We start from the raw sequence: 57,671 nt of genomic DNA on the forward strand, positions 1-57,671 counted from the left end.
GTTGCTGATGACATATTTTGATAAAGCATATCAGAAAATCTTGCACTTGATGCTTTAAATCCTGTAGTACTTACATTAGCAATGTTATTACCTATAACATCTAATTTAACTTGATTAGATTTCATTCCACTTATTCCAGAATACATTGATCTTAACATATTTTATTGCCTCCAAATCATAATTCGTTAACTTGTCTCTATCATTCAACAAGTCTAGGCTTCCATGTTAACAATGCTCAATTTACAATATTCAATTTACAATCATAAAATTATTTATTCCTTAACTGTCAATTGTCAATTGTCAATTGTCAATTGTCTAAGGTCCAGCCTATAGTATTACCACACTATCTATATTGGTAAATATATTATCTTTTGCTCTTTCTTTCTCAATAGCTGTTATTAATGTCCTATTTTCTATACTTGCAATTAATGCAGTATCTTTGTACAAAATAACAGAATTCTTTGAGTTTTTATCTTTTGCGATTTGGAATCCTTTTTCAATTTCTTGCATATCTTTATCTGTAAAGTTAATTTCATTTAGTCTTTCAGCTGCATGCTTTGATACAATAAAACCTTGATTCTTATTGATAACATTATTTAATACATCTTTAAAACTATTTTTTTCTTCTGTTTTTGTTGTAAATTTTGGATTGGTATTCTTAACAGGTTCAAAGGTACCTATTGGATACACTTGACCATTGATTATTCTATAACTCAATTATTTTCCTAATATTGATTGTAATTTTTCAAGGTCATTTGCATAGTCTTGTCCGTATCCTGCCTTGTCCTTATTATCTACCATTCCTAAAACTTGACTTACCTTTTCTTCTTCTGTTGGATTTTGTGAATCCACCTTATTTGTATTTTCTACTTTTGAATCTTCTTCTGGTTTCTCTTCAGGCTTTTCCTCTGGCTTTTCTTCTGGTTTAACATTCATGTCATCTTCAGTTAAATCTCCTGCTTTTACTATTGAAGCGTATGGATATTCCTTTGTAATTAAGTTTCCTTCTTCATCTTCAGTCTCTACTCTAACTTTAACAACACCATTATCTATAAATGTACTTTTTATGGTTCCTTTTATTATGATGTTCTTATTATTTTCATCATAAGTAGAAATAACTACTTTTTGATCCTTTAAAGCTGAAGCTGATAAAAAGTCTGAATTCACTAATATGCTATTAACATCTGACGCTGTATAATTAGGAACTTCTAAGACTGTTTGTATCTTACTAACATCAAATACTTTGTACTCATTTTTACCATTTTCATTAACTTCTACAGAAATATAAGTACCATATTTATCTTTAGACACTCCTCTAACTACGCCTGTATATAATTCACCTTTTTTATTTGCTGCATCTAGTGTTACACCCTTACCAATTAATTGTTGATATGAAAAATTACTCATCGTATCATTTAAGTTGTACATTTGTTCCATAGCTGCAAATTGTGCCATTTGAGTAACATATGCCGTTGAGTCTTGATCGGATGTTGGATCTAAATTAGATAACTGAGCTGATAAAAGCTTTAAAAATGAGTTTTTATCAAATTCTTGACCTGATTTAGATATTTTAGTTCCTCTATCAGTTGTCATTTTTCCTTGAGTAGAATTAGTCTTACTATTTGCTGCATTAGATGCATTGGTCTTACCGAGAGCTGCATTTACATCACTCATAGAAAAAGTCATAACTTCACCTCCTAAGCAAAAAAGTCTAAATTACTATTTAAATCTTCTATAATATCATCTTCTGATTCCACTGAATCAATTTCAGATGTTTGTCCATTATTACTGTTTTGTTTTTGATTTTCTTTAGCTAATCCTCTTCCAAAGCCTTGTTCTTTAAAGAATGTAGTATCTTCTTGATACAATTCTACATTTACATCAGCAACTTTTATATTTTGTTCACCTATGGCTTTTTTCATTTCAACTAAATTTTGTGAAAGAAGTTCAAATGTTTCTTTAGAATTTGCTTTTATGTTAGCTTTCATGATTCCATTTTCTTGAATCAAACTAATAGTAACTTGACCTAAATCTTTTGGGTTTATTTTTACTGTTAATTCTTTCATAGAGTTTGTAATCATAAGCTTAACATTTTTAATTAAATCGTCTCCCATAGTTGCTTTATTTATTGTTACTGGCTCAGTTGGAGCAGCTACATTATTTGAATTAATTTCATTTCTTGAAGAAAGTAAATTGATTTTATTTAATACGCTATCATCTTTATTATTGTTTAAAAGCTTATTTAAAAAATCATCTTCATCTGAAGTGCTTGTAGGTACTTTTTCTTCTTCAATATTTTGATTATTCATTTGAGAATTGGCATTTTGCTCAAAATTCTTAAATGCAGTATTAAAGTTAGAAGTTTTATTTTCCTTATTTTCTAATGAACTTGATATTTGGCTCATTAAATCTTTAACTTTATTTGATACATCTGTATCTTCATCAAGTTTATTTCCTAACTTACTCAATAACTTATTTAATAAATCTTTATTATCAGAATTTAATAAATTAGTTAAAGGACTTTCTGAAGCATTTAATAGATTTTCAAGAAGCTTAGGTAAATCACTATTTTCTTTACCTAAGTTGTTAATTATTGAATTCAATATATCAGAATTTAAATCTTTTACTTCAATATTTTCATCTTTAACAGAAGATAACATATTAAAAATTGAATTTAACATTTCAATAATTTCATCTTTTGATGCAGTATCAAGTTTTTCTTCTATTTCATTAATTTTTTCTTCTACATTAACATCTTTGTCATTAACATTTTTATCTACAGCTTCAATCTTACCTTTTATATTTTCACTATCATTCTTTGTATTTTCTACTTTTGTATTTGATTTTTCATTTAGTACATCTTTAAAGCTTGTATCATCTTTACTTTTTGCAGTGTAATTTTTATCATTACTATGTGATACACTATTAACTTTAGATGGTGTTACATTAGATTCTGTATTTAATGATGTTAAATTTAAATTAGAACTTATATTCATTTTCATTTATTCTCACCTCCCTTCATTGATTCTTCTCATATATGAATAAAGGGCTATTTCATCAAGGTTAACTTGTTCAACCCTTTCTTCCTCTTTAATGTGCTCTAAAAATTTTTTTTCTTTTAATATTTCAACAGTTTTCCTATCAACCTGTTTAGATACCAAATCACTTCTAGCTTCATTCACTTTTTTGTCCTTCAAAACTAAATCTTTTTCAGTTTCTTTAATTCCAGTTTCAAGTCCTTGAAGATAATACCTTTTTAATTTTTGGTATACTACATCTTCCCCTGGAACAATTCCATTATATTTATCATAATTAAACTTTAATTGATTTAATTTTTTTTCAGTGTTTTGTTTTTGTCTTTGTGTTTCAGTAAAAATTCTTTTGCTCTCTTCTTCTTTATCTTGTCTTATTTCAAGAAGCTTATCTAAACTAAATTTAAATTTTTCTGCCACTTACCATACCTCCACTACTGATGTGTGATATTTACTATTCAAACATTGACACTAAATAACTTATACTCTCATCAAAATTTGATTTTTCATTAACAGTTTGACGCAGAAATTCTTCTATTTTATCATGATAAGAAATTGCTAAATCTATTTTTTTATTACTACCTTTTACATATGCTCCTATATTAATTAAATCCTCTGATTCTTTATATGTTGCTAAAAGGTCTCTAGCAATAGAAGCTGCTTTTATATGCTGTGGTGGAGCTATTGAATTCATAAGTCTACTTACACTATTTAATATATCAATTGCAGGATAATGATTTTTATGAGCAAGAGATCTTGATAGTACAATATGCCCATCCAAGATACCTCTTACAGCATCTGCTATTGGTTCATTAAAATCATCTCCATCAACCAAAACTGTGTAAAAAGCAGTTATTGAACCATCTTCTGACGTCCCAGACCTCTCCATTAATTTTGGTAACTTAGCAAATACTGATGGTGTATATCCCTTTGTTGCAGGAGGCTCTCCTATTGCAAGACCTACTTCTCTCTGAGCCATTGCAAATCTTGTAACAGAATCCATCATTAAAATTACTTTTTTACCTTTGTCTCTAAAATATTCTGCTATTGCAGTAGCTGTAAGAGCACCCTTTAATCTTATTAATGCTGGTTTATCAGAAGTAGCACAAACTACAACTGATTTTTTCATACCTTCTGGTCCTAAATCTTTCTCTATAAATTCCAGAACCTCTCTACCTCTTTCTCCAATTAAAGCAATAACATTGACATCTGCCTTTGCTTCTCTTGCTATCATCCCAAGAGTAGTACTCTTACCAACTCCACTTCCTGCAAAAATACCTATTCTTTGACCATCTCCACAAGTTAAGAATCCATCTATAGCTCTAATACCTGTTGGCATTATTTCTTTAATTCTTTTTCTTTTCAAAGGATCTGGTGGATTATTTTCTAGTGGGTAATCTTCTCCTTCTAGAAGCTCTTCCCCCCTTAGTGGCTTTCCTAATCCATCAATAATTTCACCTAATAGTTTATCAGAACATCTTACACTTAAAGGCTTACGCATTGGAACTACTCTACATCCTGGAGAAATTCCTATTAATTCATCTAATGGCATTAAAACAACAAATCCATCTTTAAAACCAACCACTTCGCAATTAACAGGAGTATTTTTTTCATTATATATAATACATAACTCTCCAACAAATCCTTTTATGCCTTTTACTTCAACTGTAAGACCAATTACTTTATTAACTACACCTTCAGTATATATTGAATTAGTATTGTCAACCTTCTTGATTAAGTTATTAAAGTCAATATCCATCATGTTTAATACTCCTAATCTTGTCCCAATATTTCTTTTTTTATTGCTTCCATGCCTATATCAAATCCAACAATTACTTTGCCATTAGGTTTTTCTATAGTAGCATTACCTGGTTCCATAAAATCATCTGTTAATATAAAGATTTCATCTTTTATTGAATAAGATATTTTCCACCTATTAACTTGTGACTTAAGTTCTTCAACATGAATAGAATTACATTTTATTATTAAATTCTCTTCACCTTTGGATAACTCAATAGCCTCTTCAACTAATAAGTTCATTGAATCTTCATAACTTAATTCTTTTCTTAAGATGTTTTTAGCAATCTCTAAAGATAATTTTATAATATCAGACTTCTTCTCTTCTAAATATTCAGCATAATTCTCATTAGCAGATTTTAGAACTTCTTCTGCTTTATTAATAATTTCTTTAGATTTAGCTTTGGCTAAATCTATATTTTCATCATAAGCTTTTTTATATCCGTCATCATAACCATTTTTTAGCCCTTCTTCATATCCCTTTTCATAAGCTTCTTTTTCCAAATTTTGAGCTTGCATGGTTCCTCTTAAAATGATTCCCTGTTTTTCATTGTTGGCATCTTGTATTATTCTTTTTCCTATTTCTTCATACTTTTCAATTAAAGCATCTACTTCTTCTTTTGAATAAAATTTTTCTTGAACTTCTTCTTCAATATTTTCTTCAAACTCTGTTTTCTTTTTCTTAGATATATATTCAGTAGAAATTTTCTTTTTTTCTGCATCCAAAGCACAGTTCTTTTTTATAATACTATACGATGATTGCATCTTCTCCACCTCTTGAAATTATTATTTCATTTGATTCGTCTAATCTTCTAATTATAGAAACAATCTTTTGTTGTGCCTTTTCAACATCCATAAGTCTTACAGGTCCTAAGAATTCCATATCTTCCTTTAAAGAAGCAGCAGCTCTCTTAGATTGATTTCTATAAATTGCATTTGCAACATCTTCTGAACAGCCTTTAAGTGCAAGTGATAAATCACCAACTTCAACTTCTCTAAGAATTCTTTGAATAGATACATCATCAAGAGTAATAATATCTTCAAATACGAACATAGAACTCTTAATCTTATCTGCAAGTTCTGCATCTTCTCTTTCAAGACCCTCTGTAATATTCTTTTCAGTTGTTCTATCAACTTGATTTAAAATGTCAACTAATGTTTGAACTCCACCTAAGCTTGTCATCTCTGTCTTTACTACAGAAGACAACTTACTTTCAAGTACTGCCTCTATCTCTTTTATAACCATTGGAGATGTATTACTCATAGTTGCAATTCTAAATGCAACCTCTGATTGAGTTTCTTCTGAAAGTTCTGCCATAACTTGAGCTGCTTTATCAGCTTGTAAATAGCATAAAATTAAAGCTATAGTTTGAGGATGTTCATAAGTTATTGCATTTAAAAGCTGATGAGCATCAGCTTTTCTAGCAATAGCAAATGGTCTGTATTGTGATGTAGCTTCTGAAACTTTTTCTAAGATTTCATTTGCTCTTTGTGCACCTAAAGCTTTTGATAATAAAACTTTAGCATAATCCATTCCGCCCTCAATTATATAATCTCTTGCTTTATTTATTTCTAAAAATTCATCTAAAATTTCTTCTCTTTGTTCTGATGTAACAGAAGTTATATTAGCAATTTCATATGATATCTTTTGAATCTCTTGCTCAGGTAATTTTTTCAATATTCCTGATGAAGCTTCCGGTCCAAGCGTTATAAAAAGTATTGCTGCTTTTTGAACTCCTGTTAATTTTTTAGGTTCTTTACTCACAGACTATCACCTCTCATCCTCTGCAAGCCAAGCTTTGATAATTTCAACCACTTGCTCTGGCTTATCTGTGGCATATTTTTTAATTTCATTTTCCATATGAGTTTTTTCATTTTTAGTCTCAAATTCTATTGGTTCAAATAATTCTGATTCTTTTTCATCCCCAACTACTACATCTAACAATTGAGTTTCATCATCATACTCATCTTTAGCATTTTTTCTTCTCTTTTTAACTAAAATAACTATTATTATAATTAAAGCTAATAATGCTATAGCACCCATAATTATATATTTTTGCATTTCCTTTTGTTTAGCTTCTGCATTAAATGCATCTGTTTGGTTTTGAGCGTCTTCTTTTAGACTTGGATCAAAATTCATACCTAATACAGAAATTTGATCTCCTCTAACAGAATTAAATCCAATTGCATTAGATACTGCATTTTCAATAGCCTGTTGCGTTGCTGCGTCTAAATTTCCATCAACCACAACTGAAGCTGTCATTCTCTTAACTTCACCTGGCGCGCTAATAACCTTAGTTTCAGTTTTTCCAATTTCATAGTTATTTTTTTGTTCTTCTCTTGTTGAATTAGAATTTGTATTATTTTTATTATCTGTAGTGTTACTTATATTATTATCAACGGGACTCTCGCTAATGTTCCCATCAGTACCATTATTATTAACTTCTTTAATTGTTTGTTGACTTACAACTACTTTATTAGGATCAAGAACTGTTTGTGTTTGTTGCTTAGAATCAAAATCTAAGTCTACATTAATAGTAGCCTTAACCTTGTCTTTACCTATAACAGGTTCTAATAAGCTTACTATTTCCTTTTGTAATTTACTTTCATAATTTTTTTCTAAAGAATATTGCTTATCTAACGATTCTGAGCTCATCATCTCATTTTCATCATCATTTAAATTAGCTGTAAGTAAATTCATCTTATCATCTATGACTTCAATATTTTCTTTAGGAATATTTTCTGTACTACCTGAAACAAGTGCAACTATTGATTTCACTTGATCTTTAGTAATTTCGCTTCCTGTCTTTAACTCTAAGTATACAGCAGCCTTTCCTGGCGTACTTTCCTTAACAAAAACTGAGTCTGTAGATGGTGTTATATGAACTCTTGCACTTTGTACTTGAGAAAAACTTTTTATTGTTTTTTCAAGTTCTCCCTCTTGCATTCTTAACTTTTTAACTTTAAACTCCTCGTCCGTCATTCCAAAAGAACTTCCACTATCCATTAATTCATATCCACTACTTCCTGATTTCAATTCAGGAGCTAGTTCTAGCCTTAATTGATCTACCTTATCATTAGGTACTAAAATAGTATCCCCTTGTATTTTGGTTGTAACTTTTTGTTCATTTAGCTTAGCGAGTATAGTCTGTGCATCTTTGGGATCAAGATTTGAAAACAAAATTTGGTACTTATTTGATGATGTGTAAATTACTGTACTTGCAATAGCAATAATTACAGCAACACAGGATACAAAAATAGCAATTTTTATTTTCTTGCTTTGAGTTTTAAACTTTTCCCACAGCCCTTTGACTTTTTCTAAAAGTTTATTCATTTATCGTAGCACTCCTCACTTCAGTTACAATTGCATTTTTATTAATTCTTTATATGATTCCACTAAATTATCTCTAGTTTTAACTAAGAATTGTAATGCTAAGCTTGCCTCTTCTCCTTTTATCATAACTTCATCTATATTTACATCATCACCTTTAACAAAAGCATTGGTGTAATTATCAGCTTGTACTTGTTTTGTATTTACATCACTTATACAATTTTTCAATGTTTCACCAAAGCTCACATTGTTTTCTTTATTAGATGTAACTTCTTGTCCATTTTTATTATTTAAAACATCAAATTTATTGTTAAATAACACTTGTTTTTGGTCAAACCCATTAATAATCTTCATTCTTATTTACTCCTTATTTACCAATTTCTAAAGCTTTTGAAAACATTCCTTTAAGTGCATTTAATGTTTCTACATTGGCTTCATATGATCTTGTAGATACCATCATATCCGCCATTTCATTTAGCACATTAACATTAGGCATAGTTACATATCCTGTTGCATCCGCATCAGGATGAGTAGGGTTATAAACCTTTCTAAGTGGTGATTTATCCTCTACGATTTTCACTGGTTTAATTCCTGCCATTTTTCTATTTTCATCAAGTGCTTCTTGAAAAACTGCTATTTTTCTAACATAAGGACCACTACCATCTGCACTTCTTGTGGTACTTGAATTAGTCATGTTAGATGTTATTGTATCCATTCTTAATCTTTCTGCTGAAATACCTGTGGCACTTATTTGCATAGATGTAAATGCATTCATAAATTATCCCTCCTTTACTTTATAACAGTTTTTAAACTATTAAATTTCCCATTTAATTTAGTAATCAAAGCATTGTATTTTAATGTATTAGCAGCTTGATTAACTTTTTCAAGTTCTAAATCTACATTGTTATCATCAGTTCTCATACTAGTATTTTCTTCTCTTACGACTTCTATATCGCCATTTAAATCATTATTTCCTCTTAAATGTCTAGAATTTGTAATTTTCAATGATAAATCCTTTGTATCTGAGCCATTTTTTAAGTTTTCTTCAAAAATTACATTGAATTTCTTATATCCTTTTGTGTTTATATTTGCCATATTATTAGCTATAGCTTTTGACCTTGCATTAGATGCTTTAAGTCCATCTTTGATCAAATTATATGTATCATATGATTTAATTGAATTTATAGGCATGTGTTTCCCCCCATAATAATTTCTTTAATAATTTAAATAGTTATATTTTACCCAATAATAATACATTTTTTATCTATTTAATATAATTATAAAATAATAACTATATTTATGCTACATCTTTTTTTACTTTTAATCCAAATTATTACAAATATTGCAATATTTTATTCTAAATATTTTGCATTTCCATAAATCCATATTCTATTATACTATATATAAAATTGTTTTTAACTACTTTTTTTGAAAACAATTAAATATTTTATAAAAATTTCATATTTCAGTATATTTTATTGAGAAAACTATAACTTTTCCACCTTTTCTGTCATATTCATTTTTATTTAATATAAGACATGTATTTCATATTTTTTATCTAGTGTTTAATTTTAATTAATTAATCTAATCCAAAATAAAAAACCACCCCTAAAAGAAGCGTTCACTTAGGGATTGAAGAAAAACTTAACTGAACAGCTTCAAGCGGGACAAAAAAGACCAGTCATGTTCAAGTGTAATTGCTTGTAGTGACTGGTCTCTTTTTTTATACAATTATTTACGTATAGCTCCAACAATTGAACTGGTATTCCACTTAACAATTTCATCAGCTGCATTTTTAACGACTTGTGAAGTTCGTTCAGAGCCCCAAGGCTCAATTGCAATAATCCGTTTTGGAGTATAAAAACCATTTTTCGCAAGGTCTATTTCTATATTAATCCACTTACTATATGTAGAATAGACACCAGCAAGAATTAAAACACAACTGGCAGGAGCCATTTGAGCTTTAATGGCTTCTTTTAGCTGCCACTGTGTCGGGGCATTGTGTATAGGGTTATCCTTAGGCACAGAATAATTTCTATACGAGAAATAGCTAGCGTTATCTAATAGATCAACCAATCTGTCATATGCATCCGAATAAGTCCATGAATGGCTTATAAATAAATTATACATTTTATTAACCTCCTTAGTATAAAAATTTTTTACATGTATTTTCGTAATACTACTGCACAACTATTGTTCATGTATGTGTTCATTTAAAAATACAAATTGCCACTTGCCAAAATATGCATATTATGTAGAGGATAATAAAAAGCCATGGAAGAATTCGTTCCAGATGTGTAAATCGCCTATACTTTTTATTATCTCCAAGCAATGACCATTCATAGGCATATGGAGATATGGGCAACTTTTTTTCGATTTCATTTATTATTTGATATTTAACACTATTAAGTTTCTTATAGCTTATTATCGAATTTAACCACAGTATACTTACAATTGCTCCGACTATAGATAGAAGTATGCTTTTATAATCAAACGTAAATGAAATCAACGCAATAATAGCAGCATTGACTGTGATGTATACATTGTTAGTACTGATTCGTCGCTCACTATTACTATTGGCCATTTCAACACAGGTTTTCCATTGTTCAAGTAAATGTTCTTTATATTGTTCTCCATATTCTTCACTTTTCAAGTTTTCTATTTCCACTGTCTTCCCTCCCCCTAAAAATTAGCATAGCAACTATAATGCTAATTATAATTAATGATCGTAATGCAAGTTGCTACACCAACCCTAAATACTTCTCAAAGAATAACATCAGTTTTTCGATAATTCCTTGCTTTTTCGCAGCTCTGCCTCCGCCAAAGCGGGATACAGGTGGCATGATTTTATCAATATCTGTACCGGTCGTTTTAAGCATTCCGTCTCGGAATGCATTGTCGATAAAACGGCGGGTTTCTTCGGGCTTTAATCTTTCTTCTTCTATAATTGCTGAAATATCCGCTTCTTTACGCTCGTGGAGGAATTTTCGCCAATCCTCATCCACTTTGGTCGATACATTGACTTGCTCTATAAAACGCTCGATAAGTTCTTTCTTACTTCGAAGTTCAATACTCGAATTGATAGCCTTATCAATGGTCGTAAGAATGGTTTTATCCTTGCAGTTGGATTGTTGATATTTAGCTACAAGCATAAGGATGTAGTCAATATTTACCTCTATCTGCTTGACCAGTTCAATCTCAAAAACTATGTCATCATTGATAGTTTCTTTGTCACCATCAGTACCTTTTCTATATTCCTGATACAGGTCAATATAAATGCTCTGATAGTCCTGAAAATCCCTTTCAGATAAAATCTCGTTTCCTTCAAAGTCATCGAAGGAAGTAAGAATATTTCTGAGTCGAAGTATTGCTCCATATAACCGGATAAAGTCTTTTTCTGCTTCTTCTCCGATAATAGGTTGGCCAAGGGGATACTGTGTTGTAAGAGTTGTAATCAGTTCTGCATAGCCTGGCTTATATTCACCTTTATCATCATAGCCGTTATAGTATTCTTCGTATGTTTTTAACAGTACAATACCGCCAGCATCCTTATTGCCGAATAGTGCAATAGCTTTGTCTGTTTCTTCTTTCAAATCTCGGAAACAAACGATATTACCATAGGTCTTAACGCTGTTTAAGATGCGGTTAGTTCTTGAAAAAGCCTGAATCAGTCCATGCTGTCTCAGGTTTTTATCTACCCATAGCGTATTCAGGGTTGTTGCATCAAAGCCTGTCAGGAACATATTGACAACAATCAATATATCAATCTCCCGATTCTTTACACGAAGAGAGAGGTCTTTATAATAATTCTGGAACTTGTCCGAGGAAGTATCGTAATTTGTACTAAATGTGGAATTGTAATCTCGGATAGCCGCCTCAAGAAAGTCTCTGGAGCTCTGGTCAAGGTTTTCCATATTAAAATCCTCTTCAGGCAACAGTCCATCTGGCTCCTCCTCATTTGCACTAAAACTGAAAATAGTTGCAATGGTAAGGTTACGGTTCTTTTGTGCTATCTGCTTCTTAAACTCATTATAGTATCTGATTGCCATTGGGATGGATGCAGCAGCAAATATGGAGTTGAAACCGGCAACTCGCCTTGTTTCACGCTTTTCAATCATCTTTTTAGGGTTGTGCTTATCTGCTTCTTCCCATTTCGCGGAGAATGTGTAATAACTATTACGCTTCGTCTTCTGATCAAAGTGTTCAAGAACATAAGAAACAATTTCACTGATTCGCTGTGGATCTGCTAAGGCTTTTTCTCTGTCAATGCTATAAACTTTTTTATCATTAACGTAATCAGGCATTTTGATGGTATTAATAAAATCTATTCTAAAAGGCAGAACATTCCCATCATTGATGGCATCTACAATGGTATAGGTATGTAGCTTTTCTCCAAAAGCCTGCTCGGTTGTACGAAGCAGTGGGTTACCTCCTGAACTGGCATTAGCAGCAAAAATCGGAGTTCCCGTAAAGCCGAAGATATGGTAGTTCTTAAAACTCTTCGTGATAGCTTGATGCATTTCACCAAATTGGGAACGGTGACACTCATCAAAAATCAATACCACATGTTTCTTGTAAATATCATGCTGTTTGTTTTTACGTATAAATATATCCAACTTCTGAATCGTGGTTACAATGATTTTGTATTCATGAGGATTTCCTTTTTCATCCCTGTCCTCCAATTGTCTTTGAAGAACTCTTGTGGACGTATTACCGTTAGCTGCTCCCTTTTCAAAACGGTCATATTCCTTCATAGTCTGATAGTCTAGGTCTTTACGGTCAACAACAAACAGTACCTTGTCTATGTAAGGCAAGGCAGAAGCTAATTGGGCTGTCTTAAAACTGGTCAATGTCTTACCAGAGCCTGTTGTATGCCAAATATATCCTCCAGCTGCAGTTGTGCCCATCTTCTTGTAGTTGGTTGATACTACAATACGTGATAATATACGTTCTGCAGCAGCTATTTGATAAGGACGCATTACAAGGAGCAGATCTTCAGATGTAAAAATACAATATTTTGTTAGTATATTTAAGAGGGTATGCTTGGCAAAAAATGTTTTAGTAAAGTCCACAAGGTCAGGAATAATTTTGTTGTTTGCATCTGCCCAAAAGCTGGTAAACTCAAAGCTGTTGCTTGTTTTTTTGCTTCTTCGACGTTCACTACTGCTTTGCTCCTTGATATGAGCATTTCTTGTGGTGTTACTATAATACTTTGTATGGGTGCCATTGGAGATTACGAATATTTGTACATACTCAAATAAACCAGAAGCCGCCCAAAAGCTGTCACGCTGGTATCTTTTTATCTGATTGAAAGCTTCACGGATAGCAACACCACGACGCTTTAACTCTACATGAACTAGTGGAAGTCCATTTACAAGGATTGTTACATCATATCGGGTTTCATGCTTGCCGCCTGCTTCTTCATATTGATTAATAACTTGCAAACGATTGTTATGGATATTCTTTTTATCCAAAAGGTATATGTTCTTTGTTGTTCCATCTTCACGTTTTAGAATCTGGATATGGTCATCTTGAATCTTTCTGGTTTTTTCAACAATACCCTCATTTGTATTGGCAATACATTCTGTGAAAAATCTATCCCATTCACTGTCAGTAAAAGTGAAGTCATTAAGCAGTTCAAGTTGCTTTCGGAGATTTTCTATCAATGAAGCTTCATTGTGTACTGAAATATATTCATATCCTTGTGAAGTTAGTTGCCTGATAAACTCCCGCTCAAGTTCTGCCTCGCTCTGATACTTTTCAGGACGGACATTATATTCAGCTGCATATTCAGCAACAACCGTTGCTTCATCAGTACTGGCAACGATGTTGTAAATGCTCATGCCGTCACCTCCTTGAAAGATAACAGTTTATCTCTGTAATATTCATATTGCTTTTGCCGTGCTTCGATTTCGGCCGGAATGCCGCTGGTTAAGTCGTTGCAGAGAGCGTCAAAGCGATCGAGGATAGCTACGATGCGCTCTTGTTCCTCAATGGGAGGGACAGGAATCCGATAATCCTTAACATTTGTGTCGGATATTGCTGGATAACTTGCACCTTGTTGATACTTTTCAACATGATAATAAAAAGAAGAAGATGCAATGTGATATAAAACCCATTTTTGTAGAACAATATCTGTATTTGCCCTTAAAACACAAAATCCAGTGCTACATATTTGTCCATCATACTCACTATCAATTAAACAATATCTTTTTAATAAAGGTCTTGTAGTAGCGAACAAAATATCGCCTGCCTTTACGATTTGTTGTGCCCTACTTGGTGCATTGTTTTTATTGATTTCCTGTGTTTCAGTAATATAATGTAGTTCTCTATCAACTGACGTTAAATCAATATATTTGTAAGTTGTTGATTCATCTTCCAAAGACCATTTTATATTTGATGTTGGTAGGGTGCATTCTTTAAGCGAAATCCATTTAACAGTATCTTCGTTAAGATCAGTCAATAGTAGATCCCTATAATACTCATACTGCTTTCTCCTTGCTGTAAGCTCTGCTGTAAGCTCTGCTGTAAGCTCTGCTGTAAGCTCTGTGAAATTGTCCAGAATACGGACAATTTCCTGCTGAACAGCTAGAGGGGGAAGGGGAACAGAAATCCTTGCCATGACGTTGCTCATCAATTTTGGGTTACCCATACCATCATTAACATATTTTTTTGCATATACTTGCAAAACATAAAATAGAAACTTAGTACTTACCAGTTCATTATTTTTAACCCTTAATAATCCACAAACATTTGTTATACTAAATTTTTCGTTAATATGATAAAAAACAGAACCAGCGTTTGCTCCATCTGTTGTCCATGTTACGGATTCGCAGTCATAGTCAAAAGTATTTATGTAGCCAAAAACACCGTTATTTGCTGTTTGTGATGAATAAACGGGATAAACACCAGTATTTTCTCTTAGATAATTTTTGGACATTACTCTCCCACGTGTAATGTCACAAATTTCTTCCACTGTTACAAACTCCACTCCATCTGGACAAAGTTCAGCAATCAATTCATCTAACTTACTCATTTGCCCACCTCAATTTCCGCAATAATCTTATCTATTTCTTCCCGCAAAATCTGCTCTCTCGCCACAATTTTTTCTATCTCAGCATTGAGGGCAACAATATCAATCTTTTCTCTGGTATCCTCCTGTTCAACATAGGTAGAAACAGACAGGTTATAATCTTGTTCAGCTATTTCACTGTTTGGCACAAGCCTAGCAAAATGCTCTATATCTTTTCTATCTTTGAATGCGTTAAGAATGGTCTCAATATTTTCTTGTGTAAGCTTGTTGTTATTCGTAACCTTTACAAATTCCTTTGATGCATCGATAAATAAGGTGCTATTTTCTGATTTAGACTTCTTCAGCACCATAATGCAGGTAGCAATGCTGGTACCATAAAACAAGTTATCCGGTAACTGAATGATACAGTCGATATAGTTATTATCAATCAGGTACTGCCTGATTTTCTTTTCAGCGCCTCCGCGGTACATTACACCGGGGAAACATACGATAGCCGCTGTTCCGTTTGTTGCAAGCCAAGAGAGACTATGCATAATAAAAGCAAGGTCTGCCTTAGACTTAGGAGCCAATGCTCCCGCTGGAGAAAAACGGGGATCGTTAATCAAAATAGGATCATTGTCGCCCTTCCATTTAATAGAGTAAGGTGGATTTGATACAATGGCTTCAAAAGGCTCATCATCCCAATGTTGCGGATCTGTTAGTGTGTCCCCAAGGGCAATATCAAATTTGTCATAATCAATATCGTGCAGGAACATATTAATTCTGCACAGATTGTAGGTTGTAATGTTGATTTCTTGACCGAAGAAACCTTGACGTACATTTTCTTTTCCTAAGATTTTTGCAAACTTTAGCAGTAGAGAGCCAGAACCGCAGGCGGGGTCATATACCTTGTTGACTTCAGTTTTTCCTACTAATGTTAAGTGGGTAAGGAGTTCAGAAACCTCCTGCGGCGTATAGTATTCACCACCACTTTTTCCTGCATTGGATGCATACATACCCATTAAAAACTCATAAGCATCACCGAATGCATCTATGGTATTGTCTTTGTAATCTCCCAGCTTCATTTCTCCAACAGAATTCATTAGCTTAACCAGCTTTTCATTACGCTTTACTACAGTGTTACCTAGCTTATTGCTGTTAACATCAATATCGTCAAACAGACCTTTGAAATTATCTTCACTCTCTGTTCCTTGGGCAGATGCCTCTATATTACTGAAAACCTGTTCCAGTGTTTCATTTAAGTTTTCATCGTCCTTTGCACGAGCTCGGACATTTTCAAAAAGTTCGCTGGGTAAAATAAAGAAGCCCTTTGTCTTAATTAAATCCTCTCGTGCCTGTTCTGCTTCTTCGTCGGATAACTTAGCATAATCAAATTCCGTATTGCCAGCTTCCCATTCTCCGGCGTTAATATAGGCAGTAATATTTTCAGATATGTAGCGGTAAAACAGCATTCCTAGAACATATTGCTTAAAGTCCCATCCATCTACACTGCCTCTTAGATCATTTGCCATATTCCATATCGTGCGGTGTAATTCCGCCCGTTCCTGTTCTTTTCTGTTGTTTTCCATAACTCTACTTCCTTTCTTCAACCATATTAGGCACTAATTCCATGATATCTTTAAAATCAACGCCAAGTGCCGTACAAACCTTTACAAGAACATCCATACTGACATATTCGTTTTTAGAAAGCTTTGAAATTGACGATGGACTTATTCCCGCAGCAGCTTGCAAATCTTTCTTCTTCATATCGCGGTCTATCAACAATTTCCAAAGCTTTTTATAGCTAACGGTCATCTTGGTCACCTCTTTATATATGTTTTTTCCATTATAGCACATTTCCTTCAAAAACAACATGATTATTCTGTGTTTGTGAAGTAATTTTACAATGTTAACAAAAATAATAATGGTTGTGTATGCCCTTCTCTTTTGCTTTATTCAAATAAATACTTTTAGACAAAAAAGTCGGAAACTCTAATTGAAACATCCAAAGCTAAGGCATTTCAGCCTTCTTAAACTAAATATCGCTTTAGCTCAAATTTGAGCAAAAGCATAAGCATTACAGCTGTCTTTACTAGAAAATAGACAGGCTGTTTTTTTATTTTAGGGGTTCGAATCAATAAAATTCTTCGCTTATGAATGAGGAAGAAAGATATTTTTCTAAAACCCTCAACTAATGTGTTTTACCAAGGCTATAAGGTGAGAGGAAAAATAATCCCCCAATGAAAGCATAGTTTTTCTCTCACTGCTCCTTGACAACTGAATACCCCGAAATGCAAGAGATACTTCAAGCAGAATATGCCATGACGATAATTCCGAGCGTATTCCTTGAAAGATAACGAGGTTGTGTCAAACAAGGCAAACCCTCTGGAACCGTAGCGTTTCGGGTCATTAATAAAAGGCAAGGAGGTGAAATAACTGAAAACACAATATGAGAACTTGCCTCAGATGCTTAAAGATAATCCTCAGTTTTGCTGTTGGAAATATGAAGAGCGAAGTGGCAGAAAAACCAAAGTTCCCTATAACCCAGTAACAAGAAAAAGGGCAAAAGCAGATCAGCGGAGTACATTTTTAGATTTTAGTTCGGCAGCAGCTGCTATAAGTGATTATGACGGTATCGGATTTTTGGTAGGTAATGACATCTGTGTTATCGACTTAGATGATTGCTTTGACAGTGGTGATAAGCTTAAGCCTATTGCCCAAATTGTTGTAGATGTTTTTAGTGGTTGCTATATGGAACACAGTCCATCTGGGAAAGGGTTGCATATTTTCTTTAAGGCCACTGGCTATGACTTTGACAAAACAAAATACTATATCAACAACAGAAAGCTGGGAGTTGAGGTCTATGTGGCTAGAGCAACAAACCGCTTTGTTACCGTAACAGGCAATGTATTTGTAGATGGTGATATACCGGAGAAATCGAATGAGCTTCAGATGATACTAGACAAGTATATGCTACGTCCTACCCCTGTGAAGCAACTACTGGATACAGAAAGCCAATCCTATCTGTCCGACAAGTCTGTTATTGAGAAAGCATTAAAATCGGCAAACGGAGAAAGGTTCAAAGCGTTATGGCAAGGGGATACATCAGGCTATGCTTCTGCCAGTGAAGCTGATTTAGCACTTTGCGGTATGCTGGCATTTTGGTGTGGCAGGGATATTGAGCAGATGGACAGACTTTTCCGGCAGAGCGGCCTAATGCGAGATAAATGGAATAGACCGCAGTCTGGCAGTACTTATGGAATGATAACCATAGAAAAAGCTATCGCAAATGCTACTGAAATATATAAACCAGGTGGTATACATTCATCAGCTACAGAAGATTTTGGTGAATGTTCCCTTGCTGATTTTAAGCCTGAGAGTAACGATCGCTACCCTTGGACGGATATTGGGGCAAGCAGGCTGTTTGCTGATTATTATAAATCTTATGCTCGCTTTGTTCCCGAAAGGAAGATGTGGTTTTGCTACGAGAATGGTATTTGGATTCCTGATGTCGGTAATCTAAAAGTAATGGAAATGTGTAAATCATTGGCTAACCAACTACTAACCTATGCTTTGACTATTCAGGATGAACATCAAAGAAAGGCATACATTGACTATTGCCGAAAGTGGCAGTCAAGAAGATACAGGGAAACGGTGCTTAAGGATGCACAGAGTGTATATCCCATATCAATGGCTGAATTCGACCAAGACCCGCAGGTTCTCAACTGTGCCAATGGAACATTGTTTCTAACATCCATGGATTTTCATCCCCACAACAGCGAGGACAAACTCACAAAGATATCTGGTGTTAAATATGACCCGGAAGCAAAAAGTGAGCGATGGGATAGATTTATTCATGAGATTATGAGCGGAGATGAGGAAAAGGCAAAATTCCTCCAAAAAGCCTTTGGTTACAGTATCAGCGGAGACACTCGGTATGAATGCCTGTTTGTTCTCTATGGTGCTACAACTCGAAACGGAAAAGGTACGCTATGCGAGAGCATTCTTAAGGTATTAGGCAGTTATGGCTGTACCGCAAGGCCAGAGACTATCAGTCTGAAAAAGAACAATAACAGTTCAAGTCCAAGTGAAGATATTGCCCGGCTTGCAGGAGTACGCTATGTAAATATCTCCGAGCCTAGCAGAGGACTTGTCCTAAATGCTGCACAGGTAAAAAGCATGACGGGTGGTGACACCATCAACGCAAGGTTTCTACATGAGAATTCTTTTGACTTTTCGCCAAAGTTTAAGCTGTATATCAACACCAATTATCTGCCCGTTATTACGGATATGACGCTGTTTTCCAGTGGCAGAGTGGTTATTATCCCTTTTGAACGACACTTTGATGAAAGCGAGCAGGATAAAAACCTAAAACGTGAATTCGCCAAACCGAAGAATCAGAGTGCTATCCTCAACTGGCTAATTGAAGGCTATCAGTTGTTAAAAAAGGAAGGCTTGACTTTACCTGATTCCGTTAAGACAGCAACGGAGGCTTATAAACGTGACAGCGATAAAATAGCATTATTTTTCGAGGACACCTTGGAGGAAAGTCCTAACAGTGAGGTGCGGACATCCGAAGTGTATGCCCGGTATCAGCGTTGGTGCAGTGCCAATGGATGTTATTCGGAGAATGCAAGAAACTTCAAACAAGCCTTAACAGCTATCGCTCGTGTAGAACGGAAACGACCACGTTCTGGTGGTGGAATGACCACAATGCTTATCGGATATAAGCTGACAGAAGAAGAATTTTTTCTTATTTAAACACAGTGTAGCAGCTTGTAGCAAGAAAAACAGGTTATATAAAAAATCGCTCTCGTATAGAGAGTTTAGTTTTTATCTGCTACATCTTGCTACAAAGCTTAAAAACACTAAAACACTGGATACAACTCCATGTGTTAATACCCGCCCCTAGGGGAGGTCAAATCTCCACACCTTTTCATCTGGACAACGGGCGTGGGGCAACGCGTAAAAAAACGCGGTTTCAAACGGGGTATATACCCCACATTTAATTAAATTTAGGAGGTAAACAATTATGGCAACATCAACAACTTATAATAGAGCGTTTTGGAATGTTATGAAAGGAAAAGAAGAAAATAATCAAAATCTAAGCGAGGGCTTTGATAATGTAGGAGCCTATGTCGCACCAGATGAGTTCAGAGAAGGCTTTAACACTGCTCTATCCAAGGAGAATATATTCCGCAGATTTGCTACTGTTATCAATCTATCTTCTGCAGAAGGTAAAATTCAAGCGGTATCCTCAACGGGTACAGCAGATTGGGTTGAAGACGGAGATCCAATCCCTGAAAGTGCCGATACATTTACACAGTTTCTGGTGAAATCATACAAGCTGGCAGCTCTTGTCAAGCTAAACCGCTCATTCGTCACCGATATGAACTTTAATCTTGAAAAATATCTGATGGGTGATTTTGCGAAGCGTTTTGGCAAGGCCGAGGAAAATGCATTGCTTAATGGAAATGGCACAACACAGCCAACAGGTATACTTACGGCAGACGCAGATGTAACTACAGCAGATAGTGCTACTATCTCTTTTGACGAGATTATCTCGCTGTACTTTTCATTAAAAGATGAATACCGCAGTAACGCTGTGTTTATCATGCACGATAATACTGCCATGCTTCTTAGAACCCTTAAAGATACAAGCGGCAGTTATCTGTGGAATTCTTCGGATAACACCATCTTCGGAAAGCCTGTAGTTACCTCTCCATATATGCCTACAGTATCAGCAGGAGCAAAAAGCATTGTATTTGGAGATTTATCATACTACTGGCTGATTGAACGTCAACCAATAACGATAAAAAAATTAAGTGAGTTATATGCATTGCAGGGGCAAATCGGATTTTCTGCTTACGAGAGATTGGATGGGAAGTTGATTCAACCGGATGCTCTGAAAATATTACAAATAAAAGCTTAAATAATGGATTAGGCACTGAGTCATCAATTCGGCTCAGTGCCAGTTCCATCAAAACATCGGACAGGAGGTCACGATATGGAAAATCAAAGTAACAGCCGCACAACCAAATCCGATATCGGAGGTACGGTCTATGTGGTGGAATCACGAGTAAGTGATTCAGCAAAGGAAAGTGCATATTCCAAGCTGAAACGACTGATTACAGTCAACGCAAAAAACCTTTCAAAGTTATCTGATAGTTCATATAAACCCACGGAAATCAACTCGACTTCTTCAAGGTAGTACGGTAATATACATAGTGCTAAACCGCTTGAAGACTGTCGGAAATGGAGGATAAAAATGAATAGACAGTCAACATTTAGCACTATACGTAAATCAACATTAGCATTTGAAGAAGCAAAAATTACTGCTCTTTACTGCAGGCTTTCACGTGATGATGAGCTTGCAGGGGACAGCAACAGTATAGTAAACCAGAAGGCAATTCTAAAGAAATATGCTGAGGACAACGGTTTTCGTAACATCGAATTTTATGTGGATGATGGGGTCAGCGGTACAACTTTTGATAGACCAGACTTTAACCGCATGATTGCAGATGTAGAGTCCGGTAGAATCGGAACGATTATCATCAAGGATATGTCCCGCTTCGGCAGGGATTACCTTAAGGTAGGTTATTATACCGAGATTATGTTTCCTGAAGCAGATGTACGATTCATTGCTATTAACAACGGTATTGATAGTGCAAACCAAGCAGACAGTGACTTTACACCGTTTCTTAACATTATTAATGAATGGTACGCTAAGGATACTAGCAAGAAAATCCGTGCTGTGTTCAAATCCAAAGGACAATCCGGTAAGCCACTCTGCACCAATCCACCTTACGGTTATATTAAAGACCCTGAAGATAAGTTGCACTGGATTATAGATGAGAAAGCCGCCGAGGTGGTCAGAGATATTTTCCGACTGTGCATGGCTGGCTTTGGACCCACACAGATAGCAAAGCAACTTGAAAAGCGATGCATTGATACACCTACGGTTCATCTTCGCAAAATGGGTATTAACACTCCAGCAAGACCACCTGAAAACCCATATGCTTGGTCGGCTCGTACCGTAGCAGATATTCTGGCTAAAATGGAATATCTAGGTCACACGGTAAATTTCAAGACTTCTAAAAAGTCATATAAGAGCAAAGTCAAGATATTGAATAATCCAGAAGATTGGCTGGTTTTCAAAAATACCCATGAAGCAATTATTGATGAGGGCACTTGGGAAACAGTGCAGAAAATCAGAGATGGCAAGCGAAGACCATCACGATTAGGTGAAATGGGAATGCTCTCTGGCATGATGTTTTGTGCCGACTGTGGAGCAAAGCTGTATCAGGTTAGAGGCAAGGGATGGACACACGATAAGGAATACTTCGTTTGTGCTACTTACCGCAAGAAAAAGGGTATGTGCAGTTCACATCAGATACGCAATGTTGTAGTGGAACAGCTTTTGCTAGAAGACTTAAGACGTGTAACCTCCTTAGCTAAAGACCATGAACAGGAATTCATCCGTATAGTTATGAATAATTCAGAAAAGGAACTTGCCAAAGAACTTCGCCAAAGTCAAAAGGAGTATGAACAAGCACAGACTCGTATTGCTGACATAGATAAAATCATTCGAAAGCTATATGAAGACAATGTGATGGGCAAAATTCCCGAAGAGCGTTTTTACAAGATGTCAGCTGAATATGAAGCCGAGCAGAAGGCACTGGAGGAAAGGATAACCAAATTAAAGCATACCATTGATACAGCAAATGAACAGTCCCTCAATACCGACCGCTTTTTAGCACTAGTTAAAAAGTACACAGAAATTACAGAATTGGATGCAGAGATTATCCGAGAGTTCATTGACAAAATTATAGTATTTAAGGCTGAAAAAGTAGATGGCCGCAGAACCCAGCGGATTCAAATTTTCTATAACTGCATTGGCGCTATCGACTTACCAAACTAAACGAAAAAACGGCATAGCCGAATATCAACGACTATGCCGAATTTTTCAGGAATTATAAATCCCTATCTGACCGCTCCTAAGAGTAGTTACATAATGAAATTAATTATATATAAAAAAACATATTAATTAAATTAATTGCTTTTACATAGAATTAATTAAAACAAAAAGTATATTATACCCTTCGGCAACTGGCTGGCATAGATTGCTCCTTAGCCCCTATAGCTTTGCGTCACTAACTTTAATTAGTTTTGCCTATTCAATTGTATTACATATTACAACTATATTATAACCTATTTTCCATGATTTTTCAAAATAAAACAAAATTTTTTTAAAAATTTTTTAATAAAATTTCCAACAATATATTTTGCTTTTTAATTATATAAATAAAAACGCCTTACTTAATATAAAAATCAATATAAAATCAAATTTATTATTAAGTAAAGCATATAAATATAATATTTATTTATCTAATATTTTTTAAAACATTCAATGCATCTTGTGGGAAATTATTACTTTGAGCAATTAAAGAAATAGATGATTGTATTAATATTTGACTTTCTGAAAACTTAAGCATCTCAAATGCAATATCCGCATCTGCAATATTACTTTGAGATTTTTCTAATGACATACTATTTTCAGATATAGCATCTCCCGTCCCCTCAAGTCTTAATTGTATTGCTCCGTACTTGCTCCTAGCACTAGATACAGATTGTATAGCTGTATCTATTATATCTAAAGAATTACCTATATTATCTTTATTTGTTACATCTAAAAGTTTTTTACCAGTATCATCTTTGAATCCTAACCCTTCAGCTGTAAGATTAAACTTAGGTAGAACTGTAAGTTCATCTTGTAAACTTCCTATCATAGAAGTTACTGCTCCATCTTTAATAGTAGCCTTATCTTCATTTATAAGTTTAACACCATTAAACTCTGTATTTTTAGCCATATAATCTAAATGATTTGTCAACTGATCAATTTCCTTTTGAATTACTTCTCTGTCTTTAGAAGTTAATGTTCCGCCTCCTGCTTGAACTGTTAACTCTTTAACTCTGCATAAACTGTCATTCATTTCTTGCATAGCACCATCAAAAGTTTGAATCATAGAGTTAGTATCTTCAATATTCCTTTTTGCTGCTGCATTACTTAAAACTTGTATCTTAAGCATTTGGCTTTGAGTTATCTTATTAGGATTATCCTTAGCTGAATTAAGCTTAAGACCAGAACTTATATTGTTAACAGCAGAAGAATTATTTGTAAGTTGCTTTTTATAGTTATTATATATATTTGCAGAAAACATATTATGACTTAATCTCATTTAATCACCACCATTTTTTATTTTAACAATATTTAGTTATCGGTTTTTATCATAAAAACTTTATGTTTTAAATTTACATTTGCATCTATCTGGAAATATTTACACCCCAGGGGTGATTTATAAAAAACAGATAAGATTTTTATTTTTATCTCATCTGCCATTTATATTTAAACCTCAAACTTTTTTTATCCCAAAGACCTTGTTCAAAACATTTGTAATTCGTTCAGCACCTCTACCATCAACAATACATGTACTCTTTTTACTCATTTTCCTTCTTTTATTAATATTCTTATTTAATTCTAAAATTGCATTACACAAAACTTCTTTGTTAAGTTCATCATACCACCCTAAATATTCTATAGCACCTTTACTTTGTAGATTTATAGCAACTTCCTTTTGATTATCTGCAAGTACTATTCCTATTATTGGAACTCCACACGCTGCAAATTCATATAATGTACTTCCACATGCAGAAATAGCTATATCACATTTTTTCATCAACTTAACCATATTAGCATTAAAATATAAATTTACATTTTTCGTTTTTTCACTTAATATTATTAATTCTTTAATATTGTCTTCTTCAAAAGATGGACCTATTACAACATGAAATCTAAATTCTAACTCTTGTATATAATTACATATAATATTCGTAAGTCCTTCAGAATCTGATCCCCCTACAGTTATCATAATATCCGCTATTTGTGGATTAATAACCTTTTTTTGAATGTTTCTAAATTCTTCTCTTAACATAGTATATTCAGTTCCTAAAAATAATTTTGTATTTTTATTTACCTTATAGAAACATTTTTCTGCTCCAATATTTTGATTAATTATAAAATTTACATTAAAGTAATACAAATTCATATCATCTATATATCCAGTAACTTTAAAAAATTTCTTAGTAATATTAAAGTACTCCTCATTCACATCATAACTATCTGTGATTAAGCAATCTGCATTAACTTTGCATAATTCTTCAACAAAAATACCTTCTTTTATAGTTACTACATTAAATCCTTCAGATTTAATCTTGTCTATACCAGGTTTGTACTTATTAGATGTTAGATAATCTATTCTACATACATAAAAAATATCATTGATTTTTGCTAATTCTTTAGCTAAAACTAATGTTCTCATTATATGTCCCATCCCTATTTGAGAACCACCATCCGCTCTTATTGCTATTTTCACTTAATCACCTGACTCCACATATCCCCATTTTAAAGGTGTCCCTTTTTCAAAATCTCCATTACATCTTTTTCCTATTACATCCTTGATGTACTTAGGATGTAATCCAAATCCTGGTCTTATAGATTTAACATTTTCTTCTGTAAACTTTTCTCCTGCTTTAATATCCTTTACTATAAATAATGATCTACTGAATTCTCTATTCTTCAAAGCTTTATCAGATAATGTATAATTTACTTTTCCTAATGCCTTTTCTATATCTCTTATCGATGATACCATTTGTGCAAATTCATCTATATTTAGTGAGAATGTAGAGTCCGGTCCTCCCATTTTTCTATCTATTATAAAATGCTTTTCAATCACTTTTGCACCTAGAGCGACTGCTCCAATAGGAACAGTTATACCTAAAGTATGATCTGACAATCCGCATAAAACATCAAATGTCTCTGCCATATTAGGTATAGTTTTTAAATTCATTTCTTCTAATTTAGATGGATACGCACTAGTACATTTAAGTAAAATTACTTGGTCATTTCCAACTTTTCTACATACACCTACTGCATCTTGTATTTCTTGAATAGTTGCTATTCCAGTTGATATTATAACCGGCTTTCCTTTTTTAGCTATATATTCAATTAATGGTATATCCGTAATTTCAAATGATGCAATTTTATATGCTGGAACATTTAATTCTTCTAAAAAATCAACAGCTGATTTATCAAAAGGTGAAGAAAAACATATAATTTCTTCTTCGTCTGCAACCTCCATTAATTCTTTATGCCACTCCCATGGAGTATATGCTTCTTTATAAAGCTTATGTAGAGTAGTTCCATCCCATATAGTTCCTTGTTTAATTTGAAAATATTCATTGTCACAATCAAGAGTTATTGTATCAGCAGTATATGTTTGCAATTTAACTGCGTCTGCACCAGCTTTTTTAGCTTCTCTTATCATTTTTTTTGCAATCTCTATATCATGGTTATGATTTGCAGAAATTTCTGCTATGATAAATGACCTATGGTCATTTGATATTATCTTATTTTTTATCTTTATGCTTTTCATACTTATTCACCTTTTTATAATTCTTATTTTTCCAATAATTATGCTAAATATATAAACTATATTATTAATTTAAAATATCAAAATCAACTAACTCCAACACTTTATCAATACACTTAACAAAGTACTTATTATCGATAACTTCAATAACTCCTATTAAACTTAATGAAATTTTTTCACTCGCAATTTTAATTTTATTAATAATTATTTTTCTACCATCTTTCAAATAAGAATATGCGCCTGGATAAGGATATGATTGAGCTCTAACAAAATTAATTATTTGATTTGAGTCTTTAAGAAAATCTATATAGCCCATTTCAGGTATTCTTTTTCCATAATAACTTGCATTATCCTCATCTTGCTCTGTTCCCTTATAGTTATTATCTATTTTTTTTATTGTTTGTATTAACAATTCAGGATATTCTTTTTCAAACTTTTTTAATAAATCATATCCAGTTTCATAATTTTCAATCGTTATTTTTTTTTGTTCTATTATATTTCCTGTATCTACGCTTTCTTCTATAAAATGAGATGTAATGCCCGAATACTCTTCTCCATTTATTATACTCCAAACATGCGGAGTTCTTCCTCTATACCTTGGTAATAATGAACCATGTATATTTATTGCATATTTAGGAATAGTAAAGATTTTTTTAGGAATAATATATCTATAATTTATGCTTATTAAATAATCTAAATTCATATTGCGAAATTGTTTTAAAAATTCATCAGTATTCTTTCTAGTATCTTTATATGAGTAATCTATATTATTTTTAATTGCAAATGTATCTAAACTTTCCTCTCTAAGTTCCTTATGTGTAAGCAGATAACTTATCTCATAATCATTATCTAATAATTTTTCAATACATTCTACTCCTAATTTACCAAATCCACAAAATAAAATTTTTTTCACAATATTCTCCTTAATATAATTTTTTTTGTTCTATATTTTCATTAATACTTACTATTTGAGGATTTTTATTTAAAAAATTTACTACGTCTTCTAATAAAAAATATCCATTTTCCTCAAACAAAGCTTCATATATAGCTTTTATAACTTGAAGATCCTCTTCTGTATCTAGCGTTACTCTATATTTTGAATAATCCTTAGAATTCTTATATGATAAAATTCTAAACTTATTATTTAAATCATATAAATATGGTGTTACATGTTCTCTTTCATAATCTTTTTTGGCATTATTATATACTTTTTCTAATGCGTCAAATGAAAAAATTTCTACATCATACCCCCTTGGATAAGTTCTATCTATTGTATTACTTATATAATCAATATCATTACTCTTATCTAAATACATATCAATCATATCCTTTAATATTTTATAATCTAAACAAGGACAATCACTTGTTACTCTTATAACTATATCAGCATTGTTTTCTTTAGCAGCAAAATAATATCTAGAAAGAACATCGTTTTCTGATCCTCTAAAATATTTAACTCCAAGCCTATTAGCTTCATATAAAATTCTATCATCTTGAGATTCTACAGTTGTCGCAATAACTATCTCATCAATATTAGGTACTAATTTTAACCTATTCACATCATGCTCAAGTACTGTTTTCCCGCATATTTCTTTAAGAACCTTGCCTGGTAATCTTGTAGAACCAACTCTAGCTTGCACTATACATACTACTTTCACTTAAACTCCCTACCTTAACTTATTTAATTATTTAACTATAAAACCTAACAATTCCACTTCTTTTCTTAATTGCTCTATACTAAGCCATTTATTATTATTTGATGAGTTATATTCAAATCCATCTTCTATTTTTTTGCCACCTGCAGTCATAAATAGTTTTGAATTCCACCAATCAAAATTAGGGTAAATTATGTAATGTTTGTCATATTCATAAGTCATTCTAGAATCGTCACTAGTTATCATAACTTCATGAAGTTTTTCCCCTTCTCTTATTCCAACTTCTTTAATATCAATTTCCTTACACATAGCTTGCGCTAAATCTGTTATTTTAAATGACGGTATCTTAGAAATATATGTTTCTCCACCTTTCGATTCATTTAATGCCTTAAATACTAAATCTACACCTTGATCTAAAGTAATCCAAAATCTTGTCATTCTAAAATCAGTTATAGGTAAAACTCTCTCCCCTTTATCTAACAATTGATTAAAAAATGGAATCACTGACCCTCTGCTTCCTGCAACATTACCATATCTAACTACAGAAAATATAGTTCCATCTCCACCCGAATATGCATTTCCTGAAATAAACAACTTATCTGAAACAAGCTTTGTTCCACCATAAAGATTTATTGGGTTAACTGCCTTATCTGTTGATAAAGCTACACATTTCTTAACTCCTTTGTCAATACAAGCATCAACTATATTTTGCGCTCCATGAATATTAGTCTTGATAGCTTCAAATGGATTATATTCACAAGCTGGAACTTGCTTCATAGCTGCTGCATGAATAACATAGTCAACATCCTTAAATGCTCTATATAATCTATCTTTGTCTCTAACATCTCCTATAAAAAACCTTAGTTTATTCACCTTATCTGGAAATTTTGTAGTAAAATCCTTTTTCATCAAATCCTGCTTAAATTCATCTCTTGAATATATAATTATTTTTTGAGGATTATATTCAGTTAATATTCTTTCTGCAAATTTTTTACCAAATGATCCTGTTCCACCTGTTATCAATATATTTTTATTATTTATCAATTTTAACCCTCCAATTACTAGTCGTTTATAAAATTTCTTTTTTCATATTCTTTAATCCTTTTATAATAACTATCAAAAAAACTTTCTTTTATATAAAATTTTTCAGCTATAAATACAGGTATGGTAAATCCTCCAAATCCTCTTTTAAAATCGCTAATACTTTTATCCTTTTGGGTTGGAAAATATCCTATAGTATCATTATAATCCTGTATTCCTAAATCTATATATTTTATATTTAGTGATTTTAAATATTTTATTGCTTCCCATATCATAATATGAGATATTTCAAAATCAAACTCTTTATAATTCTTTGACTTGCAACCCATGGAATAATATGCAACATCTTTATAGTAATGAAACAGTATATAACCAACTACTTCACCATTGTAAGAAGTCTCTATAAGTATTGCATGATTATTTACTATCCATCTATAAATATTTTCGAATGTGTTTTTAGGTCTTGTAACTTTCCCTGCAATGTTAAAATAATATTTCATAAACTTATGCACATCTTCATCATTTATATTCGTATAATCTATTATTTTTGAAGTTAAATATCTATCTGCTTTGTTAATACATGATTTAAATCCTTTATTAAATTCAGAAAAAATACCTTTTTTATCTTTTAAAATAGATATCATAGAAGTTTGTCTACTAATATCTAGAAAACCATTATATCTTAAAAGATAATTGTGCTTATCAATGCTTTCAATATAAGTAACATTTTGATATGGAATGATCATTTCAATTTTTTCCACATTAACATCTAATGCTAATCTATCTATAGTCTCTATTATTAAGCTTAATGTTTTCTGTCTAGTTTTTTTATTTAATTTATCACTTATTAATGGTGCTAATAGTGGACCTCCTCCATAAGCCAAATATTTTTTTTCTTCACATTCTTCAATAAAAACAACCATTACACCAATTACTTCTTTATTATCATTTAATACAAAAAAAGATTTATTCGTAGCAGTAATATTAAAATTTGAATTAATGTTATATTCAATTACATTTGAAGTATAAAAGAAAGTTCCATTAGAATTTTTGTAGCAAAAATCATCCCATTTATCATATTCATCTATATTTAAAAATTTTATCTTCAACTAAACTCTCCTATTTCTTAATGTATTAAATATGCCAGTTTGATCATATGAATCATTTTTATATATTACTACGGTATAATCAAATGGCAAATAATCGCTTTTTAATAAAACTTTTTTTGAATATTTATAAGCAATATTTAATATTTTTTCTGGATTGACATAATAGAAGTCTTTATCTTTAAAATTTACTCTCTCTGTAAGAAAGTTAAAAGCAATTGCTTCCTTACACATATCCATAGCCTTTTCAATAGTATTATGAATTAACTCTAAATTATCTATTTCGCTAGATTTTATATTAAAAATTCCGGATTCAACTATGTAATCATATTTTTCATCAAAATCTTTGTTTAAGAAATCACAACATTCGAATTTAACATGTGAATTACCATATTTTTTTTCAGCAACATTAATAAATTCTTCTACTATATCTAAACCACAGTAATTGTAATTATTATTTTGTTCTTTTAATAATTTATTTAAGTCACCAAATCCGCATCCAATATCTAATATAGATTTTCCTTCTATAGAAAAGGAATTTATAAGATTTTCAAATCTTATAAATTGTTTTTCTTTTGTCCATAAAACCGCCTCTGGAGAATACCCATTACTCTCAAAACTTTTCTTATATTTATTTTTTAAATATACATTTCTATTTACTAATTTGTATTTATCCACTTTATAACTCTCCTATATTTTCCCATACTTTTCTAAATGCATTAATCACATCATCCATGTCTTCTTTAGTCATGGATGGAACTATAAATTCATGAGTCATTAAATCTTCAAAATGCATTTTTTCACACGTTGGACAAATTCCTTTGCTATAGTTTAGTTGTCCTTTATACATTGGACATTTAAATGGGCATCCTGTTTCACCATAACCTACAAGTTTTTGATAAATTGGTTGTAAATATAGTGGCCTAACATAACCACTACTAAGTTTTACACCTTCATTTTCTCTCATTTCAAAAGGAGTTAATTCGGCATTTACAGCTTCAATAAATCTTTCTCTGCTTATTCCTGCAATTTCTTTTTTTAACTTAATGGCATGAACATAAAAAGCATGCTTACAACCTTCTCTAGTTTCCGGAATTTCGATACAAGGAATTTCAGACAATTTCTCCGATATATATTCTACATTCTTTAATCTTGCTTCTAATAAATTATCTAATTTCTTCAACTGTTCTCTTGCAATAGCAGCTTCTATCTCTGTCATTCTATAATTAAATCCAATCATATTAACAAGATTATTCACACCTTTAGCTTCTACAACGGCTTCTGCATGATTTCTTATAAGCATCAATCTCTCAGCTAATTCATCATTATCAGTTACTATTATTCCACCTTCACCACAGTGTATATGCTTGTGATAATTTAATGAATATATTCCCATATCACCTAAGGTACCTGCATACTTTTCTTTGTATATAGCGCCTGGTGCTTGTGCTGCATCTTCTATTACTATTAAATTATGTTTTTTTGCAATAGCATTTATTGCATCTGCATCATAAGGCTGACCCATAATGTCTACAACTATTATAGCTTTAGTTCTTTCTGTTATTTTTTGTTCTATAGATTTAACATCTAAGCAAAAATAGTTTTCTTCAATATCTGCAAATACTGGTATTGCATTATAAACTAACGCTGCTGAAGCTGAAGCTGTCATCGTATAAGGAGATACTATAACTTCATCACCGGGTCCTATTCCTGCTGCTCCTACTGCACAATATAAAGCTGATGTAGCTGAATTCACTGATATAGCATATTTTACTCCAAACTTTTCAGCCCATTCTTTTTCTAATGCTTTTACTTCCTCTCCACCATAAAAATCTTCATGCCATGTTCCTAAAAATCTTGAAAGTTTACCTTTATTCAATACTTTTTCAACTGCCTCTTTTTCTTCTTTTCCAATTGGATTATATGCGGGAAACAACCTTTCCCTTACTTTTTTACCACCATTTATAGCTAATATCGACATATTATTTCCTCCATAAAATTTATTATATTATCTATAGCACCTTTTTGTATCTTAAATTCATATCCTTCATTTTTATCATTCATTACAAATTTTTCAATTTTTTCTTCCAATTCTTTTGTATATAAAATAGACTTCACCGCTCCAATTTTATCTAAAATAAAAGGATTATCTCGATTTAAACCCATTTGCATACTAATTATTGATTTTCCTAGTGCTGCACTTTCTATTAAAAACATTGATGACATACCACAAATTAAATTTGAAGTGCAAATTAACTTAAACCCATCTAACTTCTTATCTATTAAAATTGAAATATTATCATTTATATTATCTATAAGATCATTATAGTTATTTTCATCTTCTTTAGGATGTAATCTAATAATTAGTCCTATTTTTCTGTTAGTCTTTTGTCTAACTTGATTTAATACATTAATAAATTCTTTAAAAATACTTCTTTCACTATATCCCCAATAATGTTCTGAAGTGTCACTTTCACCATAAGTTTTTGACAATGGTTCTGATGCATAAGTTATTATATAGTCCTCCATATCGAATCCAATAATTTTTCTAAAATCTTTTATAACTTTATCACTAATTGTTTCTTTTTTACTTATAAGATAATCAAAATACGGCTGACCTGAAATAAGTATCTTATCTTCGGGTATTCCTTCTTTAATCATCTGTTCTTTGGAGTAATTATCCATAACTAAAATTTTATAAGGTAAATAAATATGCTCTTTTTTCTTTTCATACTCTTTTAATTGACTAACACCAAATTTTGAAAATCTTAGTCCATAATTTATCCATTGATCTAATATCGCAAAAGATGGTATTTTTAATCTTTCAGCACATTTCCATAAATATTTTTCAGTAAAGTCATCTGCACTTGTTCCTGTTATTAAAAAATCTGGAGCTTCTTCTAATAAGAATTTATATATTCCATCCTCTGAAATATAACTTAAACTACCACTAATATCTATACCTTTCAAACCATATTGCTCATATCGATTTAATGCTACATCTTTACCATATATCTTTACATTATATCCTTCTTCTTTTAATTTTTGGTATAAAGGTACTACTGTATTTGCTCCTCCTGGATCTCTTGAAAATAGCAATACTTTCTTATTCATACTTAATTCATCACCTTTAATCTTTCACAAATCTCCATATCCTTATATCCATCTTCTAAAACACAGTTTAATTTTTCATTATATATCAAATTATTATATATATTTGTAACTGCATTTAACATAGCCTTATTTAATTCAGTTTCATATTCTTTTTCTTTAAATAAATTTTTATATCCACTAAAAACTTTACTATCTGACACACTATACTCTTGAATTTTAAATCCAGAATCAATTATCTTTATTCTCTTCTTTTCAAATAATAATTCTAATTCAAAAATAGTGTAATTATAATATGGTATATTTTGCATAACAAAATCGCCACCATTTTCAAAATTCAAAACAGCAGATACACTTGGATCATCATCATAAAAATCATAACTATGGTTTATAACTTTAAAATCCTTTATTTCTCCAATTAAATATCTTAGTAAATCTATTAAATGTGATCCATTATGTAAAACTCCTTTACCATAATATCCACTTCCACATAGAAATTTTCCATAGTTCCCTTCCAAAATGCTATCTTTTAATATACTAAATTCAGCTACAAATCTTCTTGAATAATTTACTAAACATCTTATATTTTTTTCTTTATATATTCTAATTATTTCGTTTGCCTCATTTATATTTTTAACTAAAGGTTTTTCACAAAAAACTAATTTTATTGGGAAATTTGATATTTTTTTCAGTATACTATAATGATAATTATCTGGTACGCATATTGATACTACATCAATATCATTTTCACTAAATGCCTCTTCAATTGTTGAAAAATAATTAACCTTCCATAACTTCGCTGCTTCTTCGCCCTTCTTTTTTGAAGTTTCCACAAACCCTAAAAGATTAAATCCTTCTATCTTTAAAAAAGCATGTGCATGTGTAAGTATATTTTCTGAAGATGGATTATCAAAAAATGCTCCTATATTTCCTGCTCCCACAATTAAAACATTATACTTTTTCCCCATGTTTTTCTTGCCACTCTTTCTGCTCCCTAAACGGGTTTTTTCTATGCGTATTTTCTAATTGTTTTATCATTTCAGAATTTTTAATTAATAATTCAACTACATCTTGTGCTGAAAAATCTGAATCTTTAGTATATAATATTTCATAAATCTGTTTTATAAATTCATAATCTTCTTTTGTATCTAGGGTAATTTCAAATTCTGGATAATTCATCTTTTCTTCTGCTTCCCAATTTATTAGCCTGAATTTTTCTGGATTCGTATAAATATAAAGAGATACGTGCTCGTGATCAACTGGATTTTTAGTAAGTTTATTAACCTTTTCTAAAATTCCAACAGGAAAAACTTGAGTATCGAAACCTCTTGGAAATGTTCTTTTCAAAATATTGGATGCATAATCATACTCTCCAGAAAAAAATATTTCAAGAAGTTTATCTACATGTCTCCAATCTATCATAGGACAGTCACCTGTAATTTCAACAATTATATCTGCATTAACAGATTTTGCACTTTCTAATACTCTTAAAAGAACATCATCTTCACTACCTCTATAATATTTACATCCTATTTCTTTGCAAAGCTCTACAATTGAATTGTCTTCCTTATTAACGGTTGTAGCCACTATTACATCATCTATCACTTTGCTTCTTTTTAATCTTTCTACAATATGCTGTAAATTAGGTTTGCCGCAATATTCCATGAGAACTTTTCCTGGAAGTCTTGAAGATGTCATTCTTGCTTCTATTGTAGCAACTATTTTTCCTTTGTCCTTATACATTTCTATCATCTCCATTTTACGAATAATTTTATTAGAATAAATATTATACATTATTAAATTATTTAACACTAATTACAACTTTATTAATAATTGGCTTTATTTCATATTTCAAAATATCTGCTTGTAATGTATAATCCTTAGCTTTTAAACATTTTTCCATTTCAACAAACCAACTATAAATCTTTTGGATATCAATAGCTATATTTTCTTTAGTTGAAACATTTATAATATAATCAAAATCTATAAATATTTTATCCAAAATTTTCATTGCTTCATCAAGTTGATTTGTTATTAATTTTTCCCAACATTCATCTATATTATTTACTACAGAAGTAATTTTTGTCTTTAATTCACTATTAATACTCATCACTTTCTCCTTTAAGGATTTCATATCTATATGCATTTTCCATTATTAGAAGTTTATCTAGTGTATAACAATATATACTTAATTCTTTTTCTATTTTATTTTTTTTAGAATATATATGTTCTGCACTCTCTACTACATCTCTTATTATATATTTGTATAATTCAATTTCATTAAATTCTTTTTGTTTTTCCTTTAAATAATCTAGTTTATATTTTTCACTTGAACTACTCTCTAATATTCTTATTAAATCTTTACATATTTTTATAACATTATCTATATCACGTCCAACAACTTTTATAAATTCATCTATTAAATCATTGTCTGTATTTAATACATGTTCTTTATAACACTCATCAATTATACTTTCTATATTATATTCTTTGCTCTTACTAAGTATATTATCTACATACTCATTAAAATCTATATTTTCTGCTCCCTCGATATTTAAACCTAAAGAATTTCCATTTAAAAATTTAATATTTGAATTTAGTCTTATGCAAAATTCAACTGATTGTCTAGTAGCTAAAAATGCAGGATCTGTATATACATCTTCGCCTTTTGCATTTTTAGTTTTTATATATCCATCTTTTTCAAATTCGCTACTCATATCTTTAAAATCATCTGCACTATCAGCATAATTTTTGCCATTACTAAAACAATAATCTTGTCCTAATAATATTATAGGATTACATCCTAGTCTTGCTAAATTATAAACAATAGAATTTGCTACGGAAGGTCCTGAAAACAAATTATACTTTTCCCATAACAGTTTATCACTTATAAACTGATCCATTACTGTTGTATTCATTAAAAATTTATTTCTATTAAATAAATCAGGTACAGTATGACATACCATAGTCGAATACATAAGTGCTGAGTCTTTGTTTAATTTTAAATTTTTAAATAATTTTTCCTCTGAAATCCAAGTATCTATAGCACCTAATAAATGTCCTTTAATATTGTTATTATCTAAAACTTTTACTCCTGTTCCAACCGGGGCAATTATTGCTTTATTACAAACTTTCTTTAAATGTTCTAAATTGTAATTTAAAGATGGACCTGCGCCTACTATTATAGCAGGTATGTTTTCAAATTTAGAATGTAATTTTGTTATAGGACATGTTTCCTTTAAATATTTTAAATTTATTATATAGCTTTGAAGCCATGGTCTATGAGAACTAAGTTTTGTGTGAATATTTACCCTATGAAGATTTAAAATTTTTCTCATATCCTTTATTAACTTTATAATTAATTCACTATATAAAATTTCATATGCTGGCAAAATAACGAATTTAACATTTACTGTCTTTTCACTTTGTACTAGATTATAAAAAAAATTACTTATATCTTCACCGTTATCACCCAACATAAAATGAATATTATTATTATTATTAAAAATAGTTTTTATATCTATACTGTTTAGAGCCACTTTAAAAATTTCACTATCTGGTTCAATGATAAAACATCTTTTACCATTACTATTTTTCACTATTTCTCTTGTTTCATAACCTAGCCCCATACCTATTATAAATATAATATCGCTGTTATCATTTAATGCATATTCACATATAGTTCTAGCTTGTGTTTTAGTATTATACCTACTATGTATTGATATATATCCATTTCCATTCTTTTTAATTAATGTATCACTATTATCTTTAGCTTTTATTACTTCTACCGTATTTATGTCTACTTCGGATATTTTATTATAAAGATCTAAATTAAGTTCTTTTAAATATTGCATATTTTTTTTATAAATCTTATTCATAAACAGTAATCCCTTCAATTATATGTTATTTCAAAAAAAGCCAGCTAAAAGCTGGCTTTTTGATATTATTACTGGCTTTTATAATTATCTTAATAATTGTAAAACACCTTGTGGTTGTTGATTAGCTTGTGAAAGCATTGCTTGTGCAGCTTGACTAAGAATATTATTTTTAGAGAAATTCATCATTTCCTTAGCCATGTCAACGTCTCTAATTCTTGATTCTGATGCTTGTAAGTTTTCACTAGCTGTTCCTAAATTATTAATTGTATGTTCAAGTCTATTTTGAACAGCACCAAGTTTTGATCTTTGAGATGAAACTTTTTCAAGTGCATTTTGAACTGTTGATATAGCAGCATTTGCTGAATACTTATCATCAACCTTAAGAGCAGTTCCATCATTAGCTTTTAATCCTAAAGCTTTTGCTCTCATATCGCCAATACCAATTTGCATAGTTTGACCTGAATTAGCACCAATTTGAGCTGTTATTGAGTGACTTCCATCAGTAGTTTCTGCTTCTGTCTTATTGAATACTAATGTAATACTTTCTCCAACTTTCATATTAGTTCCTATACCTGTTGCGTCAAATTTAATATCTCCACTAGTTATTCCAGCAGTACCGCTTATTGTGATTCCATCAGCTGCTATTGTAATGTTAGTAGCATCTAATTTCGCTCCTGAATTATTACGGAATTCATATTGTGCAGTTCCGCTAGCGCCAACTCCTGTTTTAGTTATACTTACAGCGCCATTAATTTGTGTAGCATCTTTTAATGCAGTCACAGTAGCAGCATCTGTACCAATTTGTATATTACCAACAGAACTATTATTATTAACTGTTACTGTTCCATCAACTTTACCATTAACTCCAACAACATCACCATTTAAAAGTTTCTTAGTATTGAATTCTGTTGTATTACCGATTCTATCGATTTCATCTGCTAATTGGTTAACTTCTTCTTGAATAGCTTTTCTGTCAGTATCATTGTTAGTATCATTTGATGATTGAACTGATAATTCTCTCATTCTTTGAAGAATTGAGTGAGTTTCATTTAAAGCACCTTCAGCTGTTTGAATCATTGATATAGAATCTTGTGAGTTTCTTCCAGCTTGATCTAATCCTCTAATTTGTCCTCTCATTTTTTCAGAGATTGCAAGACCTGCTGCATCATCTCCAGCTCTGTTTATTCTTAAACCTGAGCTTAATTTTTCCATTGATTTTCCTGCTGTACTTGTGTTTCCTGTCATTTGTCTATGAGCGTTCATAGCGTTCATATTGTGATTAATAATCATAATAAATTCCTCCTTGAATTTAACTGGACATCCATGTCCTTAATTTTTTATTTATTTAAAATTAAAGCTTTTGACTTTAATATTTAAAACTTATTTGTTTTATTAAATGTTTATATTTATTATATCGTTTGACCTATTATTCACTTTATAGTTTTTAATAAAATATTTTTATAAATTATTTAACACTTTCAAAAGCAAACTAAATCTTACTACATATTATATCGCACGTAAATTATAATACTTAACATATTTTAAACTATTTTATCTAAATTTATTCCTTTTCCAGGTTCAACAGCCATCTTATCCATCATTTCTGTCATTTGATCAGCAACTTGTTTTTCTGAATTCATCCCAAGCTTTAAAACAGATAATTGAACTGCAGTTTTTAAAGTTCCTTGATTCATAGAAATTGACATTGCTCCTATATCCATAAATATTTCACCCTTTCTTTTATTTAATTATTCTGACCACCTTTGCTTATGCATACACCAATAAGTTACTAAACAGAATTTTTTATTTAGCACTAAACCCTTTTTGAAAAAAAGTTGCTTCCTCTATTAACATTAGCATAGCCTAAATTGGCTTGTTTTTTAACAGCTATTTCCTGTATTTCTTCTTTAACAGATAACATTTTTTCTTTTAAAATATTTTCTAACTCTTTGTCTAATACATCTAATTTCTCTTTTGAATATATTTTTTTTATTTCACTTTTATCTAAATCTAAAGCTAAAATCTTTTTAATAGCATTATCTCTTTTTTCAAATAAAGAAATGTCTTCTTTATCATTTTTTATTGAATTTATTATTTCTAAAGTTATTTCTCTATACTCATTAAAAATATCTATATTCATATTTTTAGTTCATTCCCAACTGTGACATTAAATTAGATTGTTGTGAATTAAGTTTATTCATCATTTTTTCAAGAGTAGCATATTTAGAATATAATGCTTGTTCTCTTCTTGAAAAACTCTTTTCCATATCTTTTATCTTCTTTTCATAATTTGTTATGTTCTTACTAAGTTCATTAGTCGAAAATGTAGAAGTCCCTTCAAAACCAGCCTTCTTTAAAAGAGGAGAACTAGTACTTTTTCTAAACTCCACATCTATGGTATCTTTTAACTTAAATAATATACCTGTTTGATTTTTTCTTTTTGTTATCTCTTTAGATGATAACCCTGCTAATTCTTCTTCAGTTGGAGATGGTGTAATAAATAAATTCATAACATCTTCTGTATTATTTTCTAAAGCTGTTTTAAGTACATCCTCATCTATTGTAAATGTTCCATTTAAATCTCCTGAATAATCCTTTACAGGCTTTATTCCTATCTTTTCAAGTTTTAATCCACTACCTTCCATTAAAGTTCTCATAGAATCTTTCATATCATTAGCTATTCTTGTAACATCAGAATCTTTATATAATTGACCTTTTTCAACTCTTTCATTCCAAAGCTTAACTTCTGTTTCTGACATATCCTTCTTTTGATCAGCTGTAAGAGGATTATAACTTCTATCATGCTTAATACTCACAGTTGTATTCATTTTTTCTATAAGCTTATTATAATCATTTACAAATGCTACAATCTTGTCCTTTAATTCTTTCGCATCAGTTTTTCCTGTCAATTTAACAGGCTTATCACTTTCTACTATAGGATTTTTAGTAACTGTATCTATTTCTAAAGTTCCATCTGGATTCTTTTTAAATGTTTTTGTTACTTCATTAAAATTAAAGGTAACTCCATCTACTGTTACTGTATTACCCTTAACATTGATTACATTGTAAGGTTCACCTTTACTATTTGTTATTGTTGCCTTAAGTTGTGTATCTACTGCAGCTCCTGTAGAATTAGTAACTGTAAAACCGTCTTGTCCAAAATCCTTAGCCTCAAAAACTATTCCCTTACTAATTTCACTATATTTAGCAGTAATATTTAAAGATTTTAATTGTTCAGAAGTCAATCCTGAATTATCGTTTTTAAATTTTTCTATTGCTTCATTAAATTTAGCTATTGTGGCTTCAGCATTTTCTTTAAGTGTTTTACCTGTTACAACTTCAAATTCAACTTTTCCCGCACTAGTTTCTAATATTTGTTTTCCAGTAGAAGGTACAGTTGCACCATCTTTTAAAGTAGTTGATGCTTTAGAAGCCAATTGTTCTACACTAACTGTATAATTATCTTTTATAGCTCCACCACTTGCTTTTGCAGTTACTGCGTTTTCATCACTTGATGAAAAGCTAACTGACGCCCAATTTGATGCTTTTAATAAGCTATCACTTTTAGCTATATCTAAATGTTTATTAAAAAAGTCCCTATTGTCTTTTATAACATCCCTATATAATTTTTGTTTTATCTCAACAACATCTTTCTTTTGTGTCATTTGATCTACTTTTATTCTATAAGGTTTCATGGAATTCTTGATTATTTCATCCATATCAAGGCCTGTTGCAAGTCCTGTAATTCTCATTTCACTTCACTCCTTTTTTTATTATGCTCTTTTAGATTTCTTTTCAGCTTCATGCCATATGTCTCTTACTTCTTCAATAAGAGGTATAACTTCATCCATTGTTTTAACATCTTTTTTTAAGTTTACCTCAAAAAGTTTTTCATTTATGAATCCATAAATATTAAACATATTTACTGCCCATTCCCCAGCATTTGTATCAATTGATGCTCTAAGCTCAGTAAATATATCTTCTGTTTTTACTATATTTTCATGTGATTTCTTTACATCATTATCAATTATAGCTTGTCTCGCTATTTTAGAAAACTTAACTGCACCATCAACTAACATTAATAATAATTGATCCTTTGATGCATAATTAACACTATTAGTTTTATAAGCAGTATATCCATTAGAATACATTGATTTTTCCTCCTACTTCTCTATATCTAAAAATCTACCTTTAGAGTTTGTTTCATTTAAATTTTCTACTTTTTCTACTTTTACATATAAGTTTTTTACATTACACCTTATTCCCTCAATTGTAATGTATTTCTTTGGGGATTTTTTATTTTTATCTTCTGTTTCTTTATGACCCTTATCTTTATTTTCGTCTTCTTTTAAATCTTTCTTTATACTTATATGATTATTTCCATGTATCTTATCAGTCTTAATTTCTTCTTTTAATTTATCTCTAATATCAGTGTCAACCTTATTAAGCCTAAATTCCATCTCAATCCCCCCTAAGATAATTAAGCTTTCTTATCTAATAATCCAAATTGCTTGCACATACTTGCAACCATATCTAGTATTTTCTTTGGAGGAATTTCCAAAATCACTTCTTTGGTAGCATCATCTACTATCTTTATCATTATAGCTTTTAAATCCTTATGTACAGAATACTCTGCATGTGCTTTATCATCTTCTAAAAATTTATTTAATTTTTTAAGTGATTTATCTAATTCTTCTTTGCTGTAATCATTATCTAAGGAATCAGATTTTTCTACTTGTTTTATCTGTACATCATTGTTTGCATTTTTAAATTCTGATGTAGCACCTTCAATATCATTGTTAATAATATTAACTTGTCCTATATGATTAATATTCATTTTTATTCACCCTCAATACCTATTTAATTTTTTAATAATTTCTTTTAAATATATTTAATAAATAAAGTGTCATTGTAATTCGACTATACTCATTTTTAGTATTCCTAAGTTCAATTATTCATTCTACTTTACCTATGGATATATCAACACGCTATTAAAACAAAGCTAAAAAAATTACTTCTTTAATCCTTTTAATAAATTTACATCTATACTCACAGCTTTTTTATTTTCTTCTTTAACAGCTTCATATAATTCTTTTCTTAATATAGTTGTTTCCTTTGGTGCATTTATTCCAAGCTTAACACTTCCATCTTCTAGCTTTAATACTGTAATTTCAATATCCTCACCAATCATTAAAGACTCATCTTTTTTTCTTGTAATAATCAACATATTATCACTCCTCTATTAAAAGATGTTTTATTTTATAATCTAAGTTATCTAGTATTATTTGTTCCCCTAAATTATTAGAAATATTTATAATTATAGGTGCCTTTAAGTTTGTAGTAATTTTTTTTGGATCAGAATTTAATGTTACAGTAGTTAATAAAATAATATCATTTTGATTTTTTACATCTAATTTATTAATTTCTTCATCACTTAACTTAATTTCATAATCATTAAAAAATTCAAAAGGAGACACTACAATAAAGCCTGTATTTTCATCTTCTAAAGATTGAAGTAATTTAAAAGGTTCGCATTCTTTTAAATCAACTAAAATATATTCTTTCAAATTTTCAAATCCTAAAATTCCTTTTCTTAAAGTAATTTTATCTTTTTCTTCATATTCTATATTTCCTTGTACCTTAGAAACAAATACCATAGTTTATTCCTCCTATTTTATAAATAGTCTAATATCGTTGCCGGAAGTATTTTAGCACTAGTTTGAAGTGCTGCCATATATACTGTTTGCATTATTGAATACTGTATCATTTTTTCCGTAAAATCAATATCTTCAGTTTTTGATAAAATATCTGTCATATCTAAATTTTCTGATTCATTCTTGTCTTGAGCAGATTCCATTCTATTTTGCATAGCTCCAACTTCTGATCTATTTTGAAGTAAATTTTTAATTATATCATCAACTTCGCCAAGACATTCACCAGTTATTTTAGACTTATCTCCACCAGCTCCAAGATTTGTTATAATTTTATTTAATGTATTCATAACATTAGTTCCATTGCCTTCTAAAATATCAACTGCATTCTTATTATAATTAATTAAAACACCTTGAGAAACTTCAACATTTAAATCTGATCCTATTTGATCTAATGCATCAAAAGATGGCACCATAGATACTGCACTACTTAAACTCTGATTAGAAGAAAAACCGTTTGAATCTAATACTGCTTTAAATGCATTTTCCAAATCATTTCCTTCAAGTGGTTTACCATCAGCTGCAGTAATTTTAACTGGTGCTAAATGTTCTTCTTTAGGATTTGCAGGATCTGTATTATTTATAATTGTTATTTCTATATTGTCGCCTTTCTTTTCCATGTTTTTAATAACTTTTGTGTTGTCATCACTCTTAATTTGATTTGTAAGTTCTATTTTCACTCCATCTGTAGTCTTACTTACAGCATTTCCATCCTTATCAGCATAACATAATTCACCATTAGAATTTACCATTATAGGCTTAGATGTACTTTTAGTTCCTCCAAATATATATACTCCATCAAAGTTAGTATTTAATATTTGACCCATTTCATTAACTCTTTCTTTAATTTCATCTTGTATGGCTTTTTTTTCATCAGGACCATATCCACCATTACCAGCTGTAACTAAAAGTTCTCTCACCCTTGCAAATACATTTCCCATTTGATTTAATGAAGTATCTGTTGTATCTAACCAATTTGAGATATCTTTAATATTTTCGTTGTATTGTTTATTAGCTCCAATTTCCGTATACATTTGCATTGTTCTTGAAACTTTATATGGATTATCTGATGGTCTACTTATTTCTTTACCTGATGATAATTGATTTTGAATTTTTTGTATATGATTCAAGTTTGTTGTCATATTACTTTTGTAATTTGAAGCTAACATACTTGTAGTTATTCTCATAATCTTCGCCTCCTATTTCTTAATATAAATATACTTCTTTTCATTTTTTTCATTTAAAATACGTTCATATATAAAAAGTAGCTACTCCATACGTTTTAGTTGAGAGTGGATAATTGAGAGTTGAGAGTTTTGGTTGAAAGTCTTAAAGACTTTCTAATAATATATATTTCAAAATTTCAATAACGAATCTTTTCCTTACCTCTCCACTTTCCACTCTCAATTCTCAACTAAATTTCTAAAGTTCTAGCTTTCATCAGACTTTTAAAATTTTATAAATTCATATACACCCAACTATCTCTTAAGTCCATTTATAACAACCTCAAGTAGCTCATCTACTGTTGAAATTATTTTAGCATTTGCACTATATGCATGTTGAAATTGTATTAAATTAGTCATTTCTTCATCTAATGAAACTCCTGATGTTGATAATCTTTGCATTTCTAAGTCTTTTAATATTTTACCTTGACCACTTACATTTCTACTTGCAGTCTCTGCATTTACACCTAATGTATTTATTATTTCTTTATAATAAGCATTAATTGTAGAACCTTGTGCACTACTTATCATATTTATTCCATCATCAAAGTTTACCTTTGTATTATTAAAGAAATCATCTCTACTTTTTATATCCTTAGAATTAGATAAATTCATCTTTACAGTTCTAAGACTCGCAATTGCAAGTGCTCTATCACCATTACCTTCACCAGCCTCATCTTTACTTGAAGCATTTAATAGTGATACATTTTTTAATACATCTTTATTAATCGTTATATTTTTGGCACTTATGTTTTTTTCTAATGCCTCATTTTTAGCTACGCCAGTCAACCCTGTTACATCTGCATTGTTAGTAAAGATAAGTTCATACTTGTCAGTTGGTGTTTTACTTCCTGTTTGAATTGCATTAACAGAATAAGCAAGTCCTACAGCAATTCTATCTAAATCAGCCATATATCCCTTTATAGTATCTTGTACACCTTGATTACCTGCTATATCACCTTTTATATGTTTATTATCTACAGTATTAACATCAACATCTAATTTATGAGTTTGTAATATCCCCGTATTTATATCTAAGTCTTTTTGTTTTATAGTTTCTCCATCTTTTAAAGTTTTTGTATTGTATTTATATGTCGGTGGTATAGTTGGAGGGGTAATTTCAGCACCTTTTTCTCTTACAGTAACATTTCCATCTTTATCCGCTGTTAATACTCTATTTTGAGTTAAAGATTCTGCAATTTTCTTTGCTTCAGTTTCGTCTGCACACTCAATTGTAACAGTTTGCTCTTTAGCATTTAAATTTCCTAGTGGATGATACTGTAATTTAACTGTAACCTTTCCAGCAGCATCCTTTTCTACTTCGGCATTCTTAACATAAGAAAATCTAGTGTATCTTTCATCTGTTGGGCTTGAATTAACTAAATTGTTAACAGGATTTTTATCATTTTGATATCCTTCTAATTTTAAATCTATAGCTTCTTTTTCTTTTCTATCAACTGTTATTCCAAATTTATAACTTAACTCATCTAAAAGATTGTCTCTTGCATCCATTAAATCGTTAGGTTTTTGACCAACCGCACATACACTTGCTATTTGCTTATTTAGTTCATTTATTTGATCTAAATAATTATTTACATCCTTAATATTAACTTGTAATAATTCTTGCGCATCACCTAATTGTTTATTAAGTTGCGTATAAGTATTATTTAATGCATCTGATAATGATGATGCTTTTTGAAGTGCTATGGTTTTAGTTGATGAATCATGTGGCTTTTTAGATAATTCTTGGAATGAATCAAAAAATTCTCCTAATAATTCTTGTATTCCTGAATCAGAAGGTTCTCCAAATATGTTTTCTACGCTGTATAAAAATTTATCTTGAACATCATAATTTCCAAGCTTACCCTTTTCATGTCTTACTTGAAAATCAATAAAAGAATCTCTTATTCTTTCTATTGATGAAATTTCTGCTCCTGTACCAACTTGTCCTACTGTACACGTATCAAATCTAGACATTCCTCCAAAAGGTCTTGTAGTTGTTGCTACTGCCCTTTGTCTTGAAAATCCAACCGTATTTGCATTTGCAATATTATGAGACGTTGTATTTATTGCTCCTTGTTGTACATTTAACCCTCTTTTTCCCACATTAAATGTATCAAATAATCCTGCCATTCATATTCCTACCTTTCAAAATTCCTACATCCATGTCTTTTTTATTCCCCATCCATGTTTTTAATTATCTATATTTTGAATATATGTTTATATATCCCATATGTAAAGTGGCATATATAAACATCTTACTAAAATATAAGCTATAATTAAAAAGACTTACACTCTTTTGAGTATTATCTTCTCAAATTACCATAAGAGTTATAAGTCTTCATTTCCCTATTAGGGTTCATAATGTTTAACATTTGATTATTAAACATTATTTGTTGTTTTAATAGCATTTCATTAGTTTCTTTTTGAAATGTTAAATCTTTCAATGTTTTTTGAATTTTATCATATGATTTATACAATTTTTCATCATTAGCTGTGTTTAATATATCTTTGATACTTTGTTTTCCGATTAGTTGTCTTCTTTTTACTTCTTCACCAGCTATTTTTTTATTACATTCATTCAACTTGTCAACTAATCCTTCTAATCCAAACACATCTTTTTCCATTATCATTTTATATTGTACTTCAAACAGACCCAATAATTCTCTTAATGCATTTTCTTCATTTTCTATTATCTCTGTTAGTTTGTTTATCATTATCTATTTTTTATTCTCCTTTATAGCTTCTAATATACTCTTTGCAGTTAATTTAGAATCTATTTTATAAGTACCATTTTGTATCTTTTCTTTAATTTCTGCTACTTTTTTAGCATTATCTATATTATTTTCCAAAGAGTAATCTTTTATAGATTTTCCAAGTGCTGAAATCTCTATTCTATCTCTTGTTTCAACTTTATTAGCTTTTTCAACTTTATTAATGTTTTTATTAGAATTATATATATTCACTGCAGAATGTGCATTAATTCTATTAATACTCATATTTCTTTTACCTCCACAATCTTATCTTTCTCATCTTTCTTCTTTTATTATCGTACTCTTATATATTAAGTTTAGTTATTTTTAACAAATTAATACCTTAATAATATAAGTATTTCTCTCATTTACAAATGTGAAATCTTTTTTACAAATATTTAATAATAAAATAATTTTATTAAGACACTACGTTTCTTAATTTTTCTGATATTAAAATTATACTACTAATTTTATTTAAGGCATATGAAAATAAATAACAATTCCAAAGTTACACTGAAAATAGAGATATAATTAATTTATATAACTTTTGATACCAAAATTATATACTATTAATTATATCTCCATATATTTTCAATTACTCTTAATTATCTAAGAGATCTTATTCTTTCAGCATTACTTACTATACTTGTTATTCTTACACCAAAATTTTCATCAACAACAACAACTTCACCATAAGCTATTTTCTTTCCATTAACTAATATTTCGACTGGTTCTTCTGCTAATTTATCTAATTCAACTAAAGATCCAGTACTTAAGTTTAATATATCTTTTATGCTCTTTTTGGTTCTACCTAAAACAACAGATATATCTAATGGAACATCTAAAATTAAGTCTATATTCTTAGGTGTTTGTGAAGTATCTCCTGGAACTAGTGTTTCAAAAGCTGCTTCATGCACTTCTACTGATTGTTGTTGCACCCTTGGTTGTTCTACTATAGGTTTCGCTTGGATTGGTTGTGGTGCTGGCTGAGGAGTAGCTGTCTTTTGCGTAGTTGCTTGAACTACTGGTTTTTCTTCTACAACCTTTGCTGGCTCACTAACTTTACTATTATTATCTTCTTGACCCATCATTATAGAAACTATCTTTTTAGCCGTATTCAATGGTAATATTTGCATTATATTACTATCAACAAGATCTCCTATTATTAATCTAAATGAAACTCTTACTATTTCCTCATCTTCTGATAAAGTGTCTGTAATAGGTTCCTCTTTTTCTTTCCACAACTTTGATTTTGGAGGAGATATATCTACTCTACGTGAAAACATTGTTGCCATGGAAGTTGCTGCTGAACCTATCATTTGATTCATTGCTTCTTGAACAGCACTAACTTCTATTTCTGATAATTCAGGATTTTCGGCAACCTTACCATCTCCACCCATCATCAGATTTGCTATTACAGCTGCATCATCTGTCTTCATAACCAATATATTTCTTCCTATTATTCCCTCTGTGTATTCAACATCTAAAACTATGTTAGGAGTTTCAAAAGAAGCCTTCATATCTTCTAATGTTGTTAAGGAAACTATAGGTGTTGTTATATTTACGTTTTGATTAATAATTTGATAAAGAGCTGTAGAAGCTGATCCCATGGATATATTTCCTATTTCCCCTAACAGGTCTTTTTCAATATCAGTCAATTTTTCTGTATTCCCATTATCTTGAGGAACTTCTTGCGTTTCTTCATTACCAAGTTCTCCTGCTAGAAGCGCATTTATTTCTTCTTGCGATAGAAAACTATTACTCATACTCTTTCACTTCCTTATCTATTATATCTAAAATAGCAACACCCATATTTTTCCCTGATACACCAGGTTTAGCGTAGTAACATTCTTCATTTCCTACATATACCTTTATAGGTGAAGAGCTCTTATTGTCAAGCTTAATAATATCGCCCTTAGTTAATTTCAAGAAATCATCTACTATGATACTTGTATTGCCAAGTTCTGCAAATACTTCAATATCAACCTTTTGGATTCCTTCTTCCATTTTAACTCTTGATTCCGCAATTAATGTTTCATCATCGTTTTGGAACCAATATTGTACTACTAATTTGTCTAATACTTTCTCTATACTTAAATATGGAATACACATATTCATAAATGTACTGTGTTCTCCAAATTCTACAGAAAATGTAATAAGGGCTACTGGTTCATTTGGCGCTAATGTTTGATTTATTGCTGGATTTGTTTCTATTCCTTCTACCTCAGGACTTACATTTAAAATATCTTCCCATGCTAATTTTAGATTACTGATCATTCCAGTAGTAACTTGTCTTATTATATTCTTATCTATGTCTGAAAATTCTTTATTACCTATTTTCCTATCTCCACTTCCCCCAAGTAAAATATCTATTATTTGAAATGACAATTTAGGGTTTGTTTCAAATATAATTGATCCTGTTAAAGGGGGCATTTTAAATATAGTGATGATAGTAGGATTTTGTACGGAATGTATAAATTCCTCATAGGTTATCTGTTCTACAGTTTCTATTTTGACTTTAACATTCTTCCTTATTTGTCCTGTTAAATAATTTGAAGTTATTCTTGCAAAGTTATCATGAATTAGTTCTAAAGTTCTTATGTGATCTTTAGAGAATTTTTGCGGACTTTTAAAATCATATAACTTTATTTTATGTTTTTCCTCGTCCTTAGGTACGGTCTCTGGTTCTAACTCACCTGTAGATAAAGCAGATAACAAGGCATCTATTTCACTTTGTGATAAAACATCTGCCATTTTTTTATCCCTCATTTCATTACTAATTTAATAACTTATCAATGTTTATTATTGTTAGAAGTTTGTCGTTATAATCTACAATTCCTTTTACATAATCTGGTCCATTATTTTCATCTAATCTTTGTATATCTTTTTCTTCTATATCTAACACTTCGTCAACTTCATCAACTGATATTCCGATTTCTTCTTCCTTAACAGTCAATATTATTATGTTATTTTGTTTGGCACTTGAGTCAACATTTAATAACAGATTTATATCAACAAGTGATTTTATACTTCCTCTTAAGTTTATTAATCCTTTGATATAACTAGGTGCTTTTGGCACTCTAGTTATACCCATCATATCATTTATACTTTGAACACGTTCTGTTTCAACAGCAAAATATTCATTTCCTAGTTTAAATACTACTATCTGCATTTAATACACCCCCATACTTGCATTTTAACCAAGTACTTTTTTTATTGCTTCTAATACTCTATCAGCTTGGAATGGTTTTACTATAAAATCTTTTGCTCCTGCTCTTATTGCCTCCATAACCATAGATTGTTGTCCCATTGCAGAACACATTATTATTTTTGCACTTGGATCAAATTCTTTTATTTGTTTAACTGCTTCAATACCATCAACATCAGGCATTGTTATATCCATTGTTACAACATCTGGTTTCTCTTTCTTATACATTTCTACTGCTACTGCACCGTTACTTGCTTCTCCAACTATTTCGAAATCATTCTTTTCTAATATATCCTTTATCATCATTCTCATAAACGCTGCATCGTCTACTATTAAAACTTTAGCCATTTAAATCTCCCTCCAAAATTAATTTACTCCAATTGATTTTAATATTTTCTCTAATGAGCCCGGCATTGGAACATAATAAAAATGTGCTCCAATCTCCTCTTGAGTATCATCTAAGAAAACTGTCTCTATGTCAAGTATATTTTCTTCATATTGACAAGATTCTATGAATGTTGTTGTTAAAATTGCACTAATCATATCATATGCAACTGCAGGAACTGATGGAATTATCTTAAGATTAGTGAACTCAGCTATTGCATTCATATATGACCCTGTAATTATGTTAGTTATTTCACATAAAACTGATTTTCCTAGTTCACTAGTAATTTCTTCCTCACAACCTGCTAATCTTTCAATCATAGTTTTAGCTCTATTGGCATTAAAAATTAAAAGAATATTCCCTGAAATATCTCCAAGTACTCTAATAACAATCCCTGCAACTTCTTCTTCACTATTCAATTCAATAATATCTTCAAGTTTTACTATATTTACTGATGGTACTGTCATATCTATTTTTTCAGATATCATTACCGAAAGAGCAGTTGCAGCATTTCCAGCACCAATATTAGATACTTCTTTTAGTGCATCTAATTGCATACTATTGAAGTTGGCATATTCCATTTCATACCTCCTATAAAATTATACTATAATAATGCTCCCACATCTAATATTAAAGTAACTAAGCCATTACCTAATATAGTTGCTCCAATGTACTGATCTAATCCCTTTAATGTTTCACCAAGAGGCTTAATTACGATTTCTTGTTGACCAAGTAATGAGTCTACTAGTAAACCTATAGTTTTATCACCAACGTTTACTATTATAACAAATTTCTTTTCAGTTTCACCAGCCTCAATATCTAATGTTTCATTAAGTCTTACTAACGGAATTACATTTTCTCTATAAATTATAACTTCTCTTCCATTACTTGTCTTTATATTTTCTTCTTTATAATCTATTACCCTATCAATAAATCCTAAAGATATGGCAAGAGTTTCTTCCCCTATCTTTACAAGTAAAGCTTGTATTATTTGTAATGTTAACGGAAGTTTTATTACAAATGTTGAGCCTTCACCCTCTTTACTAAATACATCTACTGTACCACCTAGAGATGAAATCTTTGTTTTAACAACATCCATTCCAACTCCTCTTCCAGATATATCTGTAACAACTTCATTAGTACTAAAACCTTGAGCAAAGATTAAATTCTTAATATCATTGTCTGACAATCCTTCAGTATTTATTCCCTTTTCTTCTGCTTTAGCTTTTACTCTTTCAACATTTATTCCAGCACCGTCATCTACTACTTTTATAAGTGCTTTAGTTCCTTCTTGATACGCAACTAATTTAACTGTACCAACTGGATTTTTTCCTGCTGCAATTCTATCTTCTTTAGATTCAACACCATGATCTGCAGCATTTCTTAATAAATGTATTAATGGTTCACCAATTTCATCTATAACAGTTCTATCTAATTCAGTTTCAGCACCCTCTATGATAAAGTTTATCTCCTTATCTAATTCTATTGAGACATCTCTTATCATTCTTGGGAATCTATTAAATACAGTATCTAATGGAAGCATTCTAATTTTCATAACTAAATCTTGAAGATCAGAAGTTGTTCTTCCTACTTGTTCTAATGTCTCATTCAATTCTGGTGATTTATGATCCATTACTATTTGTTCAAGCCTTGTCCTATAAATAACAAGCTCTGAAACCATATTCATTAAGTTATCAATTCTTACTAGATCAACTCTTACTGATTGATGAGCTTTTTTAGAATCTTTTTTAACTGAATTTGTTTTCTTTGCTCTACTTTCAGCTTTAGGTGCTGGCTTATTTTCCTTAACTTCTTGAGTTATAGGTTCAGATTTTTTTTGTTCATTTTCTTCTATTTCTTTAGCTAAAATCTCATTATTGATTTCCACCATAGAAACTTCAACTTTTTCAACTTCTGATATATTAGTTACTATGTTAGTTATTTCTTCAATTGTATTATGTGTTACTAAGATAAAGCTTAAATCTAAATCAAAGTCTTCATTTTCTATTTCCTCAGTTGAAGGCTTAGATTTTAAGATTTCACCATGATCTTCAAGATCTTTTACAATTAAAAAAGCTCTTGCTGATTTAAGTAGTGTATGTTCATTTATCTTGATTTTTACTTCCATTACATTGAATTCTTTTTCTTTTGCTTGTTTAATTACTGATAAATCATATTCATTTAATTCAAACGAAGAGTCCTTATCAACAATATCTTTAATTTCAACTTCTGTTGAAATTTCTACATTTTCAGTTTCTTTTTTAATTGATATATTTTCTAGTGCTTTTATAATATCTTCTATATCTACACTTTCTTCTGAAGAACTTTGAATATTATCTATCATTCTTTCTAATGTATCTAAGCAATCAAATAGCACAGTTACAACTTGTTGAGTTACATTTAACTCTCCATCTCTAAATTTAGCTAATACATCTTCCATTTTATGAGTTAACTCTGCAACATCATTAAATCCCATAGTGGCAGCCATACCTTTAATTGTATGTGCTACTCTAAATATTTCATTAACCTTATCATTGTCTTCTGGATTTTGTTCTAAATCTAAAAGTGATTCATTCAAAGTTTGAAGATTATCTAAAGATTCTTCTAAAAACATAGTCATATATTGAGATGTATCCATATTATCCCTCCTTATATCTTTTTATAAATAAAGGTAGATGCTTTTTCAAAACCATATTCTTTATAATTATAAATGCTTTCAGTAGCACCAACAAATAAAAGTCCACCTTTTTTTAATGAATTACTAAATCTTCTATAAATATTCTCTTTAGTATCATTATTAAAATAAATAACAACATTTCTACAGATTATTAAATCAAAGTTAGTATCATATCTATCTAAAATCAAATCATGCTTCTTAAAAGTAACCATTGATTTGATTTTATTACTTATATAGTATTTATCGCCCTTATTCTCAAAATATTTACTTAAATCCTGATTTTTAATGTTTTTTATTTCATTATTAGTATATTCACCTATTTTAGCTTTAGATAAAATTGTATTATCTATATCTGTAGCAATTATGTTGTGTCTTCCTCTTGGAGCTATTTTATCTAACATCATTGAGATAGTATAAGGTTCACAACCAATTGAACATGCAGCACTCCAAATTTTTAAATTAGGATTATTAGGTAATAAATCTTTTGTTATTCTCTTTTCTAAATCATCAAATAATTCTGGATTTCTAAAAAACTCTGTAACATTTATTGTTATAAAATCTAAAAACTTTTGTCTTTGAACTGGATCACTTTTTATAACTTTAGTGTATTCATCCAAAGATTTAATTCCAACTCTACTCATCAAGCTATCAATTCTTCTATTAAGTTGATCTGGTTTATATGCTGATAAATTTATACCTAATTCTTTATGAACCCATTTATGAAAACCATTAAAATCCATACTTTCCTCCTAACGTTTTTTTACAATTTTAGTTACTTCATCACATATATTATTAAGTGGTAAAACTAAATCTACTTTACCTGTTTCAAATGCAGCTTTAGGCATTCCGTAAATAGTACAAGTTGATTCATCTTCTGATATTGTAATTCCACCATAATCTTTTATATTGCTTGTACCTTTAGCTCCATCTCTACCCATTCCTGTTAAAACTACAGATATTAAATTACCTCTGTATGCTTTTATAGCTGAATCAAAAAGTTTATCTACAGCTGGTCTAACTCCCCATATTGGATCTTCCTCATTAAGATGAATTTTCCCATCTGTACCAACGGTCATATGATAACCACCCTTAGCAATATATATCACATTACTTTCTATTTTTAAGCCTTCTTCACCCTCTACGACTTTAAGATTACATATCTTATCTAATCTCTCAGAAAAAGCTTTTGTGAATCCTTGTGGCATATGTTGAACAACAAATATTGGTACTCCAATATTTGCTTCAAACTTAGTTAATAATTGTTGAAGTGCCTTAGGACCACCAGTAGATGCACCAATAACAATAGCATCAATTCTCTTATTTTTAATTGTAACCATATTTATATGTTCAGATTTTTTAAAATCTTTTACTTTTGTGTCGTTATACAAATTAGTATTTTTTATTATAGTCTTAGAAGTATCTATTGATTTATTGCTTGTTCTAATTCTTATACCTCTTTTAGATATACTCTTAATTTTTTCAATAAGATTTTCTTGAACTTTTCTTATGTCTAAAGATATACTTCCTGATGGTTTAGTAACAAAATCAATTGCTCCATTTTCTAAACATTCCATTGTTTTTTCTGAACCTTTTGTTGTCAAACTACTTAACATTATTATTGAATAGTTCTTATTTTTTTTATGTAATTCTTTTAATGTTTCTAATCCATCCATTTCAGGCATTTCTAAATCCAATGTTATAATATCTGGATTAAACTTATCAACTTTTTCAATAAGTTCTTTTCCGTTTCTTAATTTAGCTACAACTTCTATTTCATTGTCTTCTTCTATTATTTCTGATATCATTTTTCTCATGAAAGCAGAGTCATCAACAACTATAACTTTTATTTTACTCAATGTATTCACCTCTTTATAATTCCACAATTCCTATCCCCACTATTTTTAGTGTAACTTTGCCATCTAAAGCATCTAAAATCATGGTTCTTCCTTTGTTTCCGCCTACATCTTCGGCAATTATTTGAATTCTTTCTTCACTTAATGATTTCTTTACAGCTTGTATATTTCTCTTTCCTATGTCACCAACCATACTTTTGTCTGAAAAACTAAACATAGAAGCTCCACCAGCTATTTTAGCTATTAAATTCCTCTTTTGACAACCTTTTGCTTCCATTTTTTTTATTAACAACGGAATTGCTAAATCAGCAAATTTCATTGGATTTGTCACATTTTTAAATTGTGTGCTATCAGGAAGCATTATATGAGATAATCCTGCTAGCTTGCTTCTTCTATCATATAATGCTATCCCTATGCATGAGCCTAAGCCTATTGTCATTATTTTACCTGGTGAAGATACTAGATTTAAATCTGCTATTCCAACTTTAACGTCTGTATTCTCCATTTTACCCCCTAAAATATACTTTGTTCTTCCTCTATAGATAAAATTTTATCTACATCTAAAAGTATTACTATATTCTTATCTAATCTTATCAAACCATTAATATAACTTCTTGATAATGTAGTTGTTATTTCAGGAGAAACCTCTATTAATTTACTATCAATATCTTTTACTTCATAAACATTTTCTACAATTATTCCAAACTTGTTATTGTCTTTTTTTACAACTATTATTTTTTTTTCTTCTGATTGTTCATCATTTCCTAGATTAAACTTTGTTGATAAGCTTATTATAGGTAATATGCTTTCTTGATAATTAATAACCCCTTTTACAAATCTAGGTGAATCTGGAAGAATTGTTGGTTCTTCATATCCTAAAATTCTTTCTATATCTTTTATATCAGAAGCATAATATTCATTATTCAAACCAAATATTAATATCTTCATTTCATTCATTGACATTATACCTTGACCTCCTACAATAGAAATTTATCTACTACTATCATTCCATCTTTTCCTAAATACGCTTTTACATTTTTTGATGCTACATCTAATGTAAATTGTTTTTCACCAAAACAAAAAACTGTATTTTGATATGCTATATCTGCTGTTATAACTCCTTTTTTAGATACTTCTAACCTAGTAAGTACGCCAGCTATACTTCCAACAGTCTTTAACTTAATTTCATCTTTGGCATGTAGTATTCCACCCCTACACACTGCTCCAGCTTGTGTAAATTCAATACTGTTTAAAGATGTTATTTTCGATACATATTGTCCTTTTCCAGTTATAAATATACTACCAGATGCTTCTATTGTAGAGTCTTGAGCATAGTCCATATACACATCTACTGGAATAACTATTTCTTCTTCTAATACTTCTATTTCATTTACTATCATATCTTTCAGCTCATAAAGCTCAGAATATTTTTTTATTTTTATAGGACCTAATCCTAGAATTTTTTTTCTAATAAAAGCTATCATATCATTATCAGTTGAGCTATTATTTTTCTCAAAACTTACTATAAGCATTGATAATCTAGGAATATTTTTAAATTTGCTTTCTATTAATATTTTAATAATTTCTCCATCTGATTGATTATTATCTAAAATATTCTTATCTTTTATTTGTTTTGTGTAACTAATTAAAGACTCTATTATACTATCGTACTGTTTTAATATTTCTAAATGCTTTTTTTTATCAATATCATTTGCGCCTGCACTTACTTTTGAATTCAGTATATTGGCATATATGTTAACTTGTCCACTTGCTATGATAGTCGCTTCTTCTACATTTTTTCTTACTGTTACTGAATTTCCTGCTTTTACTTGCGTTCCACTCTTTATGCTTCCACTTATTTCAACATCTCCAATAAAATCTATGTTCCCAGTTTTTATATCTACATCTTTTAATTCATATATTTTATTGACACTGTAAACTCCAGATTTACATGATGGTCTTCCTTCTATTGTTGAAATAACTTTGTTCTCCTCTAGCTTACATCCAGAACCAATTTTTATATTTATTTTTTTCGTTGTTTTTCTCTTGATTTCTTTTCCAAAGATATTCTTTCCATCTTTACCTTGTATCCCTTCTACTTTTTCTGCTAGTATCTGTCCAGCGCTTATATTAGATATTGAATACATATTTCTATAATCTATCTTTGCATTTTCATCTTTTAAAATTTTCTTTTTATCACTTTCAAAAAATACTTTAACTGTATCAGGAATATCTTCTACAACTTTATCACCTTGAGCAATTAATTCATTGCTAACGCAATCATCTTTACTTATTTCCTTTATTCTATCATTTAGTAATCCATAAACAATATTATTCTCTTTTAAAATTGTTAATAGTTCATCATAGGTATATTTAGGTGGATATTCACCTTTTTTCTTTTTTGTTTCT

60 protein-coding genes and 1 riboswitch (1 of these 61 running past the window's edge) are annotated in these 57,671 nt (G+C 30.4%); of the genes, 4 read left to right on the forward strand and 56 right to left on the reverse strand.

What is annotated here, in order from left to right:
• The 18 genes from RGC78_RS03350 to RGC78_RS03435 all read right to left on the reverse strand — a co-directional run.
• A partial coding sequence (locus RGC78_RS03350; RefSeq protein WP_309556073.1) for a flagellar basal body protein occupies window positions 1-158 on the reverse strand: 158 nt, incomplete at its 3' end.
• Between the two features lie 169 nt (window positions 159-327).
• Window positions 328-717, reverse strand: coding sequence for a TIGR02530 family flagellar biosynthesis protein (locus RGC78_RS03355; protein WP_252224849.1), 390 nt, complete (start codon window positions 715-717; stop codon window positions 328-330).
• Window positions 718-1,686 (reverse strand): flagellar hook assembly protein FlgD, encoded by a 969-nt coding sequence (locus RGC78_RS03360; RefSeq protein WP_252224846.1) that lies wholly within the window; start codon window positions 1,684-1,686, stop codon window positions 718-720.
• A gap of 11 nt (window positions 1,687-1,697) precedes the next feature.
• The gene (locus RGC78_RS03365; RefSeq protein ID WP_252224843.1) at window positions 1,698-3,002 is read right to left on the reverse strand and encodes a flagellar hook-length control protein FliK; all 1,305 of its coding nucleotides are present in this window, start codon (window positions 3,000-3,002) and stop codon (window positions 1,698-1,700) included.
• A gap of 6 nt (window positions 3,003-3,008) precedes the next feature.
• On the reverse strand, window positions 3,009-3,452 hold the full coding sequence (gene fliJ / locus RGC78_RS03370; protein ID WP_252212647.1) for a flagellar export protein FliJ: 444 nt from the start codon (window positions 3,450-3,452) through the stop codon (window positions 3,009-3,011).
• A 34-nt stretch (window positions 3,453-3,486) separates the two neighbouring features.
• Window positions 3,487-4,794, reverse strand: a complete 1,308-nt coding sequence (gene fliI, locus RGC78_RS03375; RefSeq protein ID WP_252212648.1) for a flagellar protein export ATPase FliI — start codon at window positions 4,792-4,794, stop codon at window positions 3,487-3,489.
• A gap of 11 nt (window positions 4,795-4,805) precedes the next feature.
• Complete coding sequence (locus tag RGC78_RS03380; protein WP_252224834.1) at window positions 4,806-5,594, reverse strand: FliH/SctL family protein; 789 nt, start codon at window positions 5,592-5,594, stop codon at window positions 4,806-4,808.
• Window positions 5,578-6,594 carry a flagellar motor switch protein FliG gene (gene fliG / locus RGC78_RS03385; RefSeq protein WP_252224831.1) on the reverse strand — a complete coding sequence of 339 codons (1,017 nt, stop codon included), beginning with the start codon at window positions 6,592-6,594 and terminating at the stop codon, window positions 5,578-5,580. The genes RGC78_RS03380 and fliG overlap by 17 nt, the downstream gene beginning before the upstream one ends.
• Before the next feature lie 6 nt (window positions 6,595-6,600).
• Entirely contained in the window at window positions 6,601-8,163 is a 1,563-nt protein-coding gene (gene fliF, locus RGC78_RS03390; protein ID WP_252224828.1) for a flagellar basal-body MS-ring/collar protein FliF, read from the reverse strand.
• 24 nt (window positions 8,164-8,187) lie between these two features.
• Window positions 8,188-8,514: a flagellar hook-basal body complex protein FliE gene (fliE, locus tag RGC78_RS03395; protein ID WP_252212652.1), complete on the reverse strand. Its 327-nt coding sequence runs from the start codon at window positions 8,512-8,514 to the stop codon at window positions 8,188-8,190.
• A 13-nt stretch (window positions 8,515-8,527) separates the two neighbouring features.
• Window positions 8,528-8,935 (reverse strand): flagellar basal body rod protein FlgC, encoded by a 408-nt coding sequence (flgC, locus tag RGC78_RS03400; RefSeq protein WP_252212653.1) that lies wholly within the window; start codon window positions 8,933-8,935, stop codon window positions 8,528-8,530.
• 14 nt (window positions 8,936-8,949) lie between these two features.
• The gene (gene flgB / locus RGC78_RS03405) at window positions 8,950-9,351 is read right to left on the reverse strand and encodes a flagellar basal body rod protein FlgB (protein WP_252224824.1); all 402 of its coding nucleotides are present in this window, start codon (window positions 9,349-9,351) and stop codon (window positions 8,950-8,952) included.
• Between the two features lie 540 nt (window positions 9,352-9,891).
• Window positions 9,892-10,290, reverse strand: a complete 399-nt coding sequence (locus RGC78_RS03410; protein WP_309556047.1) for a TIR domain-containing protein — start codon at window positions 10,288-10,290, stop codon at window positions 9,892-9,894.
• Window positions 10,291-10,369: 79 nt separating this feature from the next.
• Entirely contained in the window at window positions 10,370-10,828 is a 459-nt protein-coding gene (locus tag RGC78_RS03415) for a RipA family octameric membrane protein (protein ID WP_048601839.1), read from the reverse strand.
• 73 nt (window positions 10,829-10,901) lie between these two features.
• Window positions 10,902-14,003 (reverse strand): type I restriction endonuclease subunit R, encoded by a 3,102-nt coding sequence (locus RGC78_RS03420; protein WP_309556048.1) that lies wholly within the window; start codon window positions 14,001-14,003, stop codon window positions 10,902-10,904.
• The gene (locus RGC78_RS03425; RefSeq protein WP_307149262.1) at window positions 14,000-15,196 is read right to left on the reverse strand and encodes a restriction endonuclease subunit S; all 1,197 of its coding nucleotides are present in this window, start codon (window positions 15,194-15,196) and stop codon (window positions 14,000-14,002) included. The genes RGC78_RS03420 and RGC78_RS03425 overlap by 4 nt, the downstream gene beginning before the upstream one ends.
• Entirely contained in the window at window positions 15,193-16,761 is a 1,569-nt protein-coding gene (locus tag RGC78_RS03430; protein ID WP_309556049.1) for a type I restriction-modification system subunit M, read from the reverse strand. Before RGC78_RS03430 ends, RGC78_RS03425 begins: the two co-directional genes overlap by 4 nt.
• Before the next feature lie 4 nt (window positions 16,762-16,765).
• Entirely contained in the window at window positions 16,766-16,987 is a 222-nt protein-coding gene (locus RGC78_RS03435) for a helix-turn-helix domain-containing protein (protein WP_024822623.1), read from the reverse strand.
• Window positions 16,988-17,638: 651 nt separating this feature from the next.
• On the opposite strand from RGC78_RS03435, the gene RGC78_RS03440 reads away from it, so the two are divergent.
• From RGC78_RS03440 to RGC78_RS03455, 4 genes are all read left to right on the forward strand, one after another.
• Complete coding sequence (locus RGC78_RS03440; protein WP_309556050.1) at window positions 17,639-19,933, forward strand: phage/plasmid primase, P4 family; 2,295 nt, start codon at window positions 17,639-17,641, stop codon at window positions 19,931-19,933.
• A gap of 271 nt (window positions 19,934-20,204) precedes the next feature.
• Window positions 20,205-21,104 (forward strand): phage major capsid protein, encoded by a 900-nt coding sequence (locus RGC78_RS03445; RefSeq protein WP_309556051.1) that lies wholly within the window; start codon window positions 20,205-20,207, stop codon window positions 21,102-21,104.
• Window positions 21,105-21,179: 75 nt separating this feature from the next.
• Entirely contained in the window at window positions 21,180-21,383 is a 204-nt protein-coding gene (locus RGC78_RS03450) for a transposon-encoded TnpW family protein (protein WP_071441617.1), read from the forward strand.
• A gap of 57 nt (window positions 21,384-21,440) precedes the next feature.
• A complete protein-coding gene (locus RGC78_RS03455) occupies window positions 21,441-23,093 on the forward strand; it encodes a DUF4368 domain-containing protein (protein WP_309556054.1) in 1,653 nt (550 codons plus the stop codon).
• Window positions 23,094-23,273: 180 nt separating this feature from the next.
• A riboswitch (cyclic di-GMP riboswitch) is annotated at window positions 23,274-23,356 on the reverse strand.
• 200 nt (window positions 23,357-23,556) lie between these two features.
• Here the strand turns inward: RGC78_RS03455 and RGC78_RS03460 are convergent.
• From RGC78_RS03460 to RGC78_RS03645, 38 genes are all read right to left on the reverse strand, one after another.
• On the reverse strand, window positions 23,557-24,411 hold the full coding sequence (locus tag RGC78_RS03460) for a flagellin (protein ID WP_252212655.1): 855 nt from the start codon (window positions 24,409-24,411) through the stop codon (window positions 23,557-23,559).
• A gap of 174 nt (window positions 24,412-24,585) precedes the next feature.
• Window positions 24,586-25,605: a UDP-2,4-diacetamido-2,4,6-trideoxy-beta-L-altropyranose hydrolase gene (gene pseG, locus RGC78_RS03465; RefSeq protein ID WP_252224820.1), complete on the reverse strand. Its 1,020-nt coding sequence runs from the start codon at window positions 25,603-25,605 to the stop codon at window positions 24,586-24,588.
• Entirely contained in the window at window positions 25,606-26,664 is a 1,059-nt protein-coding gene (gene pseI / locus RGC78_RS03470; protein ID WP_252224817.1) for a pseudaminic acid synthase, read from the reverse strand.
• A 64-nt stretch (window positions 26,665-26,728) separates the two neighbouring features.
• Entirely contained in the window at window positions 26,729-27,574 is an 846-nt protein-coding gene (locus tag RGC78_RS03475) for a formyltransferase family protein (RefSeq protein WP_252224814.1), read from the reverse strand.
• A gap of 10 nt (window positions 27,575-27,584) precedes the next feature.
• Window positions 27,585-28,319, reverse strand: coding sequence for a glycosyltransferase family protein (locus tag RGC78_RS03480; RefSeq protein ID WP_252224811.1), 735 nt, complete (start codon window positions 28,317-28,319; stop codon window positions 27,585-27,587).
• A 27-nt stretch (window positions 28,320-28,346) separates the two neighbouring features.
• The gene (pseB, locus tag RGC78_RS03485) at window positions 28,347-29,360 is read right to left on the reverse strand and encodes a UDP-N-acetylglucosamine 4,6-dehydratase (inverting) (RefSeq protein WP_252212661.1); all 1,014 of its coding nucleotides are present in this window, start codon (window positions 29,358-29,360) and stop codon (window positions 28,347-28,349) included.
• A gap of 17 nt (window positions 29,361-29,377) precedes the next feature.
• Window positions 29,378-30,466: a GNAT family N-acetyltransferase gene (locus tag RGC78_RS03490; RefSeq protein WP_252224807.1), complete on the reverse strand. Its 1,089-nt coding sequence runs from the start codon at window positions 30,464-30,466 to the stop codon at window positions 29,378-29,380.
• The gene (locus tag RGC78_RS03495) at window positions 30,467-31,141 is read right to left on the reverse strand and encodes a methyltransferase domain-containing protein (RefSeq protein ID WP_252224803.1); all 675 of its coding nucleotides are present in this window, start codon (window positions 31,139-31,141) and stop codon (window positions 30,467-30,469) included.
• Between the two features lies 1 nt (window position 31,142).
• The gene (locus RGC78_RS03500) at window positions 31,143-32,444 is read right to left on the reverse strand and encodes a DegT/DnrJ/EryC1/StrS family aminotransferase (RefSeq protein ID WP_252224799.1); all 1,302 of its coding nucleotides are present in this window, start codon (window positions 32,442-32,444) and stop codon (window positions 31,143-31,145) included.
• Entirely contained in the window at window positions 32,432-33,577 is a 1,146-nt protein-coding gene (locus RGC78_RS03505; RefSeq protein ID WP_252224794.1) for a glycosyltransferase family protein, read from the reverse strand. Before RGC78_RS03505 ends, RGC78_RS03500 begins: the two co-directional genes overlap by 13 nt.
• Before the next feature lie 2 nt (window positions 33,578-33,579).
• On the reverse strand, window positions 33,580-34,542 hold the full coding sequence (locus RGC78_RS03510) for a Gfo/Idh/MocA family protein (protein ID WP_252224786.1): 963 nt from the start codon (window positions 34,540-34,542) through the stop codon (window positions 33,580-33,582).
• On the reverse strand, window positions 34,526-35,317 hold the full coding sequence (locus RGC78_RS03515; protein ID WP_252224777.1) for a glycosyltransferase family protein: 792 nt from the start codon (window positions 35,315-35,317) through the stop codon (window positions 34,526-34,528). The genes RGC78_RS03510 and RGC78_RS03515 overlap by 17 nt, the downstream gene beginning before the upstream one ends.
• A 58-nt stretch (window positions 35,318-35,375) precedes the next feature.
• Window positions 35,376-35,684 carry a DUF8042 domain-containing protein gene (locus tag RGC78_RS03520; protein WP_309556055.1) on the reverse strand — a complete coding sequence of 103 codons (309 nt, stop codon included), beginning with the start codon at window positions 35,682-35,684 and terminating at the stop codon, window positions 35,376-35,378.
• On the reverse strand, window positions 35,674-37,452 hold the full coding sequence (locus RGC78_RS03525) for a motility associated factor glycosyltransferase family protein (protein ID WP_252224766.1): 1,779 nt from the start codon (window positions 37,450-37,452) through the stop codon (window positions 35,674-35,676). Before RGC78_RS03525 ends, RGC78_RS03520 begins: the two co-directional genes overlap by 11 nt.
• An 84-nt stretch (window positions 37,453-37,536) precedes the next feature.
• Entirely contained in the window at window positions 37,537-38,742 is a 1,206-nt protein-coding gene (locus RGC78_RS03530) for a flagellin N-terminal helical domain-containing protein (protein ID WP_252224762.1), read from the reverse strand.
• Window positions 38,743-38,993: 251 nt separating this feature from the next.
• On the reverse strand, window positions 38,994-39,173 hold the full coding sequence (locus RGC78_RS03535; protein WP_252212671.1) for a YjfB family protein: 180 nt from the start codon (window positions 39,171-39,173) through the stop codon (window positions 38,994-38,996).
• A 92-nt stretch (window positions 39,174-39,265) separates the two neighbouring features.
• Window positions 39,266-39,592 carry a flagellar protein FliT gene (locus RGC78_RS03540; RefSeq protein WP_252212672.1) on the reverse strand — a complete coding sequence of 109 codons (327 nt, stop codon included), beginning with the start codon at window positions 39,590-39,592 and terminating at the stop codon, window positions 39,266-39,268.
• Between the two features lie 4 nt (window positions 39,593-39,596).
• Window positions 39,597-41,204 carry a flagellar filament capping protein FliD gene (gene fliD, locus RGC78_RS03545; RefSeq protein ID WP_309556057.1) on the reverse strand — a complete coding sequence of 536 codons (1,608 nt, stop codon included), beginning with the start codon at window positions 41,202-41,204 and terminating at the stop codon, window positions 39,597-39,599.
• 21 nt (window positions 41,205-41,225) lie between these two features.
• Window positions 41,226-41,603, reverse strand: coding sequence for a flagellar export chaperone FliS (gene fliS / locus RGC78_RS03550; RefSeq protein ID WP_309556058.1), 378 nt, complete (start codon window positions 41,601-41,603; stop codon window positions 41,226-41,228).
• A 12-nt stretch (window positions 41,604-41,615) separates the two neighbouring features.
• A complete protein-coding gene (locus RGC78_RS03555) occupies window positions 41,616-41,912 on the reverse strand; it encodes a hypothetical protein (RefSeq protein WP_252212675.1) in 297 nt (98 codons plus the stop codon).
• Between the two features lie 20 nt (window positions 41,913-41,932).
• Complete coding sequence (locus RGC78_RS03560) at window positions 41,933-42,289, reverse strand: flagellar protein FlaG (protein ID WP_252212676.1); 357 nt, start codon at window positions 42,287-42,289, stop codon at window positions 41,933-41,935.
• A gap of 174 nt (window positions 42,290-42,463) precedes the next feature.
• Window positions 42,464-42,679: a carbon storage regulator CsrA gene (gene csrA / locus RGC78_RS03565; protein WP_252212677.1), complete on the reverse strand. Its 216-nt coding sequence runs from the start codon at window positions 42,677-42,679 to the stop codon at window positions 42,464-42,466.
• Window positions 42,680-42,683: 4 nt separating this feature from the next.
• Complete coding sequence (gene fliW, locus RGC78_RS03570) at window positions 42,684-43,109, reverse strand: flagellar assembly protein FliW (protein WP_252224749.1); 426 nt, start codon at window positions 43,107-43,109, stop codon at window positions 42,684-42,686.
• Window positions 43,110-43,126: 17 nt separating this feature from the next.
• On the reverse strand, window positions 43,127-44,350 hold the full coding sequence (gene flgL / locus RGC78_RS03575) for a flagellar hook-associated protein FlgL (RefSeq protein ID WP_252212679.1): 1,224 nt from the start codon (window positions 44,348-44,350) through the stop codon (window positions 43,127-43,129).
• Window positions 44,351-44,641: 291 nt separating this feature from the next.
• Entirely contained in the window at window positions 44,642-46,519 is a 1,878-nt protein-coding gene (gene flgK / locus RGC78_RS03580; protein ID WP_252212680.1) for a flagellar hook-associated protein FlgK, read from the reverse strand.
• Between the two features lie 173 nt (window positions 46,520-46,692).
• Window positions 46,693-47,103, reverse strand: coding sequence for a flagellar protein FlgN (locus RGC78_RS03585; protein WP_252212681.1), 411 nt, complete (start codon window positions 47,101-47,103; stop codon window positions 46,693-46,695).
• Window positions 47,104-47,106: 3 nt separating this feature from the next.
• Complete coding sequence (gene flgM, locus RGC78_RS03590; protein WP_252212682.1) at window positions 47,107-47,385, reverse strand: flagellar biosynthesis anti-sigma factor FlgM; 279 nt, start codon at window positions 47,383-47,385, stop codon at window positions 47,107-47,109.
• Between the two features lie 359 nt (window positions 47,386-47,744).
• The gene (gene fliY, locus RGC78_RS03595; RefSeq protein ID WP_252212683.1) at window positions 47,745-48,905 is read right to left on the reverse strand and encodes a flagellar motor switch phosphatase FliY; all 1,161 of its coding nucleotides are present in this window, start codon (window positions 48,903-48,905) and stop codon (window positions 47,745-47,747) included.
• A complete protein-coding gene (gene fliM, locus RGC78_RS03600) occupies window positions 48,898-49,893 on the reverse strand; it encodes a flagellar motor switch protein FliM (RefSeq protein ID WP_252212684.1) in 996 nt (331 codons plus the stop codon). Before fliM ends, fliY begins: the two co-directional genes overlap by 8 nt.
• A 22-nt stretch (window positions 49,894-49,915) precedes the next feature.
• Window positions 49,916-50,311 (reverse strand): chemotaxis protein CheW, encoded by a 396-nt coding sequence (locus RGC78_RS03605; RefSeq protein WP_252212685.1) that lies wholly within the window; start codon window positions 50,309-50,311, stop codon window positions 49,916-49,918.
• A gap of 24 nt (window positions 50,312-50,335) precedes the next feature.
• The gene (locus RGC78_RS03610; protein WP_252212686.1) at window positions 50,336-50,695 is read right to left on the reverse strand and encodes a response regulator; all 360 of its coding nucleotides are present in this window, start codon (window positions 50,693-50,695) and stop codon (window positions 50,336-50,338) included.
• A gap of 18 nt (window positions 50,696-50,713) precedes the next feature.
• Window positions 50,714-51,313 carry a chemotaxis protein CheC gene (locus RGC78_RS03615; RefSeq protein WP_205449212.1) on the reverse strand — a complete coding sequence of 200 codons (600 nt, stop codon included), beginning with the start codon at window positions 51,311-51,313 and terminating at the stop codon, window positions 50,714-50,716.
• Between the two features lie 23 nt (window positions 51,314-51,336).
• On the reverse strand, window positions 51,337-53,370 hold the full coding sequence (locus RGC78_RS03620) for a chemotaxis protein CheA (protein WP_205449211.1): 2,034 nt from the start codon (window positions 53,368-53,370) through the stop codon (window positions 51,337-51,339).
• An 11-nt stretch (window positions 53,371-53,381) separates the two neighbouring features.
• Entirely contained in the window at window positions 53,382-54,149 is a 768-nt protein-coding gene (locus tag RGC78_RS03625) for a CheR family methyltransferase (protein WP_309556062.1), read from the reverse strand.
• A gap of 9 nt (window positions 54,150-54,158) precedes the next feature.
• The gene (locus tag RGC78_RS03630) at window positions 54,159-55,265 is read right to left on the reverse strand and encodes a protein-glutamate methylesterase/protein-glutamine glutaminase (RefSeq protein WP_205449209.1); all 1,107 of its coding nucleotides are present in this window, start codon (window positions 55,263-55,265) and stop codon (window positions 54,159-54,161) included.
• Between the two features lie 13 nt (window positions 55,266-55,278).
• A complete protein-coding gene (locus tag RGC78_RS03635; protein ID WP_205449208.1) occupies window positions 55,279-55,767 on the reverse strand; it encodes a chemotaxis protein CheD in 489 nt (162 codons plus the stop codon).
• A gap of 8 nt (window positions 55,768-55,775) precedes the next feature.
• Window positions 55,776-56,225: a chemotaxis protein CheW gene (locus RGC78_RS03640; RefSeq protein WP_205449207.1), complete on the reverse strand. Its 450-nt coding sequence runs from the start codon at window positions 56,223-56,225 to the stop codon at window positions 55,776-55,778.
• 14 nt (window positions 56,226-56,239) lie between these two features.
• Window positions 56,240-57,671, reverse strand: the 3' portion of a protein-coding gene (locus RGC78_RS03645) for a flagellar assembly protein A (RefSeq protein ID WP_252212688.1). 533 nt of this gene lie beyond the right edge of the window; 1,432 of the gene's 1,965 nt are visible here — the last part of the coding sequence; its start codon lies off the right edge, out of view; its stop codon occupies window positions 56,240-56,242.

The organism is Clostridium aquiflavi (assembly GCF_031344075.1).
In the GTDB taxonomy this organism is placed as follows: domain Bacteria; phylum Bacillota; class Clostridia; order Clostridiales; family Clostridiaceae; genus Clostridium; species Clostridium aquiflavi.

What these genes read in the sequence shown, in the direction of transcription:
- RGC78_RS03360 (WP_252224846.1), bottom strand. Translation starts at nt 1,686, where the DNA reads ATGACTTTTTCTATGAGTGATGTAAATGCAGCTCTCGGTAAGACCAAT.
- RGC78_RS03365 (WP_252224843.1), bottom strand. Translation starts at nt 3,002, where the DNA reads ATGAAAATGAATATAAGTTCTAATTTAAATTTAACATCATTAAATACA.
- fliI (WP_252212648.1), bottom strand. Translation starts at nt 4,794, where the DNA reads ATGATGGATATTGACTTTAATAACTTAATCAAGAAGGTTGACAATACT.
- RGC78_RS03380 (WP_252224834.1), bottom strand. Translation starts at nt 5,594, where the DNA reads ATGCAATCATCGTATAGTATTATAAAAAAGAACTGTGCTTTGGATGCA.
- fliF (WP_252224828.1), bottom strand. Translation starts at nt 8,163, where the DNA reads ATGAATAAACTTTTAGAAAAAGTCAAAGGGCTGTGGGAAAAGTTTAAA.
- fliE (WP_252212652.1), bottom strand. Translation starts at nt 8,514, where the DNA reads ATGAAGATTATTAATGGGTTTGACCAAAAACAAGTGTTATTTAACAAT.
- flgC (WP_252212653.1), bottom strand. Translation starts at nt 8,935, where the DNA reads ATGAATGCATTTACATCTATGCAAATAAGTGCCACAGGTATTTCAGCA.
- flgB (WP_252224824.1), bottom strand. Translation starts at nt 9,351, where the DNA reads ATGCCTATAAATTCAATTAAATCATATGATACATATAATTTGATCAAA.
- RGC78_RS03410 (WP_309556047.1), bottom strand. Translation starts at nt 10,290, where the DNA reads ATGTATAATTTATTTATAAGCCATTCATGGACTTATTCGGATGCATAT.
- RGC78_RS03420 (WP_309556048.1), bottom strand. Translation starts at nt 14,003, where the DNA reads ATGAGCATTTACAACATCGTTGCCAGTACTGATGAAGCAACGGTTGTT.
- RGC78_RS03425 (WP_307149262.1), bottom strand. Translation starts at nt 15,196, where the DNA reads ATGAGTAAGTTAGATGAATTGATTGCTGAACTTTGTCCAGATGGAGTG.
- RGC78_RS03430 (WP_309556049.1), bottom strand. Translation starts at nt 16,761, where the DNA reads ATGGAAAACAACAGAAAAGAACAGGAACGGGCGGAATTACACCGCACG.
- RGC78_RS03435 (WP_024822623.1), bottom strand. Translation starts at nt 16,987, where the DNA reads ATGACCGTTAGCTATAAAAAGCTTTGGAAATTGTTGATAGACCGCGAT.
- RGC78_RS03440 (WP_309556050.1), top strand. Translation starts at nt 17,639, where the DNA reads ATGCTTAAAGATAATCCTCAGTTTTGCTGTTGGAAATATGAAGAGCGA.
- RGC78_RS03445 (WP_309556051.1), top strand. Translation starts at nt 20,205, where the DNA reads ATGGCAACATCAACAACTTATAATAGAGCGTTTTGGAATGTTATGAAA.
- RGC78_RS03450 (WP_071441617.1), top strand. Translation starts at nt 21,180, where the DNA reads ATGGAAAATCAAAGTAACAGCCGCACAACCAAATCCGATATCGGAGGT.
- RGC78_RS03455 (WP_309556054.1), top strand. Translation starts at nt 21,441, where the DNA reads ATGAATAGACAGTCAACATTTAGCACTATACGTAAATCAACATTAGCA.
- RGC78_RS03460 (WP_252212655.1), bottom strand. Translation starts at nt 24,411, where the DNA reads ATGAGATTAAGTCATAATATGTTTTCTGCAAATATATATAATAACTAT.
- pseI (WP_252224817.1), bottom strand. Translation starts at nt 26,664, where the DNA reads ATGAAAAGCATAAAGATAAAAAATAAGATAATATCAAATGACCATAGG.
- RGC78_RS03500 (WP_252224799.1), bottom strand. Translation starts at nt 32,444, where the DNA reads ATGTCGATATTAGCTATAAATGGTGGTAAAAAAGTAAGGGAAAGGTTG.
- RGC78_RS03505 (WP_252224794.1), bottom strand. Translation starts at nt 33,577, where the DNA reads ATGAATAAGAAAGTATTGCTATTTTCAAGAGATCCAGGAGGAGCAAAT.
- RGC78_RS03510 (WP_252224786.1), bottom strand. Translation starts at nt 34,542, where the DNA reads ATGGGGAAAAAGTATAATGTTTTAATTGTGGGAGCAGGAAATATAGGA.
- RGC78_RS03515 (WP_252224777.1), bottom strand. Translation starts at nt 35,317, where the DNA reads ATGTATAAGGACAAAGGAAAAATAGTTGCTACAATAGAAGCAAGAATG.
- RGC78_RS03520 (WP_309556055.1), bottom strand. Translation starts at nt 35,684, where the DNA reads ATGAGTATTAATAGTGAATTAAAGACAAAAATTACTTCTGTAGTAAAT.
- RGC78_RS03525 (WP_252224766.1), bottom strand. Translation starts at nt 37,452, where the DNA reads ATGAATAAGATTTATAAAAAAAATATGCAATATTTAAAAGAACTTAAT.
- RGC78_RS03530 (WP_252224762.1), bottom strand. Translation starts at nt 38,742, where the DNA reads ATGATTATTAATCACAATATGAACGCTATGAACGCTCATAGACAAATG.
- RGC78_RS03535 (WP_252212671.1), bottom strand. Translation starts at nt 39,173, where the DNA reads ATGGATATAGGAGCAATGTCAATTTCTATGAATCAAGGAACTTTAAAA.
- RGC78_RS03540 (WP_252212672.1), bottom strand. Translation starts at nt 39,592, where the DNA reads ATGAATATAGATATTTTTAATGAGTATAGAGAAATAACTTTAGAAATA.
- fliD (WP_309556057.1), bottom strand. Translation starts at nt 41,204, where the DNA reads ATGAGAATTACAGGACTTGCAACAGGCCTTGATATGGATGAAATAATC.
- fliS (WP_309556058.1), bottom strand. Translation starts at nt 41,603, where the DNA reads ATGTATTCTAATGGATATACTGCTTATAAAACTAATAGTGTTAATTAT.
- RGC78_RS03555 (WP_252212675.1), bottom strand. Translation starts at nt 41,912, where the DNA reads ATGGAATTTAGGCTTAATAAGGTTGACACTGATATTAGAGATAAATTA.
- RGC78_RS03560 (WP_252212676.1), bottom strand. Translation starts at nt 42,289, where the DNA reads ATGAATATTAATCATATAGGACAAGTTAATATTATTAACAATGATATT.
- csrA (WP_252212677.1), bottom strand. Translation starts at nt 42,679, where the DNA reads ATGTTGATTATTACAAGAAAAAAAGATGAGTCTTTAATGATTGGTGAG.
- fliW (WP_252224749.1), bottom strand. Translation starts at nt 43,109, where the DNA reads ATGGTATTTGTTTCTAAGGTACAAGGAAATATAGAATATGAAGAAAAA.
- flgL (WP_252212679.1), bottom strand. Translation starts at nt 44,350, where the DNA reads ATGAGAATAACTACAAGTATGTTAGCTTCAAATTACAAAAGTAATATG.
- flgK (WP_252212680.1), bottom strand. Translation starts at nt 46,519, where the DNA reads ATGGCAGGATTATTTGATACATTTAATGTGGGAAAAAGAGGGTTAAAT.
- RGC78_RS03585 (WP_252212681.1), bottom strand. Translation starts at nt 47,103, where the DNA reads ATGATAAACAAACTAACAGAGATAATAGAAAATGAAGAAAATGCATTA.
- flgM (WP_252212682.1), bottom strand. Translation starts at nt 47,385, where the DNA reads ATGAGTATTAATAGAATTAATGCACATTCTGCAGTGAATATATATAAT.
- fliY (WP_252212683.1), bottom strand. Translation starts at nt 48,905, where the DNA reads ATGAGTAATAGTTTTCTATCGCAAGAAGAAATAAATGCGCTTCTAGCA.
- fliM (WP_252212684.1), bottom strand. Translation starts at nt 49,893, where the DNA reads ATGGCAGATGTTTTATCACAAAGTGAAATAGATGCCTTGTTATCTGCT.
- RGC78_RS03605 (WP_252212685.1), bottom strand. Translation starts at nt 50,311, where the DNA reads ATGCAGATAGTAGTATTTAAACTAGGAAATGAATATTTTGCTGTTGAA.
- RGC78_RS03610 (WP_252212686.1), bottom strand. Translation starts at nt 50,695, where the DNA reads ATGGCTAAAGTTTTAATAGTAGACGATGCAGCGTTTATGAGAATGATG.
- RGC78_RS03615 (WP_205449212.1), bottom strand. Translation starts at nt 51,313, where the DNA reads ATGGAATATGCCAACTTCAATAGTATGCAATTAGATGCACTAAAAGAA.
- RGC78_RS03620 (WP_205449211.1), bottom strand. Translation starts at nt 53,370, where the DNA reads ATGGATACATCTCAATATATGACTATGTTTTTAGAAGAATCTTTAGAT.
- RGC78_RS03625 (WP_309556062.1), bottom strand. Translation starts at nt 54,149, where the DNA reads ATGGATTTTAATGGTTTTCATAAATGGGTTCATAAAGAATTAGGTATA.
- RGC78_RS03635 (WP_205449208.1), bottom strand. Translation starts at nt 55,767, where the DNA reads ATGGAGAATACAGACGTTAAAGTTGGAATAGCAGATTTAAATCTAGTA.
- RGC78_RS03640 (WP_205449207.1), bottom strand. Translation starts at nt 56,225, where the DNA reads ATGTCAATGAATGAAATGAAGATATTAATATTTGGTTTGAATAATGAA.